General features: G+C 66.7%; 41 protein-coding genes (2 of these 41 only partly in view). 27 read left to right on the plus strand and 14 right to left on the minus strand.

The window, feature by feature from the left end:
- Both mfd and G5C50_RS02100 read right to left on the minus strand, forming a co-directional pair.
- A protein-coding gene (mfd, locus tag G5C50_RS02095; RefSeq protein WP_165064140.1) for a transcription-repair coupling factor crosses the window boundary here: on the minus strand, positions 1-1,726 show its 5' portion. 1,547 nt of this gene lie to the left of the window's left edge; only the first 1,726 of its 3,273 coding nucleotides appear in the window; the start codon lies at positions 1,724-1,726; its stop codon lies beyond the left edge, outside the window.
- Between the two features lie 87 nt (positions 1,727-1,813).
- On the minus strand, positions 1,814-2,680 hold the full coding sequence (locus tag G5C50_RS02100) for a response regulator (protein WP_165064142.1): 867 nt from the start codon (positions 2,678-2,680) through the stop codon (positions 1,814-1,816).
- Positions 2,681-2,913: 233 nt separating this feature from the next.
- Between G5C50_RS02100 and G5C50_RS02105 the strand changes: the two genes are divergently transcribed.
- Positions 2,914-4,755 carry an RNA polymerase sigma factor gene (locus G5C50_RS02105; RefSeq protein WP_165064144.1) on the plus strand — a complete coding sequence of 614 codons (1,842 nt, stop codon included), beginning with the start codon at positions 2,914-2,916 and terminating at the stop codon, positions 4,753-4,755.
- 151 nt (positions 4,756-4,906) lie between these two features.
- Entirely contained in the window at positions 4,907-6,175 is a 1,269-nt protein-coding gene (locus G5C50_RS02110) for an RNA polymerase sigma factor (protein ID WP_165064146.1), read from the plus strand.
- A gap of 7 nt (positions 6,176-6,182) precedes the next feature.
- Here the strand turns inward: G5C50_RS02110 and G5C50_RS02115 are convergent, their stop codons facing one another.
- From G5C50_RS02115 to G5C50_RS02125, 3 genes are all read right to left on the minus strand, one after another.
- Positions 6,183-7,112 (minus strand): 1-phosphofructokinase family hexose kinase, encoded by a 930-nt coding sequence (locus G5C50_RS02115; RefSeq protein WP_240906914.1) that lies wholly within the window; start codon positions 7,110-7,112, stop codon positions 6,183-6,185.
- A gap of 171 nt (positions 7,113-7,283) precedes the next feature.
- Positions 7,284-8,606, minus strand: a complete 1,323-nt coding sequence (locus tag G5C50_RS02120) for an MFS transporter (protein WP_165064150.1) — start codon at positions 8,604-8,606, stop codon at positions 7,284-7,286.
- Positions 8,603-9,064 (minus strand): acyl-CoA thioesterase, encoded by a 462-nt coding sequence (locus G5C50_RS02125; protein WP_240906915.1) that lies wholly within the window; start codon positions 9,062-9,064, stop codon positions 8,603-8,605. Before G5C50_RS02125 ends, G5C50_RS02120 begins: the two co-directional genes overlap by 4 nt.
- Positions 9,065-9,842: 778 nt before the next feature.
- On the opposite strand from G5C50_RS02125, the gene G5C50_RS02130 reads away from it, so the two are divergent.
- The 6 genes from G5C50_RS02130 to G5C50_RS02155 all read left to right on the plus strand — a co-directional run bounded on the left by G5C50_RS02130 (position 9,843) and on the right by G5C50_RS02155 (position 17,044).
- A complete protein-coding gene (locus tag G5C50_RS02130; RefSeq protein ID WP_165064151.1) occupies positions 9,843-10,595 on the plus strand; it encodes a gamma-glutamyl-gamma-aminobutyrate hydrolase family protein in 753 nt (250 codons plus the stop codon).
- 254 nt (positions 10,596-10,849) lie between these two features.
- A complete protein-coding gene (locus tag G5C50_RS02135) occupies positions 10,850-11,980 on the plus strand; it encodes an HlyD family efflux transporter periplasmic adaptor subunit (RefSeq protein ID WP_165064152.1) in 1,131 nt (376 codons plus the stop codon).
- 2 nt (positions 11,981-11,982) lie between these two features.
- On the plus strand, positions 11,983-13,233 hold the full coding sequence (locus tag G5C50_RS02140; RefSeq protein ID WP_165064153.1) for an FtsX-like permease family protein: 1,251 nt from the start codon (positions 11,983-11,985) through the stop codon (positions 13,231-13,233).
- A gap of 25 nt (positions 13,234-13,258) precedes the next feature.
- A complete protein-coding gene (gene devC, locus G5C50_RS02145) occupies positions 13,259-14,428 on the plus strand; it encodes an ABC transporter permease DevC (protein ID WP_165064154.1) in 1,170 nt (389 codons plus the stop codon).
- A 25-nt stretch (positions 14,429-14,453) separates the two neighbouring features.
- Positions 14,454-15,617 carry an ATP-binding cassette domain-containing protein gene (locus G5C50_RS02150; protein WP_165064155.1) on the plus strand — a complete coding sequence of 388 codons (1,164 nt, stop codon included), beginning with the start codon at positions 14,454-14,456 and terminating at the stop codon, positions 15,615-15,617.
- Between the two features lie 20 nt (positions 15,618-15,637).
- A complete protein-coding gene (locus G5C50_RS02155; RefSeq protein ID WP_165064156.1) occupies positions 15,638-17,044 on the plus strand; it encodes a neutral/alkaline non-lysosomal ceramidase N-terminal domain-containing protein in 1,407 nt (468 codons plus the stop codon).
- A 217-nt stretch (positions 17,045-17,261) separates the two neighbouring features.
- Here the strand turns inward: G5C50_RS02155 and G5C50_RS02160 are convergent, their stop codons facing one another.
- Positions 17,262-18,293, minus strand: coding sequence for an extracellular solute-binding protein (locus G5C50_RS02160; protein WP_165064157.1), 1,032 nt, complete (start codon positions 18,291-18,293; stop codon positions 17,262-17,264).
- Positions 18,294-18,473: 180 nt separating this feature from the next.
- Between G5C50_RS02160 and G5C50_RS02165 the strand changes: the two genes are divergently transcribed.
- The 6 genes from G5C50_RS02165 (at position 18,474) to G5C50_RS02190 (ending at position 28,065) form a co-directional block, all read left to right on the plus strand.
- Positions 18,474-19,802 (plus strand): Gfo/Idh/MocA family protein, encoded by a 1,329-nt coding sequence (locus G5C50_RS02165; protein WP_165064158.1) that lies wholly within the window; start codon positions 18,474-18,476, stop codon positions 19,800-19,802.
- A 295-nt stretch (positions 19,803-20,097) separates the two neighbouring features.
- On the plus strand, positions 20,098-21,828 hold the full coding sequence (locus G5C50_RS02170; RefSeq protein ID WP_165064159.1) for a peptidylprolyl isomerase: 1,731 nt from the start codon (positions 20,098-20,100) through the stop codon (positions 21,826-21,828).
- 114 nt (positions 21,829-21,942) lie between these two features.
- Positions 21,943-22,239: a hypothetical protein gene (locus G5C50_RS02175; RefSeq protein WP_165064161.1), complete on the plus strand. Its 297-nt coding sequence runs from the start codon at positions 21,943-21,945 to the stop codon at positions 22,237-22,239.
- A 37-nt stretch (positions 22,240-22,276) separates the two neighbouring features.
- On the plus strand, positions 22,277-25,048 hold the full coding sequence (locus G5C50_RS02180; protein ID WP_165064163.1) for a hypothetical protein: 2,772 nt from the start codon (positions 22,277-22,279) through the stop codon (positions 25,046-25,048).
- Between the two features lie 116 nt (positions 25,049-25,164).
- A complete protein-coding gene (gene thiC, locus G5C50_RS02185) occupies positions 25,165-26,502 on the plus strand; it encodes a phosphomethylpyrimidine synthase ThiC (protein ID WP_165064165.1) in 1,338 nt (445 codons plus the stop codon).
- A 120-nt stretch (positions 26,503-26,622) separates the two neighbouring features.
- A complete protein-coding gene (locus G5C50_RS02190; RefSeq protein WP_206107556.1) occupies positions 26,623-28,065 on the plus strand; it encodes a glycoside hydrolase family 140 protein in 1,443 nt (480 codons plus the stop codon).
- A 247-nt stretch (positions 28,066-28,312) separates the two neighbouring features.
- Here G5C50_RS02190 and G5C50_RS02195 read toward each other — a convergent pair whose 3' ends face one another.
- A complete protein-coding gene (locus tag G5C50_RS02195; protein WP_165064168.1) occupies positions 28,313-29,833 on the minus strand; it encodes an RNA polymerase sigma factor in 1,521 nt (506 codons plus the stop codon).
- A 384-nt stretch (positions 29,834-30,217) separates the two neighbouring features.
- Between G5C50_RS02195 and G5C50_RS02200 the strand changes: the two genes are divergently transcribed.
- Positions 30,218-31,171 carry a thioredoxin family protein gene (locus tag G5C50_RS02200; RefSeq protein ID WP_165064170.1) on the plus strand — a complete coding sequence of 318 codons (954 nt, stop codon included), beginning with the start codon at positions 30,218-30,220 and terminating at the stop codon, positions 31,169-31,171.
- Between the two features lie 211 nt (positions 31,172-31,382).
- Here G5C50_RS02200 and G5C50_RS02205 read toward each other — a convergent pair whose 3' ends face one another.
- The 4 genes from G5C50_RS02205 to G5C50_RS02220 all read right to left on the minus strand — a co-directional run bounded on the left by G5C50_RS02205 (position 31,383) and on the right by G5C50_RS02220 (position 35,821).
- Positions 31,383-33,161, minus strand: coding sequence for a cytochrome b N-terminal domain-containing protein (locus tag G5C50_RS02205; protein ID WP_165064172.1), 1,779 nt, complete (start codon positions 33,159-33,161; stop codon positions 31,383-31,385).
- Positions 33,154-33,684, minus strand: coding sequence for a QcrA and Rieske domain-containing protein (locus G5C50_RS02210; protein WP_165064175.1), 531 nt, complete (start codon positions 33,682-33,684; stop codon positions 33,154-33,156). Before G5C50_RS02210 ends, G5C50_RS02205 begins: the two co-directional genes overlap by 8 nt.
- A 112-nt stretch (positions 33,685-33,796) precedes the next feature.
- Positions 33,797-34,783 carry a DHH family phosphoesterase gene (locus G5C50_RS02215; protein WP_165064178.1) on the minus strand — a complete coding sequence of 329 codons (987 nt, stop codon included), beginning with the start codon at positions 34,781-34,783 and terminating at the stop codon, positions 33,797-33,799.
- Positions 34,784-34,837: 54 nt separating this feature from the next.
- Complete coding sequence (locus G5C50_RS02220; protein ID WP_165064181.1) at positions 34,838-35,821, minus strand: GDP-mannose 4,6-dehydratase; 984 nt, start codon at positions 35,819-35,821, stop codon at positions 34,838-34,840.
- Positions 35,822-36,163: 342 nt separating this feature from the next.
- Here G5C50_RS02220 and G5C50_RS02225 point away from each other — a divergent pair, with 342 nt between their 5' ends.
- Positions 36,164-37,249, plus strand: coding sequence for a hypothetical protein (locus G5C50_RS02225; protein WP_165064184.1), 1,086 nt, complete (start codon positions 36,164-36,166; stop codon positions 37,247-37,249).
- Between the two features lie 350 nt (positions 37,250-37,599).
- Positions 37,600-39,861 carry a glycoside hydrolase family 2 protein gene (locus tag G5C50_RS02230; protein WP_165064186.1) on the plus strand — a complete coding sequence of 754 codons (2,262 nt, stop codon included), beginning with the start codon at positions 37,600-37,602 and terminating at the stop codon, positions 39,859-39,861.
- 602 nt (positions 39,862-40,463) lie between these two features.
- On the opposite strand, the gene G5C50_RS02235 is transcribed toward G5C50_RS02230, so the two are convergent.
- Positions 40,464-40,895, minus strand: a complete 432-nt coding sequence (locus tag G5C50_RS02235) for a hypothetical protein (protein ID WP_165063396.1) — start codon at positions 40,893-40,895, stop codon at positions 40,464-40,466.
- A gap of 538 nt (positions 40,896-41,433) precedes the next feature.
- On the opposite strand from G5C50_RS02235, the gene G5C50_RS02240 reads away from it, so the two are divergent.
- The 4 genes from G5C50_RS02240 to G5C50_RS02255 all read left to right on the plus strand — a co-directional run bounded on the left by G5C50_RS02240 (position 41,434) and on the right by G5C50_RS02255 (position 46,912).
- Positions 41,434-43,137 carry a tetratricopeptide repeat protein gene (locus G5C50_RS02240; RefSeq protein WP_165064189.1) on the plus strand — a complete coding sequence of 568 codons (1,704 nt, stop codon included), beginning with the start codon at positions 41,434-41,436 and terminating at the stop codon, positions 43,135-43,137.
- A gap of 35 nt (positions 43,138-43,172) precedes the next feature.
- Positions 43,173-44,447: a hypothetical protein gene (locus G5C50_RS02245; RefSeq protein WP_165064192.1), complete on the plus strand. Its 1,275-nt coding sequence runs from the start codon at positions 43,173-43,175 to the stop codon at positions 44,445-44,447.
- 150 nt (positions 44,448-44,597) lie between these two features.
- Positions 44,598-45,371, plus strand: a complete 774-nt coding sequence (locus G5C50_RS02250) for a PEP-CTERM sorting domain-containing protein (RefSeq protein ID WP_165064195.1) — start codon at positions 44,598-44,600, stop codon at positions 45,369-45,371.
- A 134-nt stretch (positions 45,372-45,505) separates the two neighbouring features.
- Complete coding sequence (locus G5C50_RS02255; RefSeq protein WP_165064198.1) at positions 45,506-46,912, plus strand: sigma-54-dependent transcriptional regulator; 1,407 nt, start codon at positions 45,506-45,508, stop codon at positions 46,910-46,912.
- 11 nt (positions 46,913-46,923) lie between these two features.
- Here the strand turns inward: G5C50_RS02255 and G5C50_RS02260 are convergent, their stop codons facing one another.
- Positions 46,924-48,240, minus strand: coding sequence for a hypothetical protein (locus G5C50_RS02260; RefSeq protein WP_165064201.1), 1,317 nt, complete (start codon positions 48,238-48,240; stop codon positions 46,924-46,926).
- Positions 48,241-48,412: 172 nt separating this feature from the next.
- Here G5C50_RS02260 and G5C50_RS02265 point away from each other — a divergent pair, with 172 nt between their 5' ends.
- The 3 genes from G5C50_RS02265 to G5C50_RS02275 are packed head-to-tail and all read left to right on the plus strand — an operon-like array spanning position 48,413 to position 52,745.
- Positions 48,413-50,389: a M28 family peptidase gene (locus G5C50_RS02265; RefSeq protein ID WP_240906916.1), complete on the plus strand. Its 1,977-nt coding sequence runs from the start codon at positions 48,413-48,415 to the stop codon at positions 50,387-50,389.
- Entirely contained in the window at positions 50,386-51,642 is a 1,257-nt protein-coding gene (locus G5C50_RS02270; RefSeq protein ID WP_165064204.1) for a hypothetical protein, read from the plus strand. The genes G5C50_RS02265 and G5C50_RS02270 overlap by 4 nt, the downstream gene beginning before the upstream one ends.
- Positions 51,639-52,745 (plus strand): ABC transporter ATP-binding protein, encoded by a 1,107-nt coding sequence (locus G5C50_RS02275; RefSeq protein WP_165064207.1) that lies wholly within the window; start codon positions 51,639-51,641, stop codon positions 52,743-52,745. Before G5C50_RS02270 ends, G5C50_RS02275 begins: the two co-directional genes overlap by 4 nt.
- Before the next feature lie 182 nt (positions 52,746-52,927).
- On the opposite strand, the gene G5C50_RS02280 is transcribed toward G5C50_RS02275, so the two are convergent.
- Entirely contained in the window at positions 52,928-53,938 is a 1,011-nt protein-coding gene (locus G5C50_RS02280; protein WP_165064209.1) for a zinc-dependent alcohol dehydrogenase family protein, read from the minus strand.
- Between the two features lie 159 nt (positions 53,939-54,097).
- On the opposite strand from G5C50_RS02280, the gene G5C50_RS02285 reads away from it, so the two are divergent.
- From G5C50_RS02285 to G5C50_RS02295, 3 genes are all read left to right on the plus strand, one after another.
- Complete coding sequence (locus G5C50_RS02285; protein WP_165064212.1) at positions 54,098-55,816, plus strand: ABC transporter permease family protein; 1,719 nt, start codon at positions 54,098-54,100, stop codon at positions 55,814-55,816.
- A gap of 79 nt (positions 55,817-55,895) precedes the next feature.
- Positions 55,896-57,056: a glutamine-hydrolyzing carbamoyl-phosphate synthase small subunit gene (gene carA / locus G5C50_RS02290; RefSeq protein ID WP_165064215.1), complete on the plus strand. Its 1,161-nt coding sequence runs from the start codon at positions 55,896-55,898 to the stop codon at positions 57,054-57,056.
- A gap of 123 nt (positions 57,057-57,179) precedes the next feature.
- A protein-coding gene (locus G5C50_RS02295; RefSeq protein ID WP_165064218.1) for an adenylosuccinate synthase crosses the window boundary here: on the plus strand, positions 57,180-57,671 show its 5' end (the start). The gene runs 801 nt beyond the window's last position; the window shows 492 of its 1,293 coding nt (coding positions 1-492); the start codon lies at positions 57,180-57,182; its stop codon lies beyond the right edge, outside the window.

The raw sequence follows: 57,671 nt of genomic DNA on the forward strand, positions 1-57,671 counted from the left end.
GCTTCGTCTGGGCCATGTCTTCCTTGATCGCCTCGATCGCCGCCAGTTGGTCGGGCGTCTCGTCGAACGGGAAGGCGGCCTCGAACTCCGCCATCCAGTGGCTATCCTCGGCCGGGTAGGCGAACCCCGGCTGGCTGGCTCGATCGGCCTGGATATCGAGGAGTTCTTGAGCCAGGTCGACGACCGCCTCAGCCACGCGCTTCTTGCGCTTGTCCCAGGCTGAGGAGCCGATCTTCGAGAGCGGCGGCGCGACCTTGCCGCCGCCGACGTACTTCTGGACGAGGTCGATCTTGACGATCGGGACGAACAGCCGCGTCCCCTCGGCGAACTCCAGCAGGAGCGTTTCCTCGGCGTACTCACCCCCCTTGTCGACGAACTGAAGGCCGAGGTACTTGGCGATCCCGTGGTTCACGTGGACGACCAGGTCCCCCTCGTTCAGGTCGAGGAAGCTGTCGATCGCCCGGGTCTCGTAGCGTCTTCGCGAGGTCGTCCGGCGGACGTCGGCTCGGGCGAACAGCTCGTGATCGGCGATGACCAGGGTGGCGGCGTCGACCAGGTGGAACCCCGCACGGATACGGCCCACGGCCGTCGCCAATCGCCCGTCGCGAGCGGGCGCGGAGTCGGCGAAGACCTCGCCCAGGCGTTCGGCCTCGGCCGCGTTGTGGCAGGCGATGAGGACGCGGTCGCTTCCGACCGCCGCCTCCAACTCGGGTTTGACCTTGGCCAGCTCTCCCGAGAACCGTTCGACGCTCTCGATGCGGAGGTGGCAGGTCGCCTCCAGCGAATCGGCCGCCAGCGCCGAGAGGGCGATCGTCGGCCTGCGGATCAGGCGTTCGAAGGTGCTCTCGACCGTGTACAAACCGCGGGGGTCGTCGACCCTCGCCAGGTAGTGCCGCCCTTCCTCGCGGAGGTCGGGCTGCTCCACGAGGACGACCCAGGTCCCCTCGGGAAACGAATCCGTCGCCGGGCCGAAGTCGTCCAGGTGGTCGACGTCGAACGACGGAGGAACGGCGATCGTCACGTTGTCCCAGCGGTCGAGCGAGCGCTGGGTTTCGGCGTCGAAGGGGCGGATGGACTCGATCTCGTCGCCGAAGAACTCGATGCGGACGGGGTCGGAGGCGTCGGTCGGAAAAACGTCGAAGATGCCGCCACGGAGCGAGAACTCGCCGGGGACCTCCACGACCTCCACCCGCTGCATCCCGCGTTCCAGCAGCCACGAACCCAGCTCGTCGATCGGCACGACGTCTCCGACGGCCAGACGCCGGGACATCCGCCGCAAGACCTCGGGTCGGGGAACGGGCTGGAGCAACGCCTGGATCGAGGTGACGACGACCTTGGGAGGCAGCCCGCCGGCCAGCCGGCCCACGACGCGGGTTCTCGCCCCGAAGATCTCATCGCGCGCGTCCTGCTCGCGTGGGAGTTTCTCCCAGGCGGGAAGTACCTCGGGTTTGAGGCCCGAGAACTGGGCCACGTCGTCGCGGAAGTCGTCCACGTCGCCGACATGGGCCAGGACGATCACCAGGGTCGTCGGCGCATGCAGCGCCAGGGCGCCCGCGACCAGTCCGGCCGACGATCCCCAGGCGCCGTCGATCGTCGCAGCGCGACCGTTGCGCAGGGCTGCGACGACTTCCGGAAAGCCTTCCGCCTTCTGGATCAGCCGGGTCAGATTTTTCAGCTCGTCCCCGGCGGGCGGGGCGGCGGACGATCGGGGCGAAACCCTGGGCATCGGTCGCTCGTCTGGGTGGACGTCGCCGCCGTCCCCCTCGGGTCCGGCCGGTCTCTTGAGAATTTTAGGCTGGCGGACGCCGTTCGCCTACTCGGCTGCCGCGTGTCGTTCCGCGATGGCCAGTCGACCGCGATACGAGCGCGACGGCGGCGGCGGGGTTGCATGGGCCGTCTGGGCTCGCGGGCGGAGCGTCTCCTCCCGAGCCATCCGATCCACGGCGTCGATCAGATCGTCCATGGCGCAGGGGAGATCCAGGCAGGCGGAAGCCCCAGCCTCTCGGGCGTGCGTCACCGCCGTGCGATCGGCGAAGCCGAGCAGCGCCAGGACCGGCCCCTGTTTGCTGCGACGCTCCAGCCGTTCCTCCCAGCGAGGCTCCAGGACGGGGACGTCCCAGACGGTCAGCCGGCGGCCGTCAACAGGGTCGGCCAGGAGTTCGGCCGAGTCGGACGCCCGATAGCCCGCCCGCGTGCAGGCCTCGCAGAGCACCTGCCGAAGCTCATAGTCCGTGCTGACCACTTCCACGGGCGAGGCCTCTCGCGCCGTCCGGCTCGCGACGCCCGGTGTCTTCAGCATTCGCTCGATCTGCCGGGGAAGCGTCTCAGCGGCCGTGGCCTCCGGCGTCACGATTTCCACCAGCCCGGCGCAGCGCTCGATCTCCGCATACCGAACGTACGGGCTGACGCACAGGACGATCCGAGGCCAGTTCTCCACGCCGAGCCCGCGGCGAAGCTCTTCCAACTGGGAAACGTCGGCGGCGGACAATCGCGAGCGGTGGAGGATCAGGATCCCCCTCGACCCTCCCACGGCCTGAAAGGCCCGACAAGGCAACTCCGCCCCATATTGCTCGCAGGGGACGACAGCGAGACCGGAAAGCGCCTGGGCGATCCCCTCGACCCAGGGGTCGGTCAGGTCGCCCGCGAAGCCGATCGCCGTCGGAGAGGTCGTGTCCATCATCGGCTGTCCCTCCCTGGATGCCCCCGCCTGATCTCGACGCGCGACCGAAAAGCCGGGCGCGGAGCGTGGTCATCCCTACCAGATCACGTCGCCGTCGGCAATCGAAATCCGCAATTCCGATGAACGCATGTTCGGCGGCGAATCGTGCCATCGCAATTCCGATTTTTTTCGTATCCAGACTCTCCGGTCCCGGCATGATGAGCTTGGTGTTCGAGAGCATAGAGGAGTCGTCGATGAGCACCCGCCGGGTCGCCTCGCAATTCCAGACGCTGTTCGATTCAGGGGTCCTGAGCGCGTTGCCGGACCCTCAGTTGCTCGACCGGTTCACGCGGCTCGGCGATCGCGAGGCCTTCGAAGCGCTCGTCGGTCGGCACGGTCCGATGGTCATGGGAATCTGCCGACGCGTGCTGGGGGACGCTTCCGACGCCGACGACGCCTTCCAGGCCACGTTCCTGGTCCTCATCCGACGCGCCCCGGCTCTCCGTTCGGACGTCGTTCTGGCGGCCTGGCTGCACGGGGTCGCCTCGAAGGTTGCCCGGCGGGCCCGATCGGACCGGGCGCGGCGATCGGCTCGCGAGCGAACGGCCATGGACGTCGAACCAGCCGTCGAACAGACGACGGCCGATTTCGCGCTCAAGGCGGTCGTGGACGAGGAGGTCGAAAGGCTGCCGTGGAAGTACCGCGTCCCGGTCGCCCTCTGTTACCTGGAAGGTTTGACCCACGAGGAGGCCGCCCGCCGGCTGGAATGGCCGATCGGTTCGGTCAAGGGACGCCTGGCGCGGGCGAAAACCCTGCTCGGATCACGCCTGGCCCGCCGTGGCGTAACCGCGGGCGTCGCCGCGGCAGCCGTTGACGGACTGACCGAGGCCGCCGTTTCCGAAGCCTCTCGCCGCGCCCTGGTCCGCGCCGCGGAGCGGATCGCCTGGGGCGGATCGTGGAAATCCGTCGTTTCCGATCGCGTCGTCCACCTGACCGGGGAGGTCCTTACTTCGATGCTACTAACCAAACTGAAAGCCGCCGCATTGCTCGTCGCCGCCATCGGCCTGACCGCGACGGGCGTGGGCTTCGCCGCTCGCGAAGGTGACGCGGGCCCCTCGGAAATTCCTCCCGCTTCCCTTCTTCCTCCGGGTGCGCAGGCAAGGAACGAGTCCGAGCAAAACGTAGACGCTCGTCAACCCAACAAACAGAAGAGAATCAACGCGCCCGCATCACCCGAAGATCGCTACGTTGATGCCGCCCGCCGAGCGTACCTGACCGTGAGCGAGTGGCACCCGCAGACACTGGATCTGATCGATATCGTCTACCGCGCTTCGCGGCGACTTCTCGACGCCCAGACCACAGCGGCGAGAACGCCGGAGGCTCGGAGAACAGCCCTGACGGCACACTTGGACCGTATGAGGACCTTGTCCCACAAAGCCAACGAGAAGGGCGGCGTCGAGGCGATGCCAATCGCAGCCGAGGCACACGCGATGGTCGCCGAGGCTGAACTGTGGCTGGCCCGCGGCGGCGAAGCTCCCCGTGAAGTCGACCCGCCAATGCCAGGCTCCGGCGATACGGGCGCGAACGAGGGCGATCGAAATCCCCGGTCGAAGATGATGCTGAAGAAGCTCGAAGAGCCGATCGCGATGATCTTCCCGAACGAGACGCCTCTGGAGGACATTCTCAAGTACGTCAAGCAGGCCACCGACGCGCCCAACGACGATGGTCTTGAGCTCTATGTTGATCCCCAGGGACTCCAGGAGGCTGACAAGACTCTCACTTCCCCCGTCGCGCTTGAAGTCGAGGGCGTCCCCCTGCGACGAACGTTGCAACTGCTCCTGGATCAGCTCGGCCTGGTTTACTTCGTCGAGGACGGCATGGTCGTCATCACCGCCGCCGGAAGGAATTCCTACGGTCTGAAGCCAACCATGGCCAAAAGCACTCCGCTGGACGAGGAGGTTGGTCGGGCGAAGCGCGGGGAGTTGAGCACAGAGGAATTGAACGCCCTGATCGAGAAGATGAAGCTCATTCAGCAGGTGGCCGAACTCCACCATCCGACCGCCTCGCGACCGACTGAAACGCCGAAATCCCCCTGATGCGGCGTCGCCCGAATTCTTGATTGAGTTTCATCCTCTTCCCTGAATGCGATCTACGCTTCGAATGGAGCCCCGGGTGGATGGACTCGGGACGAACTCGATGAAGCGCCTTAGTCGACGGCGACGGGCGCGGATCGCGGGAGGTGGAAGAATGGTCGATGCAAGCGATCGACGAAACCTGGAAGCCGCCTCGACCGGGGATCGAGAAGCCTGCGCGGCCCTGGTCACGCTCTATGGGCCGCTCGCCCTGGGCGTCTGTCGCCGAGTCCTCGGCGCTGGGGTCGACGCCGACTCGGTGTTTCAGACGGTCTTTCTGGACTTCCTGAAGCGTGGTCCTCGACTAAGTCGTCGCGTCGATCCAGCCCTCTGGCTGCACCGTTCCGCCTGTCGAGCCGCCCGGCGGGCTCGGGGCGGGGCCAGCGCCGAAGCCACGGTCGATTCACGATCCCGGGGGAGACTGGACCTAAGGCGGATGATCGACGACGACATCGACGACCTCTGGCGTGCGCGTGGCCCCGTGATCCTCTGCGCTCTGATGAACCTTTCGCCGGAGAAAGCCGCCGAGCGGTTGGGATTGTCGATCGATCAGGTCGAGCGTCGGCTGGACCGAGGCTTCGGCGTGATCGACGCCCGTCTCCGCCGCCGGGTTGAACGTGCCGCGCCGGGGACGATCGCTCCGTTCCTCTCATGGCAGGACCTCGGCGACGTTCCGGTTCCATCATCGCTGTTCGAGGAGATCCTCCACGCTGCGGCGAAAGGCGTCCGAACCCGATGGTCGGCCGCTTTCGCTGCGGACTCGTCCGAAGAATTGAACCCGCCGAGAGTCGCCGTGACGGCTATCTCGCGACTTCGAAGCTTCACGACCTCGAGCATCCTGGTCGTCGGCATGGGAGCGGGGGCCAGCTACGCCGCGCTCATGGGGCCTGAGGCCCTGAAGGCCGGGGTCGCCGAGCGACAGGTCGAGGTCGCAACTCCGGCCCCCTCGGTTCAGACCTCAGGCGTCGCTGGGGCAAGGATCGCGATCATCGCCAGACTCAACGAACCGTTCTCCCTCAAGACCGCCGAGCCGATCCAGCTTGACGAATTCCTGGATCGAGTCCGCGAGGCGACTCAAACGCCTGAGGGCGTCCTCCTGATCCACGTCGACCTGGCGGGCCTAAAGCGAGTCGGGGCCTCGCTTTCCTCGCCCGTCGCGCTGGACACCAACGGTGCGACGCTCGGCGAGACCCTCCGGCGCACTCTGGCGCAGGCGGGCCTGGCCTATGAGGTCGACGGCGGACGACTCGTCGTCACCGCCGCCAAACCGGAGCCTGAGGAATTCTTGAAGGAACTCAGTGCCGCGGACGCACGAAAGCTTAAGGAGAAGCTGCGCCTCCTGGGTCACTTCGATCCGTCCATCGCCTTCAGCCGAGACCGTTGAGGCGCGATCAGGCGGCCTCGACTTCGATCTCGATCTCGGACTCCAACCGGGCGACGAGTTCCGGATCGATCGCGCCGGCGTCCCAGACCGACGCATTGGCCGCCGCGCAGGCGACGGCACGACGCAGGGCCGACTCGGGATCCATTCCGCGCAGGCGGGCGTCGACCAGGCCGGCTAGCATCGAATCTCCCGAACCGATCGGGTTCTTGACCTCGATCTGGGGAGGAGTCGCCCCGAGGAGGACGTCCCCCATCCGAGCGAAGACCGCGCCTGGGCCGTCGGTGACGACCCCCCACGCGACGCCGCGGCGACTCCATTCCCGAAGCAGGCCGAAGACGTCCTCGTCGCTCGCGGCAGGCTTGCGCAAACGCATCGCGGCCTCGCGACGGTTCATCTGAACGACGGTCGGCCAGAAGCCCCAGATTGCGTCGAGCGACGGACCGTAGGTGTCCAGGAAAACGGGGACCCGTCGCGCGCCGGCTATCGAGATCAACTCGCTGTAAACGCCATGCGTCGCCGGAGAGGGGCTTGATCCTGAGAGCGTCAGCGCCTCGACGCCCGGCTGCCTCAAGGCGGCGTCAGCCTTCGCGATCAACTCGTCGGCCTCAGTCGGCGTGATCGCCGGATCGGGGTCGAAGAAGGCCGATTGGTCGGCCGTCCCCTCGGTCGAAACGGTCAGGATCTCCCGCGTCGGCGCAGCCGTTGCGACGGCGATCGGCTCCATCCCCTCTTCGCCGAACAGTTGCCGGCATCTTTCGCCCACGGCCCCGCCGAGGAACGTCACCGGCGCAGCCGACTGGCCCAGTCGCTTCAACGCCCGAACGACGTTGTTCCCCTTGCCGCCGACAACCTCGCGAACAGACCGGCCTCGGACGGAATCGCCCGGCTTCCAGGCAGGAACCGTCAGTGTCTTATCGAGGCACGGATTGAGAGTCACGCACAGGATCATATGATTCCGAACCACCGCGGGACGGGCCGCGAGGCGGCGAACCCGGCGGACCCGTTCCGCCTGATCGTCCACGCCTTCGCACAAGGTTCGGCCACCCCGTCATGACCGCATGATAAAACGGCGGGGAGGTCGATTCCAGGCCGAGTCGCGACAGACCGTTTAGGCCGTCGCCTTGCGTCTTTGGTCCCAGTAGAACAGCAGGGCGACGTAAGCCGTCGCCAGCGCCACCGCCGCCAGCAAAGCGAACGCGCCCGACCAGCCGAACGTGTCGGAGATCTTGGCCATCAGCCAGCCGGAGAGCATCGCTCCGATGTAGCTGACGCCGTCGATGATGCCGGCCGCCGCCGCCGCCCCCTTCTTGCCGCCGAAGTCGAGCGCAACCGCTCCCGCCGGGAATGAATACGGACCGACGATCAAAAAGCCGATCAACGCGACGACCGCCGCGGGTCCGAACGCCGAACCGTGGGGAACCTTCATCGCCAGGAGGAGGAGGGCGCTCGCCGCGGCAAGCAGCCCGCCGAGGATTACCAGCGCCCGCCCGCCTCGGCCCAGTCGATCACTGAGGAAGCCCACCAGCAAAACCGACACCCCGCCGAAGAACGGGAACCACGCGCTGCGGTCGGCCGCTTCGGCGACAGAGAGGCCAAGGTCCTCCTGAAAGTAGGTCGGCGTCCAGTTCTGGAAGGTCTCGCGCAACAGGGTCAGGCCGATCGAGAGCAGGCAGGCGTAGACGAAGACCCGGCTCCGAAGGAGAGTTCCCAGCACGTCGCCAAGCCCCGTCGAGACCGCTCCCCCCTCAGCTGCGAAGAGGTTGTCCGGATTGGGCTCGGGTTCGATCTCGCCGGCGTCGGCCGGGCTTTCTCGGAGCAGTAGAAGGTTGACGACGAACAGGGCGGCTAGCACGCCGGCCGTCGTGTAATAGATCTCGCGCCATGCGAAGCCGCGCTCCAGCAAGAGCTTCATGAACTTGCGCGAGAGCGCGTCGCCAAACAGGTAGCTCAGGCTGACGAACCCCATCACCGTGCCGAACCGTTTGTGTGGGAACCAGCGGGAGACGACTCGGACGACCCCCACCCAGCCCAGCGACTGGACGAATCGATTCCCCACCGCGGCGGCCGTGAAGAACGGCAGCGTCTTCCCCAGCGTGAACAGCAGCGTACAGGCTATCGAGCCGACCATCCCGGCCAGGAAGATCCGCCTGCCGCCGATCCGGTCGGTGATCCCGCCTCCCAGGAACTTGCCCGCGGCGTAGGCCAGCGCCCCCATCGTGATGATCGCGCCGAGTCCCAGCTTCGCCTGTTCCGGGGTCATCCCGCGCGTCGCCAGCTCGTCCTGAATCATTGTCAGGCAGACGGGGAAATTGGACCGGCAGAAGTAATAGCCTGTGTAGCCGGTCATCAACAGCGCGAGCGTCGCGATCTGCAAGCGTCGCATGCGGGGCGATGGGGCGTCGACGACGGCGTCGGGCGGGATATCGCTCATGATCGGGGGAACTCGCGTCCTTCCATCGCCTCGATGGCCGCTCGGATCGCGTCGGGGACGCGCGTCGGCTTCTGGGCGTTGTAGTCGAAGACGACCAGCGTCGAGGTCCCCTCGGCGGCGAGGGCCCGTTGCGATCGACTGAAAATTTTATGTTCGAGCGAGATGCTCGCCACGCCGATTCGCGTCACGCGGACGCCGACGTGGACTGTGTCCGGGAAGACGAGCTGACGGCGATAGTCGTTGGCCACCGACGCCAGAATGGGACCGACCCGCTCGCCCCGATGCAGGTCCATCAGGCCGACCTTCTCCGCATAGACGATCCGGGACGTCTCATACCATCGGAAGTAGTTGACGTGGTTGACGTGGCCAAGCGCGTCCTGCTCGCCCCATTGAACAGGAAGTTCGACGACGACGCGATAGTCCGCCAGCAGCTCCGCCATGACCCCGTCTTCGCCCATACGTCGATCCCGCCCCCAGGCACCTCTTCTCGGCTCGCCCGCGAGGCACGATCATAACGCACCGACCGACCGCCGTCGACGCAGGCGTATTCGAGGTCCGACGTCTTCACTCGCGAGGAAATACAGATCACGGAGCGAGCCGATGACGGGGACGACGGACGAGCACCGAGCAGCCGATCCAGCGATTCCAAGGCGATAACGATCCCCCCGAGCCGCTTTCCGCTGGAAGGCATGGGTCTGGCCGTAGGTGAGAGGTTGTGGCGGGATCGATGCCCTGCGGGAGAGGGGGACTGAACCGAAACTTCGGTTGGCCGACGATCGAACAGACCCCTCGGATTCCCATCCGAAGGCTCTCGTCGTACCCATCTCGCGTGCACCCGATCGCGCATGAACACGAGGTGGACGACGATTTCGGGAACCTCGCTTCCCCTCCTGCGGCGGAGGCCGAGAAACCGTGATTTCCCTGGGATTCTCCTTGAAATCGCGCGGTGAAGCCGGCTAGACTCCACCCGCCTTGAACGCTCGGCCCATGGATGGGGACGCGGAGTCAGGACAGACTCGACCTCATCCTTCCGGGTCCTCCGGCAAACTACCAAGCGACCTCCCAAGGTCCTTCGCCCTGAGCCACGGTCGCCTCACGACCACGGCTGCGACACGAGTTCGTCGATCTGCTCCGAAGAGAATCCCCGGGCGCCCCCCGGCTGGTCTAGGACCCGCTGCGCCGCTCGGGGGATGGGAACGGATTCTGCCAAGCCTCAACAACGGAAAGGACTCCGCCATGAACAACCGACCCCTCATCGGCATCAACATGGATCTCCGGGCTTCGGTCAAGAGCCGCACTCCTCACAGCCTCACGCCGACGGGCTACTACGACGCCCTGCTGACCGCCGGCGCCCTACCGATCATGATCCCGCCGTTCACGCGGGAGAGCGACATGCTGCCGATCCTGGACAGGCTCGACGGCGTGGTCCTCACCGGCGGCGACGACCTTGACCCTCGCAAAATGGGCCTGGCGCCGCATCCGTCCGTCAACGTCATGTGCGAGCGCCGGGAGCTGTCCGACCGGCTCCTCTGCAAGCTCATCCAGCAGGAGAAGGTTCCGACCCTGGGCATCGGCCTGGGGATGCAGGAATTGAACGTGGTGGCCGGCGGCGGCCTCTTCGTCCACCTGCCGGAAGACCTGCCGAAGTGCATCCCTCACTTCGACCCCCACGGCGGCGCCCACCGGCACACCGTGGTGATGCGGCCCAAGACCCGCCTGGCCGAGATCTACGGCCCCGGGGAGATCCGCGTCAGCAGCTACCACCACATGGGCGTCCGCAAGCTCGCCCAGCCGTTCCGGATCTCGGCCCTCGCCCCGGACGGCCTGATCGAGGCTTACGAAGGCAAGGACCCGAGCTGGTGGGTCGTCGGCGTCCAGTGGCACCCTGAGAACGAGGGTCACATCTCCCTCGACATGCAGCTCATCGAGGCCTTCGTTGAGGCTTCGGTCGGCTTCCGCAGCGCCCCGACGCTCTCCCGCGTCGGCTGATTCGTCGAGCCGATCGATCGCACAAATCCCACGGCCCCGCGCCTCGACTTCGAGGCGCGGGGCCGCCGTGTTTCGAACGCTCGGCCGCGGCACGCAGGTTGCATCCTCCATGAAGTTGGGAGGGTCGGGGCTTGGACGGCGTCGTCTTGCGTCCTAAGATCACACCATTCGCAGGGTGCGGTCGAGCCCGACCCCGTCCAGGATTCCCGGGCTCGTCGTCCCGAGCCCTCTTCCGACTCGGAGACGCTTCGGACATGACGCTTGTCGACCTCTTGCGCGATCCCGGACCTCCTGCGCGGCTCGCGACGGTGCTCATCGTCGGCCTCGCTTTCGCGGCCCTTTCGCCGACTCTCTCCGCGCAGTCCTCGTCGGGATCACCCGCGAACGGCGGAATCCACGCGCTGGGCCGATTGGAGCCGGCGACCGGGTTGATCACCGTCGGCTCGCGACCCGGTCAACGGATCGACGAGATCAAGGTCGCCGCCGGGGATCAGGTGGCAGCCGGCCAAGTGCTGGCGATCCTCGAGGGCCGCAAGCAGGCCGAGGCTCAACTCGCCCTGGCCGAACTCCAGAAGAAGAAGTCCGACTTCGAGAAGCAGTCCCACCGAGGCGACGCCTCCTTCCAGACGAGCCAGGCCCGCGACCAACTCGTCCTGGAGCGTGAAACGTTCGACCGTACGAACAGCCTGCGGCTCGAATCCGCAACCAAGGTAGCCGACCTCTTAAGAAAGACGCTCGACCAGGCCACGAAGCTCCACGACACGCTCGGCGGCATGATCCCCGACCGCGAGAAGATCGAGGCCGAGGGCCGCTTCGTCGAGCTCCAGGCGAAGACGCATCAGGCCGAGCTCGACAAGCAACTGTTGATCGTGGAGAAGGAGCAAACGCTCAAGAAGCGGTCCATCGAGGACGCCCGGCTCGCCTATGAGAACCCCGAGTTGGGAGACGATAACCCGGACTTTCAGATGGCGGATGCCCAACTGACGCTCGCGAAAGCCGCGCTGGCCGATACGCAGGTCGTCGCACCGCGGGCTGGCAAGGTTCTGGAGGTGATCGCCCACGCCGGCGAGGTCGGCACGGGGCAACTGATGTTGCTGGGGGACGTCTCGGCGATGGTTGCGGTCGCGGAGGTCTTCCAGTCGGACGTGCTGCGGGTGAAGGTCGGCGACCCGGCGACGGTGTCGATCCTCGGCCAGAGCTTTGCGGGGAAGGTTGAGGCGATCGGAACGGTCGTCGGCCGGAACCAGGCGATGAACATGGATCCTCGCGCCTTGAAGGACGTGCGCGTGGTGAAGGTCCGCGTGACGCTTGACGATCCGAAGACGGCGGCTCGGCTCGTCAGCATGGAAGCCGAGGTCGCCATCACCCCGAGCGGGGGCGGCTGACCGTGGCGGGCTCGTTCCTTGGGATGCGAAATCCGCCGCTGGCGTTTCGGAACGTCGTCCATGGCGGCAAGCGGTCGCTCGCGGCGATTTCGGGCGCGGCGTTCTCACTGGTGATGGTCTTGCTCCAGCTTGGCTTTCTCCAGGCCGTCAAGATCACGGCGACGAACAACTTCGAAGTGCTGGACTTCGACGTGCTTCTGACCTCGAAACGATTCGAGCAGTTCTATGGGCCGGGGTTCCTGCCGCTGGAACGTTTGCGGCAGGCTCGGAACGTGTCGGCCGTTGAGTCGGCGGCGCCGCTTTACGCGACGTTCGTCCTCTGGCGCTGTCCCCCGTTCCCGCTCGACCACCCGCCGGACGATACGGCCCCCAAGCCGGGCGCATTCGCCCGCTGGTTGGGCGGAGCGCGGACGCCGAGGGCCCTCCAGCGTCGGCAGCTTTACGCGATGGGCTTCGACCTCGATCAGATCCCGTTCAAGTCGCCGATCCGCGACTCGATCGAAGCGAATCGGGCCAAGCTGCGCATGGAAAATCGAGTCCTGCTCAACTCGCGTTCGCACCCCGACTTTGGTTGGGAGCTTCGCGACCGCTATCACGACTGGGAACTTGAGGACACCGCGGTTTCAGTCGTCGGCGGCTTCGACATGCTCAGAGGCTTCGCGGCGGATTCGGTCGTGCTTCTCAAAGCCGACGACTTCGTTCGAATCTGCGGCTACGACTCGCGCGAAACGACGAACTTCGGCCTGCTGAAGGTGAAGCCCGGGACCATCGACGAGGCCGTGGCGAGCCTTCGGCAGGCGCTTCCGGACGACGTGCTGGTCACCTCCCGCGACGATGCGCTGGCGCGCGAGGTGGACCACTGGGTGAACCAGACCTCGACCGGCAAGCTGTTCGCGATCGGAGTCCTGGTGGCGATGATCGTGGCGGCGGTGGTCGTCTATCAGGTCCTCTCGAACGACGTCCGCGAGCACATGCCCGAATATGCGACGTTGCGAGCGATGGGCTATTCAACGCTCCGACTGGCGGGAATTCTCATCTTCCAGGCGGTTCTCTACATGCTGATCTCGTTTGTGATCGCAGTCCTGATCAGCCTGATGGTCTACGCGGCGACCGAATCACTGGCCGGCATCCCCATGGTGCTGACCTATCGCAACCTGGGGCTCACCTTCGGGCTGGCGATGGCGGTCGGCCTGATCTCGGGCGCCCTCACGGTGAACCGACTCCGGCTCGCCGATCCGGCCGAACTCTTCTGACAACCGACCTGACGGACCCAGACGCATGCCAATCGGCGGTAAAGTCCCCCTCGCCTGGAAGAACCTGACCGAGCACAAGTTCCGGCTGCTCGCGTCGGTGGCGGGGGTCGCCTTCGCGACGACGCTGATGTTCATGGAGAACGGCTTCCGCAAGGCGATCCTCGACAGCATGGTCAACATCATCGAGCACATCGACGGCCAGGTGGTTCTGGTCAGCCGAACGCTCTATACGCTGTCAGTCCCGTTCTCGTTCCCGATGGAGCGAGTCGTCCAGGCCGGCGGCGTGGAGGGGGTTGAGTCCGTAAAGCCCTTTTACACAGTCACGCGTTCCTCGTTCTGGCGGAATCCGGCGACCGGCGTGGAGGAGCGCATCTGCGTGGTCGGCTACGCGCCTGAGGACGACCTGCTGGACCTCCCCGAGTTGAAGGAGACGCGCGAGCTTTGGAGCCGTCCCAACACGGCGATGGCCGACGAGCTTTCGCGTGAGCAGCAGTTTGGGATTTTCGAGAAAGGGCAAGCCTCTGAACTAGGAGGCAAGCGGTTCGAGATCGTCGGCACCTTCTCGCTGGGGATCAACGTCCAGACCAACGGCAATCTCGTCGTCAGCGATCGAAACATGATGACAGCTTTTCCAGAGCTGGACGGGCCGTCGCTCCTCGATCGCAAGGTTCAGGTCGGGGTCGTCCGGACGAAACCGGGGTACGACCCGATCCGTGTCCGCAACGCGCTAACGGCCGTGATGCCTCCCGACGTCCGGGTGCTGACCCTTGACCAGTTCATGGAACGCGAGCGCGACTTCTGGGACAAGGTCGCGCCCATCGGGACGGTATTCTACATCGGCGTGGTGATGGGTTTCATCGTCGGCTCGGTGATCTGCTACCAGGTGCTTTACTCGGACGTCAGCGACCGGCTCGCGGAGTTCGCTACGCTCAAGGCGATCGGCTACTCGAACTTCGACCTTTTCCGCGTCGTGCTGACGCAGGCCCTCTACCTGGCGCTCATGGGATATGCGGCGGGATTGGCGGTGAGCCACTTCCTCTTCCAGGGCGTCCATCGCATGACCGGGCTGCCGATGGACGTGCAGAGAAACGATCCGCTCGTGATTTTGTTGCTGACGGTTCTGATGTGTCTGGGGTCGGGGGCCTATGCGGCGCGTCGGCTGATCTCGGCCGACCCGGCGCAGCTCTTCGCTTGAGAATTGAAGCTGGAGGAGATTCAGCATGAGTTCGGCCACCCTGACGACGACTCTAACGAGAGCCGTAAACCTGCCGGCCGGAAGCGACGTCGTCATCCGCGCCGTGGGGGTCAACTACGCCTACGGCGCGGGCGAGACCCGAACCCAGGTGCTGTTCGACAACCACCTTGAAATCAGCCGCGGCGAGGTCGTTATCATGACCGGCCCGTCAGGGTCGGGGAAATCGACGCTGCTCACGCTGATCGGCGCCCTGCGGCGGATGCAGGAAGGCTACCTGGAAGTCCTCCACAAGAACCTCTCCAAGGCCGGCGAGGCGGCGCAGGTTGATCTGCGTAAGGACGTCGGGTTCATCTTCCAGCAGCACAATCTGTTCACGTCGCTCTCGGCGCTGGAAAACGTCCGGATGGCCACGGCGCTGAAGCCGGCTTCGATCGCCGCGATGAACAAGCGCAGCACCGACATGCTGACTCAGCTCGGCTTGGGCGAGCGGATCAACCATCTGCCGGCGGAGCTTTCCGGCGGCCAGAAGCAGCGGGTGGCGATCGCGCGTGCCCTCGTCAATGAGCCCAAGCTGATCCTGGCCGACGAGCCCACGGCGTCTCTCGACGCCCAGTCGAGCCAGGTCGTCCTCGACCTCCTGCGCGGCCTGGCCGACGGCCCGACCAGGACGACGGTTCTTCTGGTCACGCACGACCAGCGGGTCATCGACAAGGCCGACCGGATCGTCAACATGGTCGGCGGTCGGATCGTCACGAACTCGCTGACGAAGGTCGCCGTGCGGATCGTCCGGGCCCTGGCGGCCAGCCAGATCCTGGAGGGGCTCAGCGAGGCAACGCTCTCGCGAGTGGCGAACTACATGACCGTCGAAACCCGACGCGCCGGCGAGACGATCGTCAACCAGGGCGAAGAGTGCGACCGCTTCTACGTCATCGGCTCCGGCGTGGCGGACTCGTACAAGGACGGCCAGTTCGATGAGGAGAAATGCTACGGCGAGAGCTTCGGCATGATCTCCTCCTACTTCAAGACGACCGTCCCCGAGACCGTCAAGGCCCGCACCGACATGGAGCTTTACGTCCTGGACAAGGACGACTTTCTCCACGCCCTCGCCGACGACCAGTCCTTCGAAGCCCGCATCCGCAGCTTCCTTGCGGGCGCCGCTCCCGTCGTCAACGCCCCGACCTCACCCTGACTCCATCCGGAGGCCCGCCGATGCGCCGAACGATCCTGCCGCTTCTCGTACTCCTGGGCGTTTCCTCGGCCCAAGCCGCCGTCCCCGTGGGAGTCGCGAAGATCGACGTCACCCCCTCGCGCCCCGTGCTGCTGGCGGGGTACGGGCATCGCGTGGGCGAGTCGCTGGGGATCGACGTGGGGCTCTCGGCCCGGGCGCTGGCGATCGGGGAAGACCCGGTGGTGCTCGTGGCCGTCGAGAACTGCGGCATGCCGGCGGAATTCATCGCCGAGGTCCGTCGCCGCGTCACCGAGCGGGGCGGGTTCGACCCGTCGAAGCTGACGATCTCCTGCACCCACACGCACAATTCGCCGACCCTGGAAGGCTACGCCCCATTCATCTGGGAGGGCCGCGATACGCCCGAACAACGCGAGCACACGGCCGCCTACACGAAGGACCTGGCCGGGAAGATCGTCGACGTCGCCCTCGCGGCCGTCGCCGACCGCAAGCCGGCCGACCTTTCCTGGGGGCAGGGACGGGCGACGTTCGGCGGCAATCGTCGCGTCATGGTGAACGGCCAATGGAAGGGCTTCGGCTTCGCCGAGAAAGCGCCCGTCGATCACAGCCTTCCGGCGCTCTTCGCTCACCGGGACGGTAAGGTCGTCGCCGTCTGGGCGAACTACGCCTGCCACTGCACGAGCGCCGGCAGCGAGAACCGCGTCGGCGGCGACTGGGCGGGCTTCGCGGCGACGGAGATCGAACAGGCCAACCCCGGCGCGACGGCTCTCGTCACCATTGGCTGCGGCGCGGACGTTGGGCCTCAGCCGACGGGCAACCTGGACTTCTCCCGCCGCCACGGTAAAGCCCTGTCTGAGGCCGTCGGTCGAATCGCGTCGTCAACGCTCACGCCGCTGAAGAGTGCCCCGGAACTGATCGTCAAGGAGATCGACCTGCCGCTGGCGACTCTCCCCACGCGCGAGCACTGGGAGAAGGAAGCGAAGCGGACCGATTTCCAGGGACGACACGCCCAGCGGATGATCCGCCAACTCGAAAGCGGCGGCAAACTGCCGACGGTCGTGCCTTACCCCGTCACCGTCTGGCGGTTCGGCGACGACCTGGCCATCGTCTTCCTCCCGGGAGAGGTCACGGTGGACTACGCCGTCCGCCTGAAGAACGAGATGGATTGGACACGCCTCTGGATCAACGGCTGGTCGAACGGCGTCCCCGGCTACATCCCCTCGCGTCGGATCCTCGCCGAAGGCGGCTACGAGGCCGACTTCTCCCAGATCTACTATGCGTGGCCCACGAAGTACGACCCGGCCGTCGAGGATCTCATCGTGTCGACCGTCGAGGGCCTCATCGGCGAGCCCTTCCGACGCAAGGCCGACACCCCCACCCCCGATTTCCTGAGCGTCCCCGAGGCGTTGATCCCGTCGATGAAAAAGTGACTCGGTGAGCCGCTGATCGACTCATTTCGAGCGTCAAACTCGATGGAGCGGGTGGTCCTGGCGGGCCACCCCTCCCTCTCGGTCATCCCTGAAGCCTCGCGGGCGACACCGACGGGCTTCGCATGCCGCCGGTCGAGAATCGTCGATCAAGAGCGTCCTGTAAATCGAGGACGGCTTCGCGGCGGCGTGTGATCGCCCCCAATCGGAGCCAAGCTCCTCAATCGGCGAACTCCCTGGCCAGGAAGGCGGCGGCGCGGTCCCAGGCGTCGGCGGCGGCCTGGAAGTCGGCGGGCATGGCGTGGACGGTGGCTGGGGTTTCGACCCGAGCGGGGCGGGCGGCGGTTTTCAGGAGTGGGATCTGGGCGCTCGGGCCATCGGCCAGGCGGTTCTCGACCCCCGGCGAAACGATCGCGTCGGCCAGCTTCCTGGCGGCCTCGGGGTGGGGGGCGTTCTTGATCAGGCAAAGCGTGTTGGGGATAAACAGGGTCCCCATCTGGTCGGGGTTCCGGTCGGGGTAGATGATCGCCACCGGCGCGCCGGCCTCGAACTCGCCCATGGCGTCGTCGGTGTCGGTCATGCCGAAGGCGATCTGGCCGGATGAGACAGCCTGGGCCACCTGTTTGTTCCCCGAGAGGACCTGTACGCCGTTCGCCTTCAGACGCTGAAAGTAGTCCTTGGCCTTGTCGTCGCCCCACGAGGCGAAGAGGCAAGCGGCGTGGGTGGCCGTTGTGCCGAAGAGCGGCTTGGCGATACCGATCTTCCCCTTCCAACGTGGGTCCAGGAGATCCTGAATCCCCTTCGGCCTCTCAGCCTCCGGGACGAGGTTCTTGTTGACGATCAGAATTCGAGCCCGCGCCGCGAAGCCGTACCAGGTGCCGTCGGAGTCGACGAAGGTCGGCGGCAACTCCCCCGCGGCGCTGGGGTGAAACGGCTGCAACAGCCCCTTGCGCTTGAGCCGGATCGTATTGAGGATCTCGTTGTTCCAGAAAAGGTCGCAGCGAGTGTTGACCGACTCCGCCATGATCGTGTTCACCAGGCCGACCGTCTTGGTGCTCTCGACGTCGTACTTGGGCCGAAGCGTCAGGCCCGCGCGTTTAGCCAGGTCCCTCAAGACGGGGTCTGAGAACTCGCGGTCGAGAGACGCATAAACGACGACGGTCCCATCCTCGGCCTTCGCGGTCGGCGCGGCGGATGCGCCCAGCAGCAGCGCAAGGCCGAGGAGGCCCGTGGTGGTCGTCATTCGGATCATGGCGTTTCTCCTCATCGCGGCCGGTCTCTGACAGAAGTCATCGAGAGTAGGGCCGTGACGACGGCGAGTCAAGCGTTGGGGGGAGTGGGTCGTTGCCCCGGCCTTTCCGGCGCGCTAGAGTCGGCGCTGTGCGAGAACGGTCCGAGACGAAAGCGTCTCTCCCACCCCAAGGACCCCGCCATGAAGAATCCGTCCGACGAACGAGGCGGCTCCAGCCGCCGAGGCTTTCTCAACACAGCCGCGAGCCTGGGCGCCGCCGCGGCCTTCCCGACGGTCATCCCCGGTTCCGCGCTGGGCAAGGGGGGCGTCGTCGCCCCCAGCGAGCGGATCAACCTGGGCGTGATCGGCTACGGCCCACGCTGCAAGTACGACATGGGGCCGATGCTGGCCCAGCCCGACGTTCGCTGCGTCGCCATGTGCGACGTTCAGACCCAGCGCCGCGAGGAGGGTAAGGAACGCGTCGACAAGCACTACGGCGACCAGAAGTGCGACGCGATCGTCGACTTTCGTGAGCTGCTGGACCGCAAAGACGTCGACGCCGTCCTGATCGCCACGGGCGACCGCTGGCACGGACACGCCTCGATCCTGGCCGCGAGGGCCGGCAAGGACGTGTACAGCGAAAAGCCCTGCGCCATGACGATCGACCTGGCGATCAAGCTGGCCGACACGTTCAAGGAGACCGGCCGCGTCTTCCAGGCCGGCACCCAGCGGCGCAGCGTTCCCAACTTTGAGTACGCCGTGAACCTGGCCCAGTCCGGGAAGCTAGGCAAGCTCAAGACGCTGTTCGCCTCGGTCTACACGCCGGCGCTGGTGACCCAGTGGCTCCCCTCCCAACCGACGCCCAAGAAGGACGTCATCGACTGGGACCTCTGGCTCGGCCCCGCGCCCTGGCGGACGTTCAACGAGGCCTACGCCGCAGGCCGCTGGCGCGACCACTTCGACCTCGACGCCGGCGTCCGGCTGCTGGACTGGGGCGTCCACACCGTCGATCTCTGCCAGTGGGCCAACGGCGCCGATGAGACGACCCCGATCTTGTTCGAGCCGGCCGAGACCCGCATCACCGCCAAGTACGCCAACGGCGTCGAACTGGTCCTCGACTTCCTCAAGACGCCGTTCGGCGAGCGCACGGGCTGGATCACCGCCCTGGGGACTTGCCCCGTCCGGTACGTCGGCACCGACGGCTGGGTCGAAACGGGCGACAACGGCGGCCTGGAACTCCAGCCCGAGCCGCTCAAGGCCGGCCTGAAAGACCTGCCGACGGTCGCCCACAACAGCGGCCTGGACGTGGGCGCCCACGCACGCAACTGGCTGGATTGCATCAAGACCCGTGGCAAGCCGGCCGCCAACGTGGAGGTCATGCGGAACTCCCACATCGCCTGCCACGCCGCCGCACTCTCCTGGCTGCTGGGCCGCAAGCTGGAGTTCGACCCGACCAAGTTCGCCTTCGTCAACGACGACGAGGCCAACAGCCTGCGCTCCCGGCCGGTCCGGGAACAGTGGAGAATATGATTCGCTGAACGCTCGGCGGGTCGATTCGGAATCCCCGATCGGCCCGTCGATCGACCTTGCCTCCATCCGGGATTCGGATATCTTGCTCGGCGCGAGATTCCGCGAACCCCTCGTTTCGAACCGATGGTGCGGACGAGGACCAGGCCGGCTCTGGCATATCTGTAGTGAAGAGGCCGGCCTGGGAGCGATCAGAGAGGGACGCGACGCGTCGCGATCGGCTCCTGCGGGTCGATCGAACGCGGCTTCCGGTCGCTTGCGCGCCGGAGCCGCGGCTCTCCAAGGATGGAGACGAAGCATGAAGAGACTGACCCTCGCCGCGGCCCTGGCCGGACTCGCTTTCGCCGGCTGCGCGCAATCCCGATCCGCCAAGCTGCCGGACGAGCCGGACGCGCAGCCCGTCGGGCTGGTGCCGGTGCCGTCGATCCACGAGACGATCAACCGTGGCTCGAACCCCGCGGTCGCCCGAACAACCCTCCCCGACCCGTCGAACCCCAACTGGTCGGGCGCGCCGTTGGTTTCGCCCCGAGCGGCGACGGGCCTTGCGCCAAGCGTGGCCTCGTCCGACGGCCGGACCGGCCCCATGCCGACCCGGGACGCCTCCGCCGTGGCAACCCGCTTGAGCGAGCCGCCTCGCGAGCTGCCCAACGCGCCGACCGCCGCCGAACCGGCCGATGCCGGGCCGAGTCTCCCCCCGATCATCGAGGCCGCCCCCGCCGCCGAGCCCGCGCCGGCCGAACCGCCCCCCGAGATGACCCTATCCCCGGCGGCCGAGGCGACCCCAGCCCCTGAGCCCGTCGGCGATCCGCTCCTGGGCCCGAATCCCCAGTTGATGCCGGATATGAAGCCCGCGCCCGCGGCCTCACCGGTTGGCGAGCCCTTGCAACCGTCGGCCTCCACCCTGGAACCCGCCCCGGAGCCGGACCCGGAACCGGCCCCCGCCCCGGGCAGCGGCAGTCCCTCCGCCTCGTTGAGTCCCGCTCCGCGCGGAGATTCTGCCGTTCAACAGGTCTCCACGGCGTCGGCCCCGGTTGTGGCCGACGTCGTCGACACGAACTGGAAGCAGGCCACTCGCGCCGCCGCCCGCGTCGGCGACGAGGTCATCACCCTTGGCGAGCTGGTCACGGCGGTCAAGGACACGGTCCGCAAGCAGGGAGGCGACGTCGGCCGGCTCTCCAGGCAGGAGAAGAACCTCGTCGCCCAGCACATCCTCAACGCCCTCATCGAGCGGTCGCTGATGGTCCAGGAAGCCAAGCACCAGTTGAAAACCAAGGACAAGCAATTGGTGAAGATCCAGGAAGCCGCGGACACCGTCTGGCGAGAGACCGAACTCCCCCCTTTGCTCCGCCAGTACAGCGTCGAGAACGAGCAGCAGCTCGCCCACAAGCTTGAAGAAGAGCGCCGCTCGCTGGGCGCGATGAGACAGAACTTCCGCCAGGAGTTCCTCGCCTACGCCTTCATGGAGCAGAAGCTCGGCAAGGTTGAGGTCGCCCTCCCCGAGATGCTCAAGTACTACGAGGCCCACCGCGACGACAAGGCAAACCAGCGGCCCCCGGCCATCGTCTGGCGCGAGATCCTGATCGACAAGCGCCGGCACGCCTCGCCTGAAGAAGCCCGCCGCAAGGCCGACGTCCTGCTCGATCGCCTCCGCCGAGGCGAGGACTTCGCCGCTCTCGCCGCCGCCGAGAGCGAGGCGCCGGCCAAATTCAAGGCCAACGGCGGCCTCATGGAGACAGCGCCCGGCAGCTACATCGTCGCCGCAGTCAATCAAGCCATCGAGACCCTCCCCCTGAACGCCGTCGGCGACGTCGTCGAAGGCCCCGAGAGCCTCCACATCCTCCGCGTCCAGGAACGTCGCGCCGGCGGGCCCGCCACCTTCGCTGAGCTGCAAGACTCGATCCGAGCCGCCCTCCGCGCTGAGAAGGGGGAAGGCCGACGTAAAGTCCTCGTCGAGGGCCTCCGCAAGAAGACCCTGATCACGACGATCTTTGACGGGACCGAGAGCGACCCGAACCTGGTCCGCCGCTGATCCGGCCGACCGCCCCTCCCGCGGTCGCCGTTGCCCCGAAAGCCCTCCAAGGGTATTCTGACCCCGCCCGGCCTCTTCCTGCGAAAGGCCGCCCTCAGAACGGGAGTCGACCCGATGGAGCCCCCCCGACGCTTCCACTACCGGCCGATCTGCTCGGCCGTCGGCTGCACCGAGACGGCCGTCTACAAGGTCGGCGCTCCCTGGAGCGACGGGACCCGCCGCGAGTTGAAGAACTACGGCCTCGCCTGCCCCGCCCACTGCGACCCCCAGCTCGAACGCGCCCGCATCAACCGCAACGGCCTGAAGCTGGAGCCCGGCGAAACCATGGGCGACGTCCGCCTCTTCCTCCTCGACCCCGACCGCCGTGATACCGACTTGCAGAGCGTCGGCGAGGACGCCGCCACCGCTTGAAACCCGCCCCCGGGACGGAATCCGGAGCCGATCCAGGATGATCGCCAGACCCATTCGAACGGCCCTCATACCGGCCGCGTGCCTTCTCCTTGCGACGACCGCCGTCGCTCAGCGCCAGCCTCAGTCTCAGCCGTCGCTGGGCCCGGTCCGCCTGCCGAAAGAGTGGCAGGACCGCTTCTGGGGCACGCCCCAAGCCCAGGCGATGCTGAAGCTCTCGCCCAAGGAGTTGACGGACCTCGTCCCCGTCCAGGCTGGGTTCAGGTTCTGTCCCTGCCCTTCCTGCGACGCCGGCGAACGCACCGACCCACTGGCCTGGTCGATTGAGAAACCGAAGGTCGTCCGCTGTCGCAAGTGCCAGGGCGAGTTCCCGAACCCCTCGTTCCCCGCCCCCAGCCCCAGCGACAAGAAGGTCCCCGTCGAGAAGGTCGAAGTCTCCCCCGGCGTCTGGCACTCGTACCCCTATCACGACGTCGACGACGACAAGGCCGACTACTTCGACGAGCGCGCCTACCTGGAAGCCAAGCGCGACTACGAGGCACGCGCCTTCCTCGCCAAGGCCGCCCTCTACTGCGCCGTGCGTTGGGACGACCAGGCTCCTCAGGCGCGTGATCCGAAGCTCGCCGCGACCGCCGCCGCCCTCATCCTGCGGTTCGCCCAGGTCTACCCGGCCTATGCCATGCACAACGACCGTCCCGGCGTCTCCAAGCTGCTCCTGCCGGCGAAGGTGCCTCCCCCGTATCGCCACAGCTACCAGACCGGCAAATGGGACTGGAACGGCAGTCTCGAAACACCCATGAACCTCCTCCTGGCGTACAGCCTGATTCGCGACGGCGCCGATTGGACCGAGGCCGGCAAGCTCCTCGACTGCCCCAACCCGAAGCGGACGATCGAGGAAGATCTGTTCCTGGCCTCGGCCGAACTGTCGGCCCGTCATCCCGACGACTGCACCGAGGACTCGCTGGCCGTTTATCGAGGGATGCTCAGCGTCGGCCGCCTGCTGGGGCGGAAGGACCTTGTGATCGAGGCTCGTTCACGGCTCGCCGAGTTCGCCCGCAGGGGCTTCTACTACGACGGCTTCTGGAGAGGCGCCGACGTCCTCAGCCACCGTCGAGTGCTGGGGATGCTCGAAGGCTGGATCGACGGCCTCCTCGCCGAACCCAACGGCCGCCCCGTGGTCGCGATCGACGTTCCCATGCTTGACCTGGCGCGCTCGGCCGCCGCGGCCGTCGCCTCTCGTCCGCCCGATCCCGAGATCCTCCAGGCGTCCTGGCCTGTGGAGACGAGCCTGGAAACCGAGCACAGGCCGATGCTCCTCGGCGGCGCGGGGCTGGCTCTGCTTTCGGTCGGCGGACCAGGGAAGTCGCTCGACGTGGAAATCCGAGGCCGCGACTCGCTCGTCGACCGCCGCTGCCAACGACTGGCGTTCCGTCTGTCGCTTGACGGCGTCCCGCTCCTCGACGACCTCGACGAACACCCCGCCACCGCCGACGGTTGGGACCTCGCCACGGCCAGCCACAATACGGTCGTCGTCAATGGCCTCAACCAACGCGAAACTCCTCAGGCCGCGCGCACGCCCGCGCCTTCGAGCGACTTCCTCTACTTCGCGGCCGAGCCGGACTTCCAGGTCGCCACCGTGTCTGACCGCCACGCTTATCCGATCTCAACCCGGCGCTACCGGCAGACGTTCCTGGTCAGTCGATGGGGCCGCCGTCGCTACGCCCTGTCGATCTTCGAGGTCGACGGCGGCGTCCAGCACGACCAGATCTTCCACACGGCCTACGGCCGCAAGGAGCACTGGCGGCCCAACATGGCGGCTACCCCGTTCGCCGGAAGTCTACTCCCCCCCTCGATTGAGTTCCTTCCCTCGGCGAGACCCGACGAGGGGCGTTGGTTCGTCCAGGCCTACGGCGAGTTCCGCCCCCGGCTTCGCGCCGAGGCGTCCGGGCCCTGTCGGGTCGATCTGGATCGCGGCGACGGCTCACCCCCAGCCCTTCGGCTCCACCTCCTGGGCGATTCCCCCGCCGGCGTCATCACGGCCGAATCCCCCGACGGCCCCCCCACGCCGCACGCGCCGGCGCCCTCCGGCGCGACGCGTTCCGACCTGATCGTCCGCCGCCGAGCCGAGGCGGGGGCGCAACTGACCTCGACCTTCGTTTCCTTGTTCGAACCCTCCGAGCCGGGGCTTGCCCCGCTCGACCGCGTCGGCCGAGTCGATTCGGTCGCGGACGCCGTCGTGGTGCTGGTCGAGTCGCCGGAGGGAACCGAGCATTTCATCTTCAACCGAAAGCCGGGGACGAGGGTTCAGGTTCAGCTTGCCAGCGGACGGTACGTGACGACGGACGGCCTGGCGGTACGAGTCCGAGACGATGAGATCGTCCTGTCCGGCGGGACCTACGCGGAGGCCAACGGAACGCTGGCTTCCCAGCCGAGCGTTCGGGGAACCATCACGGCGGCCGAACGTGCCCCGAGCGACCACGGCCGCGGCTGGTTCCTGACTCCCGACAAGCTCCCCGAGGGCCTGGCCGTCGCCGGCCGCTCCCTGTTCGTCGAGCACGGCGACGGCTCAGTGAAGGCCTGGACGCTCGATTCGGTCGAGCCGACCGCCGCCGGGACGCGGTTGTGGGTCCGCGAGGAACCGGGCTTCACGATCGATCCGGCGACCGACGAGGCGGCCTATTACCAGTTCCCGCTGAACAAGGCCCCGGGTCCTCACCGCTTCCGGCTGGCCCAGACGACCCGGGTTCGGCCGACGGCCCGCAAGGTCGCGGCATCCCCCGCGATCAATCGACCTCGGGCCTCCTCGAATTGACCTTGGATCGACCGCCGGCCTACGATGGATGGGCCCGCTCCGCCTTCGCCGGATCGGAGTCTGTCGCAGTCCCGCCTCGGCCCGGCCCGAGTGCGATTCGGAGAGGATCTTGCACGATGACGCAGATTGAAATGGCCCGCCAGGGTGTGATCTCCCCGGAGATGGAGCACGTCGCCCGCCGGGAGAAGCTCAGCCCCGAATTGATCCGCTCCGAAGTCGCCCGGGGCCGGATGATCATCCCCGCCAACAAGGTCCACCTCAAGCTGGGCCTGGAGCCGATGGCGATCGGCGTGAAGGCGACCTGCAAGATCAACGCGAACATCGGCAACTCGGCCGTCACGTCCAACGTCGACAACGAGCTGGCCAAGCTCAAGCTGGCCGTCGACCTCGGCGCCGACACGGTGATGGACCTCTCCACGGGCGGCAAGATCGACGCGATCCGCCAGGCGATCATCGCCGCCAGCCCGGTGCCCATAGGCACTGTGCCGATGTACCAGGCCATCCAGCAGGTGAAGAAGGTCGAAGACCTCACCGAGGAAGACCTGCTGGCGAACATCGAGCACCAGGCCGCGCAGGGGGTCGATTACATGACCCTCCACATCGGCATCCTCCGCGATTACATCCCGCTGACGGCCCATCGCCTCACCGGGATCGTTTCGCGAGGCGGGGCGCTGATGGCCCAGTGGATGATCGCCCACAACAAGGAGAACCCGCTCTACACGCGGTTCGACGACATCTGCGACATCATGCGGCAGTACGACGTTAGCTTCAGCCTCGGCGACAGCCTCCGCCCCGGCTGCATCGCCGATGCCTCCGACGCCGCCCAGTTCGCCGAGTTGAAGACGCTGGGCGACCTCACCCGTCGGGCCTGGGCTCGCGGCTGCCAGGTCATGGTCGAGGGTCCCGGGCACGTCCCGATGGATCAGATCGCCATGAACATGGAGAAGCAGGCCGTCGAGTGCGACGAGGCCCCGTTCTACGTCCTCGGCCCGCTGGTGACTGACATCGCACCGGGATACGACCACATCACCTCGGCCATCGGCGCGGCGCTCGCCGGCTGGCACGGGGCCAGCATGCTCTGCTACGTCACGCCCAAGGAGCACCTGGGGCTGCCCGAGGTCGAGGACGTCCGCCAGGGAGTGGTCGCCTACAAGATCGCCGCCCACGCCGCCGACCTGGCCCGGCACCGCCCCGGCGCCCGCGACCGCGACGACGCCCTCTCCCGCGCCCGGTACAACTTCGACTGGGAGGAGCAGTTCCGCCTCTCGCTCGATCCGGAAACCGCTCGCCGGATGCACGACGAGACCCTGCCGCAGGATGCCTTCAAGACGGCCGCGTTCTGCAGCATGTGCGGGCCCAAGTTCTGCTCGATGCGGATCTCCGAGGACATCCGCAAGCACGCCGCCGCCACGGCGTCGCTGGTGCAGCTCGAACCCGTCGCCGCGGGTTCTTGATCCGACCTTCCGGGTCTCGTAGAACGGGCGAAACGAATGCAGGCGTCGGCGCGCGGGGAGAACCCCGCGCCGACGCCCTGTCTTGCGCCCCTCGAACGGCCCCGGGCCGGAAGGCATTCCATGAGTCGCCTCCGCGGGTTCCTCCCCCTCGCGACGTTGGCCGCACTGAGCTTCGCCACCGCCAGGGCCGAGGAGCCGAAGCACCGCTTTCCGACCGGGGTCAGCCCGGACGGCCGTTACCTGACGGGTAAGGACGGCGAGCCCTTCTTCTACCTGGGGGACACGGCCTGGGAACTCTTTCACCGCAGCACTCGCGAGGAGGCTGATCGCTACCTCGCCGACCGCGCCCGCAAGGAGTTCACCGTCGTCCAGGTCGTTGCGCTGGCCGAATTCGACGGACATTCCGTCCCGAACGCCTACGGCCACCTGCCGCTCGTCGACCTCGACCCAACGCGGCCCGACGTGAAGGACGGCCCGGCGAACGACTACTGGGATCACGTCGACTTCGTGGTCGACCGCGCCAACGCTCTTGGGCTGACCATCGGCCTCTTGCCCACATGGGGCCGTTACTGGCACGACCCGATCAAGGACGGCAAGCCCCTGTTCAACGCGGCCAACGCCGAGACTTACGGCCAATGGATCGGCCGCCGCTATGGCGGCAAGGGAGTGATCTGGATCCTGGGCGGCGACCGGAAGGTTGAGAACGACGAGCAGCGAGCCGTGATCGAGGCGATGGCCCGTGGACTTCGCGCCGGCGAAGGCGGGCATCCTCTGATCACCTTCCACCCTCGCGGCGGCGGCGGATCGTCGGAGTATTTCCACAAGGCCGACTGGCTATCGTTCAACATGCGTCAGAACGGTCACAACACCGATTTCACGGGCTCGTATGAGAACACCCGCAAGGACTACGACCTCCAGCCCGCCAAGCCGGTGATCGACGGAGAGCCCATCTATGAGGCTCACCCGATCTCGTTCAACGCCGCTCGCAACGGCCACTCGATCGCCGCCGACGTGCGCCGGCCGCTCTACTGGGATCTGTTCACCGGGGCCTGCGGCCATACCTATGGCCACCACTCCATCTGGCAGATGTGGCAACCCGACCGCAAGCCGATCAACAACCCGCTCGTCCCGTGGACCGAGGCCCTCGACGCCCCCGGCGCAGCTCAAATGAAGTATGGTCGTCGGCTGATCGAATCCCGGCCGATCACCAGCCGGATCCCCGATGACTCGCTGATCGTCGTCGACCGCGTGCCGACGTCCGTCCCAGGCGCGGGCCGCTACCGATTCGTCGCCACCCGCGACCGCGAAGGGACCTTCGCCATGATCTACGCCCCCATCGGCCGGGCGTTCTCCGTAAACCTGAAGGCGATCAAAGGGCCTCGAATCCACGTGTGGTGGTTCGATCCCCGGTCGGGCCTGGTCGTGGACGACGGGGAGATCGCCAACACCGGCGAATCTCGGTTCGAGCCGATGCCCTGGGGCGAGGCATTGGATTCAGTGTTAGTTCTGGACGACGCTTCGAAGAACTACCCGCCGCCGGGGCAACCGCTCTCAAAGGACTGAGATACACACAAAACATATGCGAAAATGTTCCGCAACCACTCTTGAAGGGCCATGAACCTGAGTCGAGTCGGTCCGCGCTCGATCCCATGGAGGGGTTCCCGAACAGAGCAACTGAAGGCCGAGCGAGGCCTCTTCAAGCCAGGGGCTGCTCCTTTCGGACTGGATATGCAGCCTTCCCAGAGGGACGGCCTGCGATCGCTCGTGGTGCCGACACGTGCTCAGGGATCTCCGATTCCCTCAGGCGTTCTCAGGGTCGTCTGAGGTATGTGCGATCCTCCGGAACGAAGAGGCGTCCATCCGGCGACTCTTGGAGCGAGGTAATCATGTCGGACCGGGTACTTCCTTTGGACGTGGAATGGTTCAAGGAACGATTCGGCGTTGAATCGCTTGCTTTTGCCGGCCCTCTTCGTGCTCCTGGAGGGGCGGGAGCTGGAGACGCGGTCGATGCTGGAACTTCCAGTTTCTTGATCAGGGCGTCCAACTTCTCTTCAAGGCGGTCCAGTCGTTGTTCAACGGCCCCGGTGTGGGAATCGATCATGAGGAAACCGTCTCTCACGCAATAGCCGAGCTTCGCAATCGCCAGGCTCTCGCGCAGCGATGCAGACAGCGGCTGATTCTTGCCGTGGAAGGAGACGCGCGAGGTCATCGTGAGGTCGGCAATGAACAGCCCCAGCGGATTGACGTAGATCGGGATGCCGGGGGCGTCCTCGATGCTGGAGACCTCCTTGATCCTCTTGAGGAGCGTTTCGAGTTCGATGCCGTCGGTATCCAGATCGAACGGCCTGGCCAGGAAGGCGCGAATTCGCTCATCTCTCGTTTCGGGCCCTTCCTTCGTCGGCATCTTCGGTTGCGGTGGAGCGTCGACCGAGACCATCGGTTTGGCCTCCGAGGGAGTAGGCTTCGGCGCGGCTTCTTGAGCAGGCTCCTGGTACGTCTCCGCCTGTCGGGCGAGCACGGCGGCCGAGCCGATGACGCCGAGCGTCGCCAGCGACGAGAAAACCACGGGCTTCAAAGAAGACAGGGTCATGGCGAATATCGCTCCTTTCGCGAGGTGTGAGGCGGAGATCGTGGACGTCGCTCCGGCGGCCAGCGACTGGGCGGCGTTCAGCAGGGCGAGGGGCAGCGGGACCGGGGTGAGGGAGTCGGGCGAGTCGATGACCCCCTGAGCCTTCAATCGCTCCTCGAGTCGCTTGCGCGCCCGATGCAGCCGGCCGCGGAGTGTCGGCTCCGGAACACCCAGCGCCCGGGCGGCCCGCTCATAGGTCAGGCCCTCCAGTCGGCAGAGAACAAGCGGCGCACGCTCGCGTTCGGGGAGTCGATCGATCTCGGCGTGGATCAGGGCGGAAGCGTCGGGCGTCGACCGACTGCCACGGACTGCGTCTTCGAGAGTGGTTGGATCGACGAGCCTCAGCCGGCCGGCTCGCGAACGAGAGCGACGTCGCGCCGCCTTCGCCACCCGGAGGGCGACGCCGTACAGCCAGGGGCCGAGCGAATCCCCCTTGCGGATTGAGCTCGCCCGCTGGATCAGCACGAGAAAGACCGCCTGAAAGGCGTCGTCCGCCTCGGCCGGATCGGCGACGAGGCTCCGGCAGACCGAGAGCACCATCGGCCCGTGACGTTCGACGAGGAGTCGGAAAGCCTCCTCGGCGCCGGTTCGCCTGCCCCGGTAGACGTCCAGCAGCCGGGCGTCCGTTTCCTCGCCGACCACGCCCAGCGTGAGCAAGGTTTGCAATGGGCCTGCGGGAGAACGTCGGGCGGGCTTTTGCATGATGTGTTTCATCCTGTCGAAACGACGACGACCCTCTCGTCTCTCACGGACGACCAGACACCTATTCGGCGGCGACGATCAAGACGTCTTCCCCCCTGGAGGGGGAAGGCTGTTATGGTCGCTGCTCCTGAAAAAGCGTCGGTTCGTCAGCGTCTCCAAGGAGGGGAGAGCAGTCGACGTCAGCGGCTTCGATCGAGAGAAAGCTTCACACTCTCGTTCACCTTCATAGTGCCCGTGAAGCCGGGATCCTCACACGGTTCGCCGCTGAACCTGAGGAATTCGTTTCGGCCGCCGCTCCAGGGCCGTTACAGTCGTACGAGAGGAGGGATGGCCCGCGTCGGCGTCCGGCGCAGCGTCCAACAAGCCTCAACAAGGGAGTCGGCCATGCGATCGGTGACGATGTTCGCGGCGCTTTGCGGGGGGCTGGTGCTGGTCGGGGCGGCCCGGGGCGAGGAAGCGAAGCCGGCGAAGAAGTCGATCTACGACGCGACGGCCGACGCTCGCGCGCAGGTCGAAAAGGCCGCGGCGCAGGCGAAGAAGGACGGCACGCGGGTCCTCCTGATGTTCGGCGGCGACTGGTGCGGCTGGTGCCATAAGCTCCACACCCTCTTCCGCGAGGACAAGGAGATCGCGACTATCCTCTCCAACGAATATGAGCTGGTGATGATCGACACGAAGGCGCCCAACGCGGAGACCTACCTGTCGGAGGCCTCCAAGGGCCTCGATGGCGTCGGCTATCCGTTCCTCGCCGTCTACGACGCCGACGGCAAACTCTTGAAGGGCCAGAAGACCGATCCCCTGGAAGAAGGCGACCACCACGACCCAGCCAAGGTCAAGGCGTTCCTCGAAGAGTGGAAGGTCGCCGCCAAGGACGCCGACGCAGTCGTGAGCGAGGCCCTCGCGAAGGCCTCGTCGGAGGGCAAACGCGTCTTCCTCCGCTTCGGCGCGCCGTGGTGCGGCTGGTGCCACAAGCTGGACGACTACCTTGCGCGGCCGGAAGTCGCCAAGGCCTTCGCCGACGATTTCGTGCTCGTCAAGGTCGACGTCGACCGCATGACCCGCGGCCAGGACGTGATGAAGAAGTATCGCCCCGAGGCGACCAGCGGCATCCCCTGGTTCGTCGTGCTCGACGGTCAGGGCAAGGCCCACGGCACGGCCGACGCCTCGTTCGGCAACATCGGCTATCCCTTCGAGCCCAAGGAGATCGACGCCTTCGTCAAGCTGATGGAATCACAGGGGACGCTTGACCGAGGCCAACTCGAAACGCTCCGCAAGAACCTGGAATCAGCCGCCGACGAGATCCGGTCCCAACAGGCGAAACGGAAGGCAGCGGGCTGAGCGCCGAGTGTTTGAAGCCACGGCTGATCCGAACGACGGCCCTCCCCCCTCGCGACACAGGCATGGCCACAACTTCTTAACGGGAGAAGAGAGGGCGGCTGCTCGCCAACGTCCGTGCCGACCAGGCCGGCACCGCCCTAAACTCTTCCCTCGCGTGAGCAGTCAACTCAAATCGTTGCGGCCATGCCCATGTCCGCCGAGAGGGGGGAATTCACGGCGCATTCGGCTTCAAGTAATCGCCCTTGAGGTATCGAATGATCATCGAAACATCACTGTCCGGCATCTCATCGACGGGCGATGCGGGCATCCGCTGCTTGTCTTCCAGGTAGCCGTACAGAGCGGCGTCGCCGGGCTTGCGGATCATCCGCTTCATCCACTGGGGAGAGCCCCAGGCGAAGAGGTCGGGGGCGTCCTGGACGCCACCTTCGGTATAGCCGTCGATGAGATGGCACTTGCCGCAATCCTTCTGGAACAGTTCATTCCCCGGATGGTCGGCGACGCCCGGCGTATTCAGCCAGTCGTCGACCGTCTGGCCCTCGGGGATCTTGGCGAAGCTCGCGACGAACTGAGCCACCTGATCGAGCTGCTTGGCGTCGAGCTTGGAACTCTTCTTCCAACTCGTCATGCCGTCGCACTCGGGGGTCTTGCCGAAGTAGGTCGGCGAGTCAGGCTTCTCCAGCAGGCCGCGGATCCAGGCAAGCGAGCCGAAGTCCTTCAGGTCGGGCGCCGACTGCTGGTCGGTCCCCTGCTCGCCCAGGCGGTGACAGCCGAGGCACTTCTTCTCCAGCAGGGCTGAGCCGCGCGTGAGCGGGTCCAGCCTCATCAGGTAACCCGCCCCCTCCGGCGGGATGCCGAAGTCGGGGTGGGAGGCCAGGAAAAGTGCCCGTTCGTTGGCCTTGTCGGCCTTCTCGCGGGCGAGGTGGAACGCCGGATTCTGGGCGTCCTCGCGGAACGAGGAGAGCGTCAGGTAGCCCGCGCCGCCGGCGATGGTGAAGGCCATCGCGCAAACGAAGAAGTGCAAGATCTTCGACGGAATCACCTTGTCCAGCAGCGGCAGCAACGCCAGCGTCGTCATCAACGCGCCGGGGACCGCAATCGAGCCGACCCACTCCAGACGGCCCGGGAAGGCCTTCAACATCTGGAAAAGAAACCGGAAATACCACTCCGGACGCGCGGGGTAGTCCGCGCTCGACGGGTCGGCCGGGGCGTCGAGCGGCGCTCCGCCTTCCCAGAAGACCAGGCCGAGCATCACGCCCAGGACCGCCGTGACGGCCAGCGCATTACGGAAGGTCTGGTCGGGGAAGTAGGTGGAGGGCACGGCCTTCGGCTTCTCAGCGGCGTCGGCGGGGGGCTTGAGGCCGTGACGATACCGGAGCGCCAGGTGGGCCCCGAGCGTCAGGGCCAGCAGCACGGGCAGGATGCCGACGTGCAGGCCGTAAAACCGCGTGACGGTCTGGTTGCCGTACTCATTGCCGCCGACGACCACGGTCTTGATGTACGGTCCGATCACCGGCGCTCCGCCGGCGATGTTGGTGGAAACCTTCGTCGCCCAGTAGCCCTTCTGATCCCAGGGCAGTTGATAGCCCGTGTGGCCGAAGCCCACGAGCAGCCCCAGCAGGATCAGCCCGAGCCACCAGTTGACCTCGCGAGGCGCCCGGTAGGCGGCGGCGAAGAGGACCTGCAGCAGGTGGACGACCGCCAGCACCATCACCGTCTGGGCGCCGAAGTGGTGGAGCCCTCGGATGAGCCAGCCCATCCACATTTGTTTTTCGATGTAATAGACGCTCCCCCACGCAGTGGAGGAAGAAGCGCTGTACGCCGTCATCATCATCAGGCCGGTGAAGGCCTGAATGAGCAGGATGGCCAGCAGCGCGGAGCCGCAGACGTACCCCCAGCGAGGCCCCGCGGGAAGGGGCTCGTCGCGCATCGACTGGAGTCGGCTGGGGAGTCCGGTGCGGTTTTCGAACCAGTCGGCTAGGAGATTACGCAAGGGGGATCTTCTCCTCGGCGAGAGTCCGGAAGCGCTGGAATCGAACGCGGACGATGGGATCGGCGTCCTTGCTCAGCTCGACGTCGAGCCGGTCCATGGGGCGGGGAGGAACCTGATTCTGCGGCTTCCCTTCGATGTCGAAGGCGCTGGTGTGGCACGGGCAGACGAAATGCTTGCCGTCGTCGCCCATGTTGATGGCGCAGCCCAGGTGCGGGCACTCGGCGGAGAACGCGACGACCGCCGGTTCGACCCCTTCGGGCTGGCGAACCAGCCAGACGGATCCGGCGGGTTCCTTCGGGTACTTCACCCAGCCGTCGATCTGGTCGCGGACGATCCCGAACGACTTGGGGACGCCGACCGGAAGCTGGCTCAGCGGCACCAGCGATTCGAAGGTCTCACTTCCGCCGTCGCCCTTGCGGCGGAGCGGGTTGAGCAGGAATGCGGCGGCGGGTACGGCGACCGCCAGCTTGACCAGCGCGCCGAGGACTCGGGTCCCCAGGCGGTGGAAATCGCGTCGATTCATACGGGGCCTCGACAAGGTTGTAGCGGGACGACGCGGGCGGGGGCGTCGACGGAGCCGCGGAGACCGCGCAGGCGCAAGCGCCCGGCGGTCGGCGTCTATCCTGACGCGGCCGTCAGGCCGGATCAAGGGCCTTGCGGATCGCCGCCAGAACCCGGTCCACGGCGACCGGCAGCGGGGCGTCGATGGTCAGCCCGGCCGCCGCCTTGTGGCCGCCGCCGCCGAACTCGGCCGCGATCTTGGCGCAGTCGACCCCCGACCGCGTCCGCAGCGAGCCCTTCACGCCCCCACGGGCCAGTTCCATCAGCAGGAAGCCGATCTCCACGCCTCGGACGCTCACCGTGTAATCGACGAGATCCTCGGTGTCGTGCGGGATCGCGCCGGTCCGCTCCAGGTCGGCCAGCGAGACGGTCGAATAGATGATCCGACCGTTCAGGTCGGTCTTCATCTTGGAGAGGAACTCGCCGGTCAGTTGAAGCCGGGCCAGCGTATTCCGCTCGAAGAGGTCGCGATAGATCTGGTCGATCTCCGCGCCGGCTTCGATCAACTCGGAGGCGGCGCCGAGCGTCGAGGGCTTGGTGTTGGGGTGGCGGAACCAGCCGGTGTCCATGGAGATCGCCGTGAACAGGCCGGTGGCGACCTCCTTCGTGAGCGATCCCCCGAGCGCCTTCACCGCCCGCATGACCAGCGTGCCGGCGGCCTCGGCGGAGGTGTCCTTGAGGAAGACGGCCCCCAGATCGTCCTGGCTGACATGGTGGTCGACGACGACCTTCGGCCCGGGGAACGCGCGGACGAAATCAGCCATGTCGCCAAGCTGCGACCAGGCCGAGAGGTCCAGAATCACGAGCACCTCGCGGTCGTCGAGCGCCCCGGCGGGGAGCGCGGAGAAGTGCTCGAAGAACGTGCCGTCGGGGTCGAGGTAGTCGTATCGCGGCGGGGTCCGGCTGGTGTTCACCACCCGAACGTCCTTCCCCTTCTGGCGGAGCAGCCCCGCCATGCCGACCTCGGAGCCGAGCGCGTCGCCGTCGGGGCGGATGTGGGTCGTCAGCAAGAAGCGGTCGTGCTTCTCCACGAGGTCGGCCAGCGGCGTCCAGTCGATCATGTCGGGCTCGATTCAGGGGCTTTCGGAGGGAAGTACGTTCTTGGTTCGATGGAATCAGGTCGTGTATTCGTCGGGGCGGAAGCGGTCGAGGTTCTTCTTGATCCATTCGACGGTCTCGGCCAGCCCTTCGTCCAGGCTGTATCGCGGCCGCCACTTCCAGAGGGTTTGGGCCAGCGACGTCCCGGCGAGCAGCCGCTCGACCTCGCTGGCGGGGGGACGGAGCCGGTCGGACTCGGTCTGAACCTCGATCGTCTTGCCGAGGATCGCGCCCACCTTCTCGACGAGGTCGCCGATGCTCACATCGGAGCCTCTTCCCACATTCACGACCCGGCCCAGGGCGGCGTCGCAGGCGGCGATGGCGATGAAAGCCTCGGCCGTATCCTTGACGTAGGTCAGGTCGCGGCGAGGGTCGAGCCGGCCGAGCTTCACCACCGGCCGGGTGAGCGCCTGGCTGATGATCGTGGGGATGATCGCCCGCGCCGATTGTCTCGGCCCGAACGTGTTGAATGGGCGAAGGACGCAGACCGGCGTGCTGAACGAGCGGAAGTAACTCTCGCCCAGCGCGTCCGAGGCGATCTTGGTCGCGGCGTAGGGAGACTGGCCCCGCAGCGGGTGCTTCTCGTCGATGGGAACGTATTGAGCGGTGCCATAAACCTCGGAGGTCGAGGTCAGCACCACGCGCTCCAGCTTCTTCGAGCGCCGGCAGGCGTCCAGAATGTGCGCCGTGCCGTTGACGTTCGTCTGCACCACGTCGTACGGGTTCTGGTACGAGTAGGGGATGGCGATCAGGGCGCCGAGGTGGAAGACCTGTTCGCGGCCCTCAACGGCCCGATGAACGGCGTCCGGGTCTTTGAGATCGCCGCGGTGGACCTCGATCTCGGCCTGAACGTCGCGCGGAAGGTCGTCCAGATGACCGCGATCGTCCCGGCCGTTGTAGCGGACGAGAACGCGGACGTGATGCCCCAGGTGCACCAGGCGTTCCGTCAGGTGACTGCCGATGAACCCGCCCGCGCCCGTCACCAGGACCGCCTTGCCCATCTCCCGTTCCTCCTCGCCCTCAGCCCGGGGGCCTCCTCGAAAACCCGATCGGGAAGCCATCTTAGAGTCAACCGCCCGTCTTGGCCACGCGAACCGTCGCGCAATCCCCCCAATCGGCAAGCCGAAGGGCTTCATCCTTAGCCATGCCGATCTTTCACCGCAAAGCACCAAAGCTTCTCAGATTGACCAAAAACGCTATTTTCCCAATAGGACGTAAAGCGTTGACTCCACCCTGTCGATACCTTTTCACCAGGAGGCATCATCAGCCAAAGCGAGGATCACATTCCGAATCCTACGGTACAAAGACGATCGATGAAATCGTCACGACTGGGAGATACCCCCATGACGCTGCGACTGTTCCTGATCGGCCTGGTGGCGGGTGTGGGCCTTGGCCTGCCCGCATGGCCGACGATCGAGGGCTGGACCGGCGGCGTGCAGAATTGGATGAACCATCAACTTGCGTCCCTGGACTCTCGTGCCGGGCGTGAGAAGAAATACGTCGTAATCCGCGACCTCCTGGACGAGGAGATGCAGCGCGTTCACGCGGCCCGCCTGGCCCGCCGTTCGACGCCGAACGCACGGATCGGGGCCCCCCGCATCCAGCTCGTCTCGATGCCGCACGAGATCTCCCAGGAGGAGATCACCCGCGCCGCAATCGCCCGGTCCAGCGTCGCGATCACCCTGCCCCGGCTCGAAGGCGCCATGCTCGCAGCGCCCGTAGCGGCGATGTCGATGCCAGCACCCGTCCCGGCCGTCGCAGCCCCGCCCGTCGCCCCCCCCGCCGTCATCGCCCCCGCCCGATCTGCCGTCCGTCCCGATGAGTTGGCGACACTCGCCTGGAATCGCCTGCGACCGCTCGGCGAGCGTCTCGCCGCCGACCTGGCCGAAGGTCTTCGCCTCGCCGCCGAGCAAGACCGCAACGCCCGCGCGTTTATCGCGATGGAGGCGTCCAAGGACCTCTACTTCGACGACGCCTTCGTCCTCGACGCCGTCCACGATCCCGAACCGCCGCCGGCCGCCGTCGTCGCGGTGGTCGAGCCGCAACCCGAACCTGCCGCGTCGCCGACCGACCGCGAGTTCACCCCTCTGCCCGGCTTCGAGGGCCTCGACCCCAGCGCCGTTGTGGAAGACGTCGCTCTAGCCGAGGACGACCTGCTGCCGGCCCCCGAAGCAGTCACGGATTCCACGATGTCGTACGCCGAGGCCGTCGCCGCGATGAACGACCTGCCCGACAATGTCTTCGCCCCGTTCGACGAAGTTCCGGCCGAGCCCGTCGTCGTCGAGACGGCTCCCGCCGCCGAGCCAGTCGCCGGCCGAGACGTCAATCGAGCCGTCAAGCTGACTCGCGAGGCTCTTTCCGCCTGGTTCAACGTTCTGACCGGGCCCGCGTTGGTCACCGTCTCGCGACCGACGCCGACCGTGCGCTGATCCGAGGGACTCGAACCGATAAATCGACCCGCGCGACGGCCCCACCACGGCCGTCGCGTTTCGCGTTTCGAATTCAGGTGTAGGGGCGTCCCTTGTGGGCGCCCCGATCGCCATCGGATGTCCGGTCGATGTCGGATGTCCAAAGCGATCGGGGCGCCCACAAGGGACGCCCCTACAAGTCCGGGCAATGCGCCAGAGGAATCACTCTGCTGTTCCAGCCCAGTGGTCACCTTTCCCATGCAGATGCCAAAGCTCTACAATCGGGATGAATGCGGCCTCAGATTAGCCGCCGTCCGGTCGTGCAGACGGCGGAACAACCAGCCGCGCCTCCTGACTCTTGATCGGCGATCATGAAACGAACAAGCCTCCGCCTCAGCCTTGCGCTGGGGCTCGCGGCCGGCGTCGCGGCGTCGGCGACGGCCGAGGAATGGTCGATGAAACAGGGCCCGCTGATGACGCGGTGGGCAGCGCAGGTCGACCCCAACGCCCCCCTGCCGGACTACCCCCGGCCTCAGCTCACTCGGGCCGACTGGCTCAACCTCAACGGCGTCTGGGAGTTCCAGCCCGGCGCTGAGTCCGACGCCGCCCCCGCGGGCAAAACGCTCTCCCGCAAGATCCTGGTTCCGTTCCCCGTCGAATCGGCGATCTCGGGCGTGATGGAGCACCACAAGCGGCTCTGGTACCGCCGCACCTTCAACGTCCCCACGTCCTGGGCGGGCCGTCGGGTCATCCTGCACTTCGGCGCTGTGGATTATGAGAGCGAGGCTTTCGTCAACGGTCGAAGCCTGGGCGTGCATCGCGGCGGATACGACCCGTTCCAGTACGACGTCACCGACTTTCTCCAGGGAGAAGGCCCCCAGGAGTTGATCGTCCGGGTCTTCGACCCCACCGTCGAGGGGGGCCAACCACGCGGTAAGCAGACGACCCGGCAGGGCGGCATCATGTACACGCCGACCACCGGCATCTGGCAGACCGTCTGGCTCGAACCGGTCGCCGCCGAGGGGATCCGCAGCCTCAAAATCACTCCCGACGTCGATTCCGGGTGCGTCTGGGTGGCCGTCGATGCGCCGGGGGTGACGCCTCACTCCCGCATCGCGCTGACCGTCAAGGACGGGGCCGAGATCGTCACGACCGTCGAGGGCGCTCCGGGACCGGAGATCCGCATCCCGATCCGCGACGCCAAGCTCTGGTCGCCCGATCGGCCCTTCCTCTACGACCTGGAGGTGAAGCTTGCCGTCGCTGGCAAGGAGGTCGACCGGGTCGGCAGCTACTTCGGCATGCGGAAGATTGCGATCGGCGACGTGGGGGGACTCAAGAAGCTGCTGCTCAACGGGAAGTTCGTCTTCCAGATCGGCCCCCTCGACCAGGGATTCTGGCCCGACGGCCTCTACACCGCCCCCACCGACGCGGCCCTGAAGTTCGACATTCAGGCCACGAAGGAGATGGGCTTCAACATGATCCGCAAGCACATCAAGGTCGAGCCCGCCCGGTGGTACTACTGGGCGGACCGGATCGGCCTGATGATCTGGCAGGACATGCCTTCCGCCAACTCCTACCGAGGCGCCGAAGACCCCCAGCCAGAGGTCGACCGCGCCGCGTATGAGCACGAGCTGACCCGGATGATCGCCACGCTCTACAACGTGCCGTCGATCATCATGTGGGAGACGTACAACGAGGGCCAGGGCCAGTACGACACGCCTCGGCTGGTGAACCTGGTCAAGCGGCTCGACCCGACCCGCCTGGTCAACGAGGCCAGCGGCGGCGGCTACACGGGGTCGGGCGATGTGATGGACGTTCACAGCTATCCGCCGCCGGCCTGCCCCGAGCCCAGCAAGAACCAGGCGCTCGCCTGCGGAGAATACGGCGGGATCGGCTTCCGGGTCGAGGGCCACAACTGGGCCCCGGGCGGCGGCGGTTACACCAACGTCCAGTCGCCCCAGGACCTGGTCGACCTCTACACCGAGTTCGCGGCCATGCTCAAGGGCTTCCGCGATGAGAAAGGGCTGAGCGCGGCGGTCTATACCCAGATCACCGACGTCGAGACCGAGATCAACGGCCTGCTCACCTACGATCGCGTCCCCAAGATGGACGTCGGCAAGATCGCCCGAGCGAACAGCCTGGAAATGAGGCTGCCGAAGTTCACCACCGTGCTGGCGACCTCCGAGAAGGAGTCGCAAACGTGGAAGTACACTCTCAGTCGCCCGGCTGATGGCTGGGAGCAGCCCGGCTTCAACGACTCGGCCTGGCAGACGGGCCCGGGCGGCTTCGGCTCGCACGGGACGCCCGGCACGGGGAAGATCGGAACGGAGTGGACTTCCAATAACGTCTGGATGCGCCGGACGTTCAACCCCGGAAACCTGACGCCCGACCAGATCGCCCGACTGCTCGTCCGCGACAACCACGACGAGGACGTGCAGGTCTACATCAACGGCGTGCTGGCCTATCAGGTCGGCGGCTACTTCAACGGCTATGAAAACCGCCCCATCACGGCCGAGGCCCGCAAAGCCCTGAAGCCGAACGCCGAGAACGTGCTGGCCGTCCACTGTCGCCAGTCCGCCGGCGGGCAGTACGTCGACGTCGGCTTCGTCATCCGCGAACCCGACGAGAATTGACCCCTACGCTCCCCGGCCGACGTTTCCGCGTCGGCCGGGAGATTCCTTGGCCGGGCCACCAAAGGCTAGAGGTCCGATTATGACGGCGCGCCAGCGCGTGGATGCGTCGACTTTCGAAGCTCGATCTCGGCTGTCGACGCCATGATCTTAGATAGAGCGTTCCTGGCGACGCGGATCTTTGATAACTCGGCCGACTTGATCGGCACGCGGGGATCGGGTGAGACAATCGCTCGAACGAAGCCAACCGTGCGTGCCTTAATATATTGCAGTACAACGACTTAACATCCAGAACCCGACTGGGTCCGTTTGAGATCGAACCCGATTTCGATGGGGATGAGTCGGCGACCGGCTCTCGAAGGCCCCAGTCGATGCAAGACATCCTCGCTACAGGGTCCAATCGGAAACGACGCGAAGAGCGCGCGAACGAACCCACAACCTTGACGACGCAAAACCATCGAGATAAACGATTTAACCTCGATCACGCGATTGGCTCCCTTTGCAATCAAACCCATTGGGGCGGATGCCTGGGCGCAAACGAAAACCGCCGGGAGGGTGTGCTCCGGGCGGTTCAGACCGACCTGCCAGGTTCGGGGGAGTCGGGATCAGGCGTCCTGCTCAACCCGCGAGAAGAGGAGGAGGCTGGCGTTCTCGTCGAAGACCGGGGGCGGCGAGTCGTCGACCGCCTTGCGGTAGCCCAGGCCGACGGCGACCTTGATCACCTCGGCGTAGGAGGGGAACGACTTGCCCGAGAGTTCCTTGAACCGCTGCATGGCGTTCATGAACTCCAGCTCATCTTCGGTGTACTGCTTCTCAAAGGTCGTGGGGTCGATGCGCTTTCGGCGTTCCTTCTTCTCCCGGCGTTCGACGTTGCGGGGAGGACGGGGTTCGCCAGGGGCGTCGAATCGTCCCGGCCGGCCGCCGAAGCCGCGACGGTCCTTGCCGAGCCGTCGTTCGTGGAAAACCGTGTTGGCCGGATAGGCGGAGAAGTCGAAGGAGCCGGAGTCAGGCTTGGAGTCGTCGCGGACGTCGTTCATGTTGGAAGGCCTCCGGCCGCTTGGGGGCGGCGATCATCGGTTCGGAAGCGAGCCGGCCGAGCCGGCCTCATCCGCTCCTGATGTCAAACCAGTAGGACGAGCGGCGGAGGTTGTCAAAACGGGAGGAGGGGGGCGTCTCGGCGGAAAATCGTGATGGGGAACCGAAGAAACTCGGGACGGCCGTCGTCTTGTCGGAAGAACACCTCGCGCGAGCCGTCGAATCCCTTTCCGTCTCCGGTTTGGCCCCCCCCGAACCGTGTGGCATAATGGTTGTCGACGAGCCGAACCCAGCCAACATCTAGAACCGCCTCGAGGGGAGTCGTTAGTCCGCCAGGAGCAGCAACACCCCGGGAGTGGGATCGGCCGCGCAGCCCGGCGTCGGGGAGCGGTCGAGTCGGCCCGGCCCGAGTTCGACCCGGAACGACCGGAGCGGCATTCTCGCCGCCTCCGAGATCGTTTCGTAAAATGCGATGAGTTAACACCTAGCGCCCAGACCGGTCGTGGCGCCGGTGATCCCTTCTGCTGGAGAGCCTCGAACATGTCCCGAACCACGAGACTGTGGAAAGGCGCCGGGTTGCTGACCCTGGGCAGCATGCTGCTGTCCGGGGCCGCGTCCCGCGGCGACGACGCTCCACCGGTCGTCGACCAATTGACCGACCTCGGCCGCCAGGCGCTCGCGCAGGGCGCAGGCCCGATGGCCCGCTCCTTCTTCCAAAAGGCGCTGGAGATCGATCCCAAGAACGCTGACGCCGCCAAGGGCCTCGCCGAGGCCAAGGCCGCTCAGGAGCGGCTGCTGCGGGTGGCCCTGCAGGAGCCCGCCGCTCCGGCCCCGGCGCCCGCCGCCCCGGCTGAAGCTCAGCCGACGCCTCCCCCTGCTCCGGCCGCCGGCCCCAACAACCGGGCCACGCTGGAGGAGTCGGACCGAAGCGACGCCATCGCCCGCCAGCAGCTCAGCAGCGACGTGGCCCAGCGGCTCAACGCCGCCCGCGATCTGGTCCGCAACGGCCAGCCCGGCGCTGCGCTCGACGCCCTCCGCCTGGCGAAGAACGTCGTCCAGTCGGCCTCCAACATCCCTGAGAGCGACCGCAAGGCCCTCGAACGTCAGATCGAGGCCCAGTACCTCTCGACCATCCGCGACGAGGATCGCATCCTCGCCGAGCAGCTGGACCGTCGCCGCCTCGAAGCGGCCGCCGAGCAGCGCTATCGCGGCCTCTCGCAGCTGGTCGCCAACCAGTACACCATCAAGTCGATGATGGACCAGTTCGATACGCTGATGGGAGAGGGCGTCTACAACTCGCTCTACAACGGCGGCCTCGGCAACATCGCCCTCGCCACCGCCCCGTTCTACGAGGCTCGTCTGCTCTCGCAGCACGCACGGTCTCTGATGCACAAGGGGACTCTCCCGTACAGCGACGAGGACCCGGCCCCCTACGCCGGCATGTTCGTCTCCACGACCATGGGCTTCCTCTCGCAGGAGAAGCAGTTCGAGGAGCTGAAGGAATACCGCTTCATGCTGACGATGCAAGACGTCGCCCGCGGCGCGGTCCCCTTCCCCGACAACAAGATCATCGAGTACCCCGACGCCGAGTGGTTCCGCGACATGTCCGAGCGTCGCATCGCCAAGTACGGCAAGGCTGTCGACGTCTTCGACCGCGACCCCAAGACCAAGTCGATCCTCGCCAAGCTCGACGAGCCCCTGGCGATGAACTTCCCCAACGAGACGCCGCTGGAAGACGTCCTGAAGTACGTCAAGCAGGCGACCCAGACCCCGCAGGACAACGGCATCCCGATCTACGTCGACCCCATCGGCCTGAACGAGGCCGACAAGACGATGACCTCCCCGGTCTCGCTCGACCTTGACGGCGTGCCCCTGAAGACCACCCTGCGTCTGATGCTCAAGCAACTCGGCCTCACCTACACGGTGAAGGACGGCTTCCTGATGATCACCTCGCAGGAGTCCGAAGACCAGCAGACCGACATCCGCGTCTACCCGGTCGCCGACCTGGCCCTCATCCCCCTCTCGCTCATCATGGGCGGCGGCGGCGGTGGTATGGGCGGTGGCATGGGCGGCATGGGCGGCGGCATGGGCGGTATGGGCGGTGGTATGGGCGGCATGGGCGGCGGCATGGGCGGTATGGGTGGCATGGGCGGCATGGGCGGCGGTATGGGCATGATGTCCATCCCGGTCAGCCCCGCTCAGGACGACCCCGCCAGCGCGCTGATGCAAAAAAAAAGCAACTGAACGGTCTTGGGGCGGGCTCCGGCCGCCCCTCTGACATGCCCACGCGGGATCCGTCCGGCCGAAAGGCGGCGGATCCCGCCGGCGTTCTAGAGAACTCCCAGACCACGAAAGGGCAGCAGCCGTCGGTCAAGCCCTCCACCTCATCCGCGACCAAGGGGCTGATTCCCGTCAGCGGAGCGCCGGCGGTCCGGCCTTCCTCGGCCGGAGATCCTTACGCCTTCTGGACCGAGTACTACGCCAAGCACGACGAGACCCCTGACCAGCTCCACGAGACCGTCCGGCTCCTGAACCAGAGCGGAAAGACCCGAGACGTCCACGCAGCGATCCTCGGCTATCTGAAGAAGCGGCCCAAGAGCGCTGAGTTCTGGATGTACGAGGCCCTCGCCCTGGCCATCGAGATGAACGGCGGCAAGCCCGAGGACATCAAAACGGCCCTCGACTACGCCGCGGATCTCGCCCAGCGGTCGCACAACCCCAACCACCTCGTGAGCGCGGCTGACAAGCTCCTGCTCAAGGGGTACACCGACCGCGTCGGCGCCCTGCTCGACGAGGCCGCCGAGAAGATCCCCCACCGCGCCGAGCCGATCGCCATGTCGATCAACCTGGCGCTCAAGACCCGCGACCCCAAACGGATGGCTGAGTCGGTCGACCAACTCCTCTCCCTCGGCTGGCCCGGCCAGGACGACTACCTCCGCGCCGAGGCCCGCAAACAGGTCGAGGCTCTGGCGAAAACGCTCACCGAGGAAGGCCGAACCGACGAGGCCGAGAAGCTCCGCGCGGCACTCCCGGCGGCGGAAGCTCGCGACGTCTACGTCCGCCTGTCATGGGACGGCGAGGCCGACTTCGACCTGGTCGTGGAGGAGCCGCTCGGCGCCCCCGTCTCGTACGACATGCCGCGATCGGTCTTCGGCGGCGCCCTGATCAAGAACGGCAAGGGGAGCCGGCCCGAGGAGGTCTACGTCTGCCCTCGCGGGTTCAACGGCAACTACACCATCCGGATCATGCCCATCGCCGTGGACCCAGCGAAGCCCACCACTCGCCTGACTCTGGAGACGATCACCCACGAAGGCGACGCCAAGGAGTCCAAGAAGACCGTCGTCCTGGCCCCCAACGACCCCAACGCCAAGCCCGTCGTCGTCTCCCTGACCGACGGTCGCCGGACCAAGGCCCTCCCCTTCGTGAGCGCCACCGCCGTCCGCGAGGCCTTCGAGGAGACCATCAAGGAACGAGCCGCCAAGGAGAAAGCCAGGAAGGACGCCGCCCCCAAGCGCCCCGCCGCCACGCCGAGGAACGCGATTCCAATTCAGTGACCCCAGCGGATGTCGATGCGGACTCCGCATTGACTCGGACATCGAGGGAGCTAGAGTGATCCGTCATCTGCATCAGGCGATCACTCCAACCACCTGGGAAAGGATGTCCCAATGCTGTTTCACAATTCTCGTGGAAGCCGGCTCGCCAGGATGGCCGCCGGCCTGGCCGCGTTGCTGATCTCCTCTTCGGTCCAGGGCTCGCCGCTCTCCTACACCGTGACTGACCTGGGAACACAGCCGATCTCGTTCACTCCCTCGGCCGCTCCCACTCGGACGGCGACGCAGCCCCCGCTCGCGATGTATGCCCCGATTTGGGATCAAATGACGCACGGGAACCCGGCTTACGCCTACAACTTCATCACGACTTCGGTCGCCAACGCCGGTGGCCTCACTGCCTATATTGAGAGCGTAGGCGTCGACGGGCATGAAACCGGCTCTGCCGCCGCGGGTTTGTACGTGGCTCGTCAAGACGCATCCGGTGCCTGGCATGTCCTTAACGAAATTGGCTCTTCCACCAGCGACCATGGATACGGTTCCAGGCCCAACGGCGGCTTGTACATCGGTGGTATCAATGCCCTCGACCAGGTTCTCGCGGGATGGATTCCCCAAGGCTATAGCTCTCACGGGTACGATTATTGGTATACATCCAAGGTCTGGGTCTACGACGAGAAGACAAACACGACGCTGGACATGTCGAACGTCCTGGGCCCCGGATGGGGAGCGATCCGCACCGGAGGGATCGACGATGACGGCCGCATCCTCCTCAGCGCTTACTCGGAGTCGTCGAATCTCACCGAGCAACACGAGTTCCTGTTGACGCCGACCGACCTCTCCGCTGCCCCCGTCCCCGAGCCCTCAACCTTCCTCGTCCTCGCACTGGGTGCCGGAGCATTCGCGATCCGCCGGTCGCGGCGGGTTGGCTGAAGCCGTCGGGAGTCAGGGAAAACTGCCTCGAAACAAAGTCCCTCCTTCCCAAACCGGTCGGCGAGAAGCCACAATAGGCCGCGACCGGACCGTCCGCACGGAATCAGCACCCACGACGGCGGAAGGATGGAACCATGAAGCGCCGGATCCTCACGGTCGACGACCAGAAACTGAGTTGCGACCACCTTCGGCAGATCCTGGAGCCTGAGGGCTACGAGGTCGAGGCCGCCTACGACGGTGCGACCGCGCTGGAGATGCTTCGAGACAGGGTCTTCGATCTGGTCATCACCGATCTGAAGATGCCCGACATGAGCGGCTCCGAGCTGCTCGACAATCTGCGCAGCCGCCGGGTGCCCGTCGGCGTGGTCGTCGTCTCGGCCTACGGCGACGCCTCGGAAGCCCTTCAGATCATGAAGGCCGGCGCGGACGACTTCCTCCGCAAGCCCTGCGAGCCCGAACACCTGCGCCTGGTCGTCGAGCGCACCCTCGAGCGCCGAGGCCTGATCGACGAGCTGACCAAGCTCCGCGACGAGCTTCGCGGCAGCTACAGCTTTCACACGATGGTCTCGCAGAACCCGAAGATGAGGCGCATCTTCGACCTGATCCAGCAGGTCGGCCCCGTCGACTCCACCGTCCTGATCCAGGGCGAGACCGGCACCGGCAAGGAGCTGGTCGCCCAGGCCCTGCACGCGGTCAACACCCGCCGCAAGGGGAAGTTCGTCGCCCTCAACTGCGCGGTGCTCAACGACGCACTGCTCGAAAGCGAGCTGTTCGGCTACGAGCGCGGCGCGTTCACCGGCGCCGAGAAACGCAAGATCGGCCGATTCGAGAAGGCCCACGGCGGCACCCTCCTGCTCGACGAGATCGGCGACATCTCGCCCGCCATGCAGGTCAAGCTGCTGCGCGTCCTCCAGACGGGGACGCTCGAACGAGTCGGTGGCGTCGAGCCGATCAAGGTCGACGTCCGGATCATCGCGGCGACCCACAAGCGGCTGGAAGACGAGGTCAAGGCCGGGCGCTTCCGCCCTGACCTCTACTACCGCCTCAAAGTCGTGACCATCGACATCCCGCCCCTCCGGGATCGGAAGGAGGATGTCCCCCTCCTGGCGATGAACTTCGTCGAGAAGCACGTCTCCGCCACCAACCCCGTCGCTGAGATCGACTACGGTGCGATGCAAGCCCTGCTGAACCACCAGTGGCCGGGGAACGTCCGCGAGCTTGAGAACGCGATCAAGGCGGCCGTCGCCATGACCGACGGCTCGGTCCTCCATCGCGACGACCTCCCCGAAACCGTCGCCCCGCGGATCGCCGCCGGCCCGGCCGGTCCCGACCCGATCGACATCGAGACGACGCTCCCCGACCTGATCGACGACCTCGTCGGCCAGGTGGAGCGTGAGTACTTCCAGCGCGTCCTCTCCGAGTACAACGGCAACGTCGCCCGCTGCGCCCGTCACAGCGGCCTATCGCGCCGAAGCGTCTCTCAGAAGCTCCAGAAATACGGCCTCGAACGCCAGTCGTTCAAGAAGCCCAAGTTCGACTGAGGACGGAACGATCAGGGGAGCGGCACGTCCTTGAACGTGAAGTCCAGAGGGACGGTCGCGACCTTGCTGGGGGTCTCGTAGACGAGCTGATAATCCTCGGGCTTGCCAGGGGCGTCGACGAACAGGTACTCGAAGCCGAGCTTGCCGCCGTCCGAACCGGTGTTCGAGAAGCCCCCGTTCTGCTCGAACTTGGAGCCGTCGGCTTTCTGGAGCCAGACGCGGTTGTTGAAGAGGCCCTGGCGATAGCTCTCGAACGCGGGGCCTTCCCCGGGATAGGTCAGCACGACGCCGACCTTCCAAACCTGCTCATCGATCTCCACCCCCTCCAGGGTGACGCTCACGTCCCCCTGCTGGATCGTCTTCTTCTCGGCGAGGTTTGGGAAGCGGAACGTCTTGATCCCGGCGGGGAGCGTCATCTCCGCCTTGACGTGGAGAGAGCCGATCTTCGTCGCTGTGCGTTCGGGAGCCTCCATGTTCACGTTGACCTCCGCCGATGGGTTCTCAGGACGGAGGACGACGTCGGACGATTCCATCGCGACCTGCGGCTTGACCGCGCGGCCCTGGTCGTCCTTCACCTCGACCTGGTCCGCCTTGATCGACAACAACATCGGGCGGATCCGTGGCTCCCAGGCGATCTCCATCGCCGCATTGGCGGACGCCTTCCCCGCCTGAAAATCACGCTGCTCGACGAGCTGCTTGAGAGAGACCTTGAAGGGACCGACGTACTCGACGGGAGGCTGGGCCTGGGTTCCGCCGTTGGGTGCGGCGGCCATAAGGCCGATGGTGCCGTCGCCGGTGAAAGGCGTGGTGGTCACTCCCGCCTTGAGGGCGATCTCGTCGAGGGCCTTGAAGAAGGGGACCTCTTTCAGGTCGAGGTCGAAGGTCGGGTTCGTCGCCTCAGCGCCGTACTGCTCGCGAAGGTCGTTGATCGGGTTGCCCGACTGCTTCTGAAGCTGCTGGATCGCGTCGCTGAGCCGCATCCCCTTGGCCTGGATCGTGATCTTCGACCCGCTCGTGGGATCCTCGGCGGACGCTTCCAGAATCGCCTCGCGGATCCGGGCGAGGCGCTCGGAACGCTCCTTGGACGGGCCGCCGGCTTCGGGCAGCAGCGGCAGAGCCCGCGATCCGAGCTTCTTGAGCGCGGCCTCGGCGGCGTCGCGGGCCTCGGGCTTCTCGGAGTCGAGCCGCTCGACAAGTTGCAGGACGCGGTCGCGGAGCGCGGCGTCGCCCGCCTCCTGAGCGAACGCCGGCGCTCCCCACGCCGAGGCCGCCGCCAGCACGATCGCCGAGATCCTCGCCGCGCCTCGTCGTCCGACCATTGCGATCATCGCGCCGATCCTCCGCATGCCATCGCGACAAGTGTCATAGCCACCTCGAGGTTCAGTGTAGCGGGCCGCGCGCCGGTCCGCAACGGCCGGGGAGACGGCTTGACCCTGAGAGACGGGCTCCCGAGAATCGAACCGTCCCGGGCGAACACGGCTTGAGAAAGGAACGGCGGAGATGAAGCATCGTATGAGGCTTCCGGATTGGACCCGACGGGCGGCGTTCGGCCTGTCGGCGCTGACGGCGTTCGCGATCGGCCCAATGCTCTTCGCGCAGGCTCCGGTCGGAGCCGGCGCCGACGCGCCAGCCGCGAATCCCACGGCCTCCTCGACGTTCGTCCCGGCCGCCGAGACTCGGCTCAAGAACGACGTCTCGTTCTTCGCCGCCGACGATCAGGAAGGCCGCGCGCCGGGGACGAAGGGGATTGAGGCCAGCGCCGAGTACATCGCCCGCCAGTTCCAGGAGTTGGGTCTCAAGCCCGCGCCCGGCGCCGACGGGTACTTCCAGAAGTTCACCATCACGGGCCAGCCCCGGCTGGGCGAGCCGAACGAGATGCTCGCAAAAGGCCCAGACGGCGGCGAGATCAAGGGCGAGAGCCGGACCGACTTCAGCGCGCTGGCCATCGGTTCGTCGGGGTCTGTGAATGGAGCTCCCATCGTCTTCGCAGGCTACGGCATCACGGCCGATCAGCCGCAGAAGAACCTCAGCTATGACGACTACGCCGGCCTCGACGTGACCGGCAAGGTCGTGCTGGTGATCCGTCGCGAGCCTCAGCAGAACGATGAGAACAGCCCGTTCGACGGCAAGAAGACGACCAGCTTCGCCACCTTCCAGCACAAGGCGACGAACGCCTTCCAGCACGGGGCCGCGATGCTGCTGGTGGTCAACGACCTGGCGGGCCTCGGCGCTGAGCGGGACGCCCTGCTGAACCTGGGATCGGCCGGCCCTGACTCGATGTCCCGGCTGCCGGTCGTCCACGTCACCCGCGAATTCGCCGATCGCATCCTTAAGGCTGCGGGCGAGCCGTCGCTGGCGACCTTCGAGTCCGACATCGACACCGACCTCAAGCCGCGCTCACGCGAGTTGAAGGGGGTCTCGTTGACCAGCCGGATCACGATCGACCGCCCGTCGATCGAGACCAAGAACGTCGTGGGCGTCTTGGAAGGGGCGGGACCGAAGGCGAACGAGACGATCGTCGTGGGGGGGCACTATGACCACCTCGGCCGGGGAGGGTTGATGTCCGGCTCGCTGGCCTTCTTCTCCAGCGACATCCACAACGGCGCCGACGACAACGCCTCGGGCACTTCGATGGTGCTTGAACTGGCCCGCCGGCTGTCGGCCCGCCGCGATCCTCCGCCGCGCCGCATCGTCTTCATGACGTTCTCGGGCGAGGAGCGCGGGCTGCTGGGTTCGGAATACTACGTCGCCCACCCGCTCTTCCCGCTCGACTCCACCGTTCTCATGTTCAACTTCGACATGGTCGGCCGGATGGACGGCAAGAATGAGCTGACCATGATCGGCACGGGCACGGCTCCAGGGTTCTCCGACCTGGTCGACGCGCTGGCGAAGGGGACGGGGATGACGATCAAGAAGGTCGCCGGGATGACCGACGGATTCGGCGGCAGCGACCACCAGCCGTTCTTCGGCAAGGATATCCCGGTCCTGTTTGCATTCACCGGCATCCACTCCGACTACCACCGGCCCACCGACGACTGGCAGAAGATCAACTACGCGGGGATGGCGAAGATCGCCGATTACGCGGAGCTGATCCTGCTGGATCTCGTTCGTCGCCAGGAACGCCCCGAGTTCGTGCGGATGGCCGCCGGCCGCCACGGTGCGACCTCGTCGGTGGGCTCAGCCTCCGGCGGAATGAATGTGACGCTGGGCGTGATGCCCGACTACGCCGACGAGGCCAAGCAGGGAATGAAGCTCTCGGACGTCCGCGAAGGCGGCCCAGCCGCCAAGGCCGGAATCAAGGGGGGAGACGTGATCGTGGGCATCGGCGGCAAGCCGATCGCGACGATCTACGACTACATGGAGAGCCTTGGGCGTTACAAGCCGGGCGAGAAGGTCGACGTCCTCGTCAAACGCGACGGCAAGGAATTGAAGCTCCCCGTGGAGCTGACCAAGTCCACCGCGTCGCCCCGACAATGACGCCGAGGGCCGGACGAATCGCCGCGGCGCTGCTCGCCGTCCTTTTCGCGGGCTGCGCTGACGGCCGCTTGTCGGGGCTCGCCTCGCCGGAGGACGACGATCGCTTCCGCATCGCGACGAGTTGGCCGCGTCCTGACCGCGCTCGTCTGGCGAAGGAATTCGCCGACTGGCTGGTCGAACATCGCGATGAGGTCAACCTGAACGTCGGAGCGATCGCCTGGGTTGAGACGTCCGAAAACGGGCCGACCGCACGCGATCTTCGGAGTCTCGCACCGCCGCCCGACGTTCTGCTCGGCGGTCCGGTCGCAGGCTATGCGCGGCTCGCTTCGGAAGGCCGTCTGGAAAGCCTTGGCGATGGTGCGCCGCGGCCGTTCTGGGTCGTCAGCCGAAGCACCCCGATCGGCTTGCCGGAAGCCTCGAATCGGCTCGCGCTGGCCGACCCGCGCGAAGACGCCGAAGCCCTCGCCTGGTGCCTGGGCCGAACCGACGCTGAAGGGTGGTCCAGGGGATATGCGGGACTGCTCGATCTCTATGGCTCGACCTCCAGCGACGTCGGCTGGCGCAGCGGATCGGCGCGGGCGGACCTTGAGTCGGGCCGGGCCGATCGGACGGTGGGCGTCCTGGAGAACTCTCCGTTTCATTATGAAGAGGGTGCGGGGGTGCCTCGCGGAGCGCGCAGGTCAAAGGCCGCGCGAGCTTTCCTGCGGTTCCTCGTCGAGCGCCAAGGGGCGAGGATGGGACCGGAACTCGAGGGGCCGAATGCCGCCGGCGCCACGGCCGACGTTGAAAGTCTGGCCGCCGACCTGCTGGGAGCGACGCTCGTCGACGCCCGCGAGGAACTCGCGACGGCTGTGGCGGCCGTCCGAAAGGCCGGCTCGCCCGTCTGGGCGTTGGAACGGCTCACGCAGCCGCCCCCCTGGCCGCCGGCCTCCATCGAGAAGCTGCTGGAGCGAGGCGGCGAACGGGGGCTGGCCCTCGTCGAGACCCTGATGAACCAGGTCGCCCCCGACCCCGGCCTGCGCGACTGGCTCGCCCGAAACTGGCTCAAGCCCCGGCGCGATCTGGATCGCGAGGTATTTGCGGAGATCGCCGGTGTGGACGGCGGCCGACTCGCCCGCGAGCCGCGCTTCCGCGCCTGGCTGAGAGCCGAGTGGACGCAGTGGGCCCGTCAGCGTTACCGTTGGGTGGCGCGGCTGGCCGCCGCTTCCCCGACCAGGTCGAATCCGCCCGTCTCCGTCCCGAGCGAATCATGATCCGCGTCATCGCCGAGGGTCTCGTCAAACGCTACGGCCGCGTGGCGGCCGTCGACCACGCCTCGCTCCAACTTCCAGCCGGCGAGTTGACCTGCCTCCTCGGGCCGCCGGGCGCGGGAAAGTCCACGTTCGCCAGACTCCTCGCCGGCCTTGACCCCGTGGACGACGGCGAGATCTACCTGGGCGACCGCATGGTGCAGGCCGTCCCCGCCGCGGAGCGCGGCGTGGGCATGGTTTTCCGCGATCACGCCCTCTGGCCGGGCCTCTCGGTCAGGGACAACGTCGACTACCCGCTGAAGACCCAGGGCGTTGCCAGCCGAGAGCGCCGGCCGAGGGTCGACGAAGCCCTCGCCGCGCTTCGAGTCGATACGTTGGCCGACCTCCGTCCGGAAGCCCTCTCCCCCGGTCAGTCGCTCCGAGTGGCGTTGGCTCGTGCGTTGGTGACGCGGCCCGACCTGCTGATCCTCGACGAGCCCATGTTCAGGATCGATCCCCAGGACCGCGAGGAAGCCTGGGACGAGATCCGCCGCGCCCGAGTCGAATCGGGAGTGACCACACTGCTGCTGACTTCCGACGTTTCGGAGGCCCTTTCGCGGGCCGATCGGCTGGCGGTGATCGACCTTGGACGCATCCTTCAGACCGGGACGCCCCAGGAGCTTTACAACCAACCCGTCGACGTCTTCGTCGCGCGACTCCTCGGGCCCACGAACCTGCTCCAGGGGCAGGTCGACGGCGCCGGCCACAACCAGGGCCGCCAGGAAGTCGTGGTACGAACGCCCGTGGGACGCCTCGTCTGCCGGACGAATCTGGGCGGCCTCGCCCCGTCGGCTCCGGTCACGGTTTGCATCCGGCCGGAGTCGCTCTCCATCGGACCGGGCGTCCCCAGCGACGCCAACCGATTCCCGGCGACCATCGAACGGATCACGTTCCAGGGCTCGACGCGCCGCGTCCTGCTTCGCGGCCCCGGCGATTGGCCTGTCGTCGCCCTGGCTCTCCAAAGCCATTCAGGTCACATTCGCGAGGGCCAGGGGGTGACGCTCTCGATCGCTCCCGAGAACGTCGCCCTCCTGCTCGGCAAATACGCCGTCGGCGGCGGAGGATAAAGCGTCGACTTTTTGGATTGCACCAGGCGGAGGAGAACGGAGACGGGCCCCCGTTCCTGTTTCGCATTCTCGAAGGGGCACCGCTCGTGGGCGCCCAATCGCCATCGAATGCCCACGGCGATCGGGGCGCCCACAAGGGGCGCCCCTACGAATCGGGGTCACCCGATCGGTCGGCTCCAGATTCACACCTTGATCACGACCTTGCCGAAGTGCGACCCGCTCTCCAGGTGACGCAGGGCGTCGACGGCCTGTTCGAACGGGAAGACGCGGTCGATCACCGGCTTGATCTGGTGGAACTCGATCGCTCGCAGCATGTCCTCGAACATCGACCGTGAACCCACGAAGACGCCCTGAAGGCGGATGCCTCGGATCAGGATGGGAACCGGATCAACGCCCGGGCCTGCGCCGCTCAGAACGCCGATCATCGCGACCTTTCCTCCTGTCCTCACCGCACGAAGGGACTTCGGAAGCGTCCCCGCGCCGCCAAGTTCGACGACGAGGTCCGCACCAACTCCGCCGGTCATGGCGCGGACGGGCTTCTCCCAGTCGGGCGTCGACTTGTAGTTGATCGTCTCCGCCGCGCCCATGGAGCGAGCCCGTTCGAGCTTGGCGTCGCTGCTGGATGTGACGATCACCCGCAAGCCGGCGAGCTTGCCGAACTGAAGGGCGAAGATCGAGACGCCGCCCGTTCCCTGGGTCACGATCGTTTGTCCCGGCCGGACGCCGCCCGTCTCAAACAGCGCGTGCCAGGCGGTCACCCCAGCGCAGGGTAGGGTCGCGGCTTCCTCAAAGGTCAACGAATCGGGCAGGCCGATCAGGCCGCATTCAGGGAGGACGACCTCCTCGGCCAGCATGCCGGGGATCTCGCCGCCGAGCGCCGATTTCGCCTTGAAGTCGTCGACCGGGCCGTCGACCCAACGGGCCATGAAGTTGCACGAGACTCGATCGCCCGGCTTGAACCGCGAAGCCCCAGGCCCGTTCTCCACGACCTCCCCGGCGCCGTCGGACATCGGCACGAGCGGCAGCTTGAAGTGGGGGTTGTACTGGCCTTTCGAGATCATCAGGTCCCGGAAGTTGAGCGAGGCGGCGCGAACGCGCACCAGGACCTCGCCCGGGCCCGGCTTCGGCGTCGGGACATCGGCGAGTCTCCATCCCTCGGGCCCGCTGAAATCGTGCAGATGGTAAGCTCTCATCCTATTGAACCTCCACTCGGATCGGCGGCGGTCGTTCGCCGCCCGACAGCCCAAGCGTAGGCGCGGACTCCTCGATTGGCCAGCCCCGGCGACTGGCCCCGGGCTCGCGCTGGCTGCTAGGATGGGACGTCGTCAGGCTGTGGAACCGCGGGGACGCCGTTGATTCGTCGCGTTGAAGGATGGTTTTCGTCGATCGCGCTGGGGGTGCTCGCCGTGGGCCCCCTGGCGGCGCTGGGGGTTTGTGCGCTCACCGATATCGGACCGGGGGGCGACTCGCGGGCGTCGCTGTTTCCGGCGGCCGTCCTGGTGCTCGACCCTTTCGTCTGGACGTGCTTCCGCGACAGCGCGGCGGTCGCCGGGCTTGCGGCGTTGGCGGCCGTGCTGGGGGGCGTGTTCGTGGGCCGGCTGATCGGTGAATCCGGCGGCCCGATCCGCGAGGCGGCCGTCCTGATGCTGACCGCTCTGGCCGTCTCCCCGCCCACCGTCCTGGCGTTGGCGACGGCCAGCGTGATCGACGCCTCCCCAGAGGGCCGGCCGCAGCTCCCTGCCTCGCTCGGCCAGTCGCGGTTTCTTCCGGCCGATCCCGGTTGGCCGGCCTGGCTGCTCGCTGCGGCCCTTCCCGGTGTGGCCGCCGGCGCATTGTCTTATGCGGCGGCCCTCGGTCGCCTCGACCCTTCCTGGCGAGACGCCGCCAGACTGGCCGGAGGCGCGGGAGCCCGGGGGTGGAAACGACTGGCCTGGCCCCTGCTCCGGCCGACGATGGGCCGAACCGCGGCCGTCGTCTTCGCCTGGACGCTCGCCGACCCAGGACCACCGCTGATTCTCGGCCTGCGGCGGACGCTTGGGAGCCAGATCGTCCTGGCGGCGGTCGGCGAGGACCCATTCCCAGGGCTGGCGTTTCTCGGACTGCTTGCCGTCGCCGCCTGCGCCGTCGTCCGCGCCGGACTGCGGGTCTGGTCTGGGCCCGACCGTCTGGAGCCCGCGAATGGAGGGAGCGACCTGCAGATCCGTCGCGAACCTGCCCCTTCACGAGTGCTCGCGCCGGCTGCGATTCTCTTCACGTGTTCATTGCTGATCCTGGCCGTCGTGATCGGAGTCGGCCGCGGGATGAAGGGGATCACCGAGGCGTCGGCTTCGCGAGGGACGACGATCGGGGCGGTTCTGGCCGACCCAACGGTCCGCCACGTCCTGAGCCGCTCGTTGATTCTGGGTCTCGGAGCGGCACTTCTGGCCGCTGTGGCCGGACGCCTGCTGGAACGCTTCGCGGCGACGGCGGGGGCTGCGGCGTCGGGCCGATTTCGACGGCTGTCTCGACTTCTCGCACCTCCGCCGCTGGTCGCCGGAATCATCGTCCCCGCTCTGGCTCGTTTGATCCGGCTGTCCGCGGCGTCCGGCCTGATTGCCCCCTCGCCCGCGCTCGCGGAGTTGGCTGCGTGGCTCGACGGCGATCGCGTCCCGCTGGCCGCGGCGATGCTGGCCGTCGCGGCAGCGATGATCGTCGCCCGCCTGGAAGACCGACCGCCCCGAACGTCTGAAGCAAACCGGGGCGCGGCGTTAGATGCCGCCGTCCTGGCCGGCGCCGGCCGGCGGCGAGCGCGACGGCTCGCCCTTGGAACGGCGTTCGGCGCCGGCTGGCGCGGGCTGGCGGCGGACGCAGCGATGGCTTCGGCCTGCATCGCGCCGGCGGTCCTGCTGCTGGCCTCTCCCCAAACCGCCACAATCGGCCCGGCGGTGCTCCTCTTCCACGAGCGCCCCGACGGCGGAGCCGCCATCGCGGCGTTTCTGGCGGTCGTCGCCTGGGTCCTGTCGGTCGCCTCCGCCATGATCCGCCCAAACCCCCGTCGAATCGCCTCGACGATCGAGGGCGCTGGCGCGTAGAATCGTGGGGATTCGAAACCGACGGCATCCTTGCCAGACAATCGGGAGAGCGGGCCGAAACCAGGCCCCGGGAGCGACGATGGGCACGGCGAAACTGGCGCTCGAAGACGGCTCGGTGTTTACGGGCCGCTCGTTTGGAGCGCAGGGCGAGATCGACGGCGAGGTCGTGTTCAACACGAGCATGACCGGCTACCAGGAGATCCTCACCGACCCCTCGTACCACGGCCAGATCGTGGCCATGACCTACCCCCAAATCGGCAACTACGGCGTCAACGCCGGCGACGCCGAGAGCCGCAAGCCGTGGGTCCGCGGCTTCGTCGTCCGTGAGCTTTCCGCCCGCGTCAGCAACTTCCGGGCAGAGAAGTCCCTGGAAGACTACCTGGCCGAAAACGGCGTCATCGGCGTGGAAGGGATCGACACCCGCGCCCTCGTGAAGCTGACCCGCGTCCAGGGGGCCATGAAGGGAATCCTGTCGACCACCGACCTCGACGACGCCAGCCTGGTCGCCAAGGCCAAGGCCAGTCCGGGCCTGGTCGGCCGCGACATCGTTCGCGACGTCATGCCCCACGACGCCGCCGTCTGGGAACCTGGCCTCGATCAGAAGTACATTTTCGACGCCTCGGGCCAGGGGAAGGTCGGAGCCCACCCGCAAATCAACAGCGGCAAACGCCCTCACGTCGTGGCGATGGACTTCGGCATGAAGTGGAACATCCCCCGCCACCTCGTCGACATCGGCTGTCGAGTGACGGTGGTCCCTGGGTCGACACCGGCCGAGGCGATCCTGGAACACCAGCCGGACGGCGTCTTCATCTCGAACGGCCCCGGAGACCCCGCCCCGCTCGTCGAGGCCACCCAGACCATCAAGACCCTGATCCGCTCGGCCGCCGATTCCCGGGGCGTCCCCATCTTCGGGATCTGCCTGGGTCATCAGTTGCTCGGCCAGGCCTTCGGGGCGAAAACGTTCAAGCTCAAGTTCGGCCATCGCGGGGCGAATCATCCCGTCCGCAACGAGGCTAACGGCAAGATCGAGATCACCACCCAGAACCACGGGTTCGCCGTCGATCCCGCGACGCTCCCCGCCGACGTCGTCGCCAGCCACGTCAATCTGAACGACCAGACGCTGGAAGGGCTGCGGCACTCCCGCCTCCCTATCTTCAGCGTCCAGTATCACCCGGAGGCCTCCGCCGGCCCCCACGACAGCCAGTACCTCTTCGACGAGTTCCGGGCGGCGATGGGTTGAGACGGCGGCCGAATTAGGCCGACCCGAACTCATTGACGGGGTTCTTTGCGTCCTGTAGTCTGTGACTTTACGATACCAAGCGACCGCAATGATCGGTCGCTGACCGCCCGGGGAGTGTGCGCCGTGGGTTCGACGTGCGTGGTCGGCCTCCAGTGGGGGGACGAGGCCAAGGGAAAGATCGTGGACCTGCTCTGCGACGAACATGACGTCGTCGTGCGGTATCAGGGCGGGGCGAACGCCGGGCATACGGTGGTCCACGAAGGGGTGACTTACAAGCTTTCGCTCGTCCCCACCGGGATTCTGCGCGAGCACGTCCAGGCGGTGATCGCCAACGGCGTGGTGATCCATCCCCCGGCGCTTTTGAAAGAGATCGCCTCGCTGGAAGCCCAGGGAGTGAAGTTCGAGGGCCGGCTGCATATCAGCGACCGCGCCCACGTCATCCTGCCGTACCACCTGGCCGAGGAACGGCTGACCGAGGAATCGTCCTCGGCGGCCGACCATCTGGGGACCACCCGGCGCGGCATCGGCCCCTGCTACAAGGACAAGGTCGGACGGGTCCACGGCGTCCGGATCGCCGACCTGTACCGTCCCGCCGAATTCCGCGAGCGGCTCAAG

The sequence above is a fragment of the Paludisphaera rhizosphaerae genome (assembly GCF_011065895.1).
Classification (GTDB): domain Bacteria; phylum Planctomycetota; class Planctomycetia; order Isosphaerales; family Isosphaeraceae; genus Paludisphaera; species Paludisphaera rhizosphaerae.

Bases quoted from the DNA above. Each gene is read 5' to 3' on its own strand.
- G5C50_RS02100 (WP_165064142.1), bottom strand. From the start codon at position 2,680: ATGATGGACACGACCTCTCCGACGGCGATCGGCTTCGCGGGCGACCTG.
- G5C50_RS02105 (WP_165064144.1), top strand. From the start codon at position 2,914: ATGAGCACCCGCCGGGTCGCCTCGCAATTCCAGACGCTGTTCGATTCA.
- G5C50_RS02110 (WP_165064146.1), top strand. From the start codon at position 4,907: ATGGTCGATGCAAGCGATCGACGAAACCTGGAAGCCGCCTCGACCGGG.
- G5C50_RS02120 (WP_165064150.1), bottom strand. From the start codon at position 8,606: ATGAGCGATATCCCGCCCGACGCCGTCGTCGACGCCCCATCGCCCCGC.
- G5C50_RS02125 (WP_240906915.1), bottom strand. From the start codon at position 9,064: ATGGGCGAAGACGGGGTCATGGCGGAGCTGCTGGCGGACTATCGCGTC.
- G5C50_RS02130 (WP_165064151.1), top strand. From the start codon at position 9,843: ATGAACAACCGACCCCTCATCGGCATCAACATGGATCTCCGGGCTTCG.
- G5C50_RS02135 (WP_165064152.1), top strand. From the start codon at position 10,850: ATGACGCTTGTCGACCTCTTGCGCGATCCCGGACCTCCTGCGCGGCTC.
- devC (WP_165064154.1), top strand. From the start codon at position 13,259: ATGCCAATCGGCGGTAAAGTCCCCCTCGCCTGGAAGAACCTGACCGAG.
- G5C50_RS02150 (WP_165064155.1), top strand. From the start codon at position 14,454: ATGAGTTCGGCCACCCTGACGACGACTCTAACGAGAGCCGTAAACCTG.
- G5C50_RS02155 (WP_165064156.1), top strand. From the start codon at position 15,638: ATGCGCCGAACGATCCTGCCGCTTCTCGTACTCCTGGGCGTTTCCTCG.
- G5C50_RS02160 (WP_165064157.1), bottom strand. From the start codon at position 18,293: ATGATCCGAATGACGACCACCACGGGCCTCCTCGGCCTTGCGCTGCTG.
- G5C50_RS02165 (WP_165064158.1), top strand. From the start codon at position 18,474: ATGAAGAATCCGTCCGACGAACGAGGCGGCTCCAGCCGCCGAGGCTTT.
- G5C50_RS02170 (WP_165064159.1), top strand. From the start codon at position 20,098: ATGAAGAGACTGACCCTCGCCGCGGCCCTGGCCGGACTCGCTTTCGCC.
- G5C50_RS02175 (WP_165064161.1), top strand. From the start codon at position 21,943: ATGGAGCCCCCCCGACGCTTCCACTACCGGCCGATCTGCTCGGCCGTC.
- G5C50_RS02180 (WP_165064163.1), top strand. From the start codon at position 22,277: ATGATCGCCAGACCCATTCGAACGGCCCTCATACCGGCCGCGTGCCTT.
- thiC (WP_165064165.1), top strand. From the start codon at position 25,165: ATGACGCAGATTGAAATGGCCCGCCAGGGTGTGATCTCCCCGGAGATG.
- G5C50_RS02190 (WP_206107556.1), top strand. From the start codon at position 26,623: ATGAGTCGCCTCCGCGGGTTCCTCCCCCTCGCGACGTTGGCCGCACTG.
- G5C50_RS02195 (WP_165064168.1), bottom strand. From the start codon at position 29,833: ATGCAAAAGCCCGCCCGACGTTCTCCCGCAGGCCCATTGCAAACCTTG.
- G5C50_RS02200 (WP_165064170.1), top strand. From the start codon at position 30,218: ATGCGATCGGTGACGATGTTCGCGGCGCTTTGCGGGGGGCTGGTGCTG.
- G5C50_RS02210 (WP_165064175.1), bottom strand. From the start codon at position 33,684: ATGAATCGACGCGATTTCCACCGCCTGGGGACCCGAGTCCTCGGCGCG.
- G5C50_RS02215 (WP_165064178.1), bottom strand. From the start codon at position 34,783: ATGATCGACTGGACGCCGCTGGCCGACCTCGTGGAGAAGCACGACCGC.
- G5C50_RS02220 (WP_165064181.1), bottom strand. From the start codon at position 35,821: ATGGGCAAGGCGGTCCTGGTGACGGGCGCGGGCGGGTTCATCGGCAGT.
- G5C50_RS02225 (WP_165064184.1), top strand. From the start codon at position 36,164: ATGACGCTGCGACTGTTCCTGATCGGCCTGGTGGCGGGTGTGGGCCTT.
- G5C50_RS02230 (WP_165064186.1), top strand. From the start codon at position 37,600: ATGAAACGAACAAGCCTCCGCCTCAGCCTTGCGCTGGGGCTCGCGGCC.
- G5C50_RS02235 (WP_165063396.1), bottom strand. From the start codon at position 40,895: ATGAACGACGTCCGCGACGACTCCAAGCCTGACTCCGGCTCCTTCGAC.
- G5C50_RS02240 (WP_165064189.1), top strand. From the start codon at position 41,434: ATGTCCCGAACCACGAGACTGTGGAAAGGCGCCGGGTTGCTGACCCTG.
- G5C50_RS02245 (WP_165064192.1), top strand. From the start codon at position 43,173: ATGCCCACGCGGGATCCGTCCGGCCGAAAGGCGGCGGATCCCGCCGGC.
- G5C50_RS02250 (WP_165064195.1), top strand. From the start codon at position 44,598: ATGGCCGCCGGCCTGGCCGCGTTGCTGATCTCCTCTTCGGTCCAGGGC.
- G5C50_RS02255 (WP_165064198.1), top strand. From the start codon at position 45,506: ATGAAGCGCCGGATCCTCACGGTCGACGACCAGAAACTGAGTTGCGAC.
- G5C50_RS02260 (WP_165064201.1), bottom strand. From the start codon at position 48,240: ATGATCGCAATGGTCGGACGACGAGGCGCGGCGAGGATCTCGGCGATC.
- G5C50_RS02265 (WP_240906916.1), top strand. From the start codon at position 48,413: ATGAAGCATCGTATGAGGCTTCCGGATTGGACCCGACGGGCGGCGTTC.
- G5C50_RS02270 (WP_165064204.1), top strand. From the start codon at position 50,386: ATGACGCCGAGGGCCGGACGAATCGCCGCGGCGCTGCTCGCCGTCCTT.
- G5C50_RS02275 (WP_165064207.1), top strand. From the start codon at position 51,639: ATGATCCGCGTCATCGCCGAGGGTCTCGTCAAACGCTACGGCCGCGTG.
- G5C50_RS02280 (WP_165064209.1), bottom strand. From the start codon at position 53,938: ATGAGAGCTTACCATCTGCACGATTTCAGCGGGCCCGAGGGATGGAGA.
- carA (WP_165064215.1), top strand. From the start codon at position 55,896: ATGGGCACGGCGAAACTGGCGCTCGAAGACGGCTCGGTGTTTACGGGC.